At 65.4% G+C, this 55517-nt stretch carries 52 protein-coding genes, 1 tRNA gene and 2 pseudogenes (1 of these 55 running past the window's edge); 33 read left to right on the forward strand and 22 right to left on the reverse strand.

All coding sequences use genetic code 11. The features are described 5' to 3' along the window. On the reverse strand, positions 1–273 hold a 273-nt coding region (locus ACFQPB_RS13100; protein ID WP_382223958.1), incomplete at its 3' end, for a nitroreductase family protein. A 1-nt stretch (position 274) separates the two neighbouring features. Then, positions 275–1576 carry an NnrS family protein gene (locus ACFQPB_RS13105; RefSeq protein ID WP_382223961.1) on the reverse strand — a complete coding sequence of 434 codons (1302 nt, stop codon included), beginning with the start codon at positions 1574–1576 and terminating at the stop codon, positions 275–277. A gap of 205 nt (positions 1577–1781) precedes the next feature. On the opposite strand from ACFQPB_RS13105, the gene ACFQPB_RS13110 reads away from it, so the two are divergent. From ACFQPB_RS13110 to relB, 3 genes are read left to right on the forward strand one after another with little or no spacing between them, the layout of a single operon-like run. Further along, positions 1782–3641 (forward strand): type IV pili methyl-accepting chemotaxis transducer N-terminal domain-containing protein, encoded by a 1860-nt coding sequence (locus ACFQPB_RS13110; RefSeq protein ID WP_382223964.1) that lies wholly within the window; start codon positions 1782–1784, stop codon positions 3639–3641. Between the two features lie 20 nt (positions 3642–3661). Next, the gene (locus ACFQPB_RS13115) at positions 3662–4393 is read left to right on the forward strand and encodes a response regulator (RefSeq protein WP_382223967.1); all 732 of its coding nucleotides are present in this window, start codon (positions 3662–3664) and stop codon (positions 4391–4393) included. Continuing rightward, a complete protein-coding gene (gene relB / locus ACFQPB_RS13120; RefSeq protein WP_382223970.1) occupies positions 4390–4572 on the forward strand; it encodes a type II toxin-antitoxin system RelB family antitoxin in 183 nt (60 codons plus the stop codon). Before ACFQPB_RS13115 ends, relB begins: the two co-directional genes overlap by 4 nt. A gap of 25 nt (positions 4573–4597) precedes the next feature. Here the strand turns inward: relB and ACFQPB_RS13125 are convergent, their stop codons facing one another. The 6 genes and pseudogenes from ACFQPB_RS13125 to ACFQPB_RS13150 all read right to left on the reverse strand — a co-directional run bounded on the left by ACFQPB_RS13125 (position 4598) and on the right by ACFQPB_RS13150 (position 8137). Next, a complete protein-coding gene (locus ACFQPB_RS13125) occupies positions 4598–5311 on the reverse strand; it encodes a 2-phosphosulfolactate phosphatase (protein ID WP_382223973.1) in 714 nt (237 codons plus the stop codon). Between the two features lie 29 nt (positions 5312–5340). Next, positions 5341–5925 (reverse strand): hypothetical protein, encoded by a 585-nt coding sequence (locus ACFQPB_RS13130; RefSeq protein ID WP_382223976.1) that lies wholly within the window; start codon positions 5923–5925, stop codon positions 5341–5343. A gap of 413 nt (positions 5926–6338) precedes the next feature. Then, positions 6339–6512, reverse strand: coding sequence for a hypothetical protein (locus ACFQPB_RS13135; protein ID WP_382223978.1), 174 nt, complete (start codon positions 6510–6512; stop codon positions 6339–6341). 44 nt (positions 6513–6556) lie between these two features. Continuing rightward, positions 6557–6826, reverse strand: a pseudogene (locus tag ACFQPB_RS13140) (NIPSNAP family protein); the annotation flags it as partial. Between the two features lie 25 nt (positions 6827–6851). Next, positions 6852–7232 (reverse strand): phosphopantetheine adenylyltransferase, encoded by a 381-nt coding sequence (locus ACFQPB_RS13145; RefSeq protein WP_382223980.1) that lies wholly within the window; start codon positions 7230–7232, stop codon positions 6852–6854. Between the two features lie 350 nt (positions 7233–7582). Further along, entirely contained in the window at positions 7583–8137 is a 555-nt protein-coding gene (locus ACFQPB_RS13150; RefSeq protein WP_382223983.1) for a hemerythrin domain-containing protein, read from the reverse strand. 153 nt (positions 8138–8290) lie between these two features. Here ACFQPB_RS13150 and ACFQPB_RS13155 point away from each other — a divergent pair, with 153 nt between their 5' ends. From ACFQPB_RS13155 to ACFQPB_RS13225, 15 genes are all read left to right on the forward strand, one after another. Next, positions 8291–9886 (forward strand): methyl-accepting chemotaxis protein, encoded by a 1596-nt coding sequence (locus ACFQPB_RS13155; protein ID WP_382223985.1) that lies wholly within the window; start codon positions 8291–8293, stop codon positions 9884–9886. 21 nt (positions 9887–9907) lie between these two features. Continuing rightward, the gene (locus tag ACFQPB_RS13160) at positions 9908–10312 is read left to right on the forward strand and encodes a bacteriohemerythrin (RefSeq protein ID WP_382223988.1); all 405 of its coding nucleotides are present in this window, start codon (positions 9908–9910) and stop codon (positions 10310–10312) included. A gap of 127 nt (positions 10313–10439) precedes the next feature. Continuing rightward, positions 10440–11708 (forward strand): MFS transporter, encoded by a 1269-nt coding sequence (locus ACFQPB_RS13165; RefSeq protein ID WP_382223991.1) that lies wholly within the window; start codon positions 10440–10442, stop codon positions 11706–11708. 21 nt (positions 11709–11729) lie between these two features. After that, on the forward strand, positions 11730–13382 hold the full coding sequence (locus ACFQPB_RS13170) for an MFS transporter (RefSeq protein WP_382223994.1): 1653 nt from the start codon (positions 11730–11732) through the stop codon (positions 13380–13382). 361 nt (positions 13383–13743) lie between these two features. Beyond that, entirely contained in the window at positions 13744–17559 is a 3816-nt protein-coding gene (locus ACFQPB_RS13175) for a nitrate reductase subunit alpha (protein ID WP_382223996.1), read from the forward strand. Positions 17560–17590: 31 nt separating this feature from the next. Beyond that, complete coding sequence (gene narH, locus ACFQPB_RS13180) at positions 17591–19123, forward strand: nitrate reductase subunit beta (RefSeq protein ID WP_382223998.1); 1533 nt, start codon at positions 17591–17593, stop codon at positions 19121–19123. A gap of 5 nt (positions 19124–19128) precedes the next feature. Then, complete coding sequence (narJ, locus tag ACFQPB_RS13185) at positions 19129–19824, forward strand: nitrate reductase molybdenum cofactor assembly chaperone (protein WP_382224207.1); 696 nt, start codon at positions 19129–19131, stop codon at positions 19822–19824. Next, the gene (narI, locus tag ACFQPB_RS13190) at positions 19821–20546 is read left to right on the forward strand and encodes a respiratory nitrate reductase subunit gamma (protein ID WP_382224001.1); all 726 of its coding nucleotides are present in this window, start codon (positions 19821–19823) and stop codon (positions 20544–20546) included. Before narJ ends, narI begins: the two co-directional genes overlap by 4 nt. 1 nt (position 20547) lies before the next feature. Beyond that, positions 20548–21420, forward strand: coding sequence for a peptidylprolyl isomerase (locus tag ACFQPB_RS13195; protein WP_382224003.1), 873 nt, complete (start codon positions 20548–20550; stop codon positions 21418–21420). Continuing rightward, positions 21417–22124, forward strand: a complete 708-nt coding sequence (locus ACFQPB_RS13200; protein WP_382224005.1) for a carbonic anhydrase — start codon at positions 21417–21419, stop codon at positions 22122–22124. The genes ACFQPB_RS13195 and ACFQPB_RS13200 overlap by 4 nt, the downstream gene beginning before the upstream one ends. Next, positions 22102–23364: an NAD(P)H-dependent flavin oxidoreductase gene (locus tag ACFQPB_RS13205; RefSeq protein ID WP_382224008.1), complete on the forward strand. Its 1263-nt coding sequence runs from the start codon at positions 22102–22104 to the stop codon at positions 23362–23364. The genes ACFQPB_RS13200 and ACFQPB_RS13205 overlap by 23 nt, the downstream gene beginning before the upstream one ends. Next, positions 23361–25781 (forward strand): adenosylcobalamin-dependent ribonucleoside-diphosphate reductase, encoded by a 2421-nt coding sequence (locus tag ACFQPB_RS13210; protein WP_382224011.1) that lies wholly within the window; start codon positions 23361–23363, stop codon positions 25779–25781. The genes ACFQPB_RS13205 and ACFQPB_RS13210 overlap by 4 nt, the downstream gene beginning before the upstream one ends. Positions 25782–25820: 39 nt before the next feature. Further along, the gene (locus tag ACFQPB_RS13215) at positions 25821–26159 is read left to right on the forward strand and encodes a zinc ribbon domain-containing protein YjdM (RefSeq protein WP_382224014.1); all 339 of its coding nucleotides are present in this window, start codon (positions 25821–25823) and stop codon (positions 26157–26159) included. A 5-nt stretch (positions 26160–26164) separates the two neighbouring features. Further along, on the forward strand, positions 26165–26575 hold the full coding sequence (locus ACFQPB_RS13220) for a ribonucleotide reductase subunit alpha (RefSeq protein ID WP_382224015.1): 411 nt from the start codon (positions 26165–26167) through the stop codon (positions 26573–26575). Between the two features lie 66 nt (positions 26576–26641). After that, positions 26642–27790: a GGDEF domain-containing protein gene (locus ACFQPB_RS13225; RefSeq protein WP_382224017.1), complete on the forward strand. Its 1149-nt coding sequence runs from the start codon at positions 26642–26644 to the stop codon at positions 27788–27790. 15 nt (positions 27791–27805) lie between these two features. On the opposite strand, the gene ACFQPB_RS13230 is transcribed toward ACFQPB_RS13225, so the two are convergent. The 4 genes from ACFQPB_RS13230 to ACFQPB_RS13245 all read right to left on the reverse strand — a co-directional run bounded on the left by ACFQPB_RS13230 (position 27806) and on the right by ACFQPB_RS13245 (position 30421). Continuing rightward, entirely contained in the window at positions 27806–28249 is a 444-nt protein-coding gene (locus ACFQPB_RS13230; protein WP_382201852.1) for a universal stress protein, read from the reverse strand. Between the two features lie 97 nt (positions 28250–28346). Then, complete coding sequence (locus ACFQPB_RS13235; protein ID WP_382201850.1) at positions 28347–28622, reverse strand: VF530 family protein; 276 nt, start codon at positions 28620–28622, stop codon at positions 28347–28349. Next, positions 28619–29800: a GGDEF domain-containing protein gene (locus ACFQPB_RS13240; RefSeq protein WP_382224020.1), complete on the reverse strand. Its 1182-nt coding sequence runs from the start codon at positions 29798–29800 to the stop codon at positions 28619–28621. Before ACFQPB_RS13240 ends, ACFQPB_RS13235 begins: the two co-directional genes overlap by 4 nt. 156 nt (positions 29801–29956) lie before the next feature. Next, on the reverse strand, positions 29957–30421 hold the full coding sequence (locus tag ACFQPB_RS13245) for an SH3 domain-containing protein (RefSeq protein ID WP_382224021.1): 465 nt from the start codon (positions 30419–30421) through the stop codon (positions 29957–29959). A 268-nt stretch (positions 30422–30689) separates the two neighbouring features. Here ACFQPB_RS13245 and ACFQPB_RS13250 point away from each other — a divergent pair. Then, positions 30690–31636, forward strand: a pseudogene (locus tag ACFQPB_RS13250) (IS5 family transposase). Positions 31637–31908: 272 nt separating this feature from the next. Here ACFQPB_RS13250 and ACFQPB_RS13255 read toward each other — a convergent pair. The 7 genes from ACFQPB_RS13255 to ACFQPB_RS13285 all read right to left on the reverse strand — a co-directional run bounded on the left by ACFQPB_RS13255 (position 31909) and on the right by ACFQPB_RS13285 (position 38795). Beyond that, positions 31909–33276 (reverse strand): choice-of-anchor U domain-containing protein, encoded by a 1368-nt coding sequence (locus ACFQPB_RS13255; RefSeq protein WP_382224024.1) that lies wholly within the window; start codon positions 33274–33276, stop codon positions 31909–31911. A 332-nt stretch (positions 33277–33608) separates the two neighbouring features. Then, a tRNA-Met gene (locus ACFQPB_RS13260) sits at positions 33609–33685 on the reverse strand. Positions 33686–33710: 25 nt separating this feature from the next. Then, entirely contained in the window at positions 33711–34493 is a 783-nt protein-coding gene (locus ACFQPB_RS13265) for an enoyl-CoA hydratase (protein ID WP_382201812.1), read from the reverse strand. Between the two features lie 56 nt (positions 34494–34549). Further along, a complete protein-coding gene (locus ACFQPB_RS13270; protein ID WP_382224027.1) occupies positions 34550–36379 on the reverse strand; it encodes a M61 family metallopeptidase in 1830 nt (609 codons plus the stop codon). 17 nt (positions 36380–36396) lie between these two features. Continuing rightward, positions 36397–36843: a DUF3429 domain-containing protein gene (locus ACFQPB_RS13275; protein WP_382224030.1), complete on the reverse strand. Its 447-nt coding sequence runs from the start codon at positions 36841–36843 to the stop codon at positions 36397–36399. 13 nt (positions 36844–36856) lie between these two features. Continuing rightward, on the reverse strand, positions 36857–37591 hold the full coding sequence (locus ACFQPB_RS13280; protein WP_382224033.1) for a DsbC family protein: 735 nt from the start codon (positions 37589–37591) through the stop codon (positions 36857–36859). Positions 37592–37640: 49 nt separating this feature from the next. Next, positions 37641–38795, reverse strand: a complete 1155-nt coding sequence (locus ACFQPB_RS13285; protein ID WP_382224036.1) for an FAD-dependent monooxygenase — start codon at positions 38793–38795, stop codon at positions 37641–37643. Positions 38796–38859: 64 nt separating this feature from the next. Here ACFQPB_RS13285 and ACFQPB_RS13290 point away from each other — a divergent pair, with 64 nt between their 5' ends. Both ACFQPB_RS13290 and ACFQPB_RS13295 read left to right on the forward strand, forming a co-directional pair. Beyond that, positions 38860–40905: an AsmA family protein gene (locus tag ACFQPB_RS13290; protein ID WP_382224040.1), complete on the forward strand. Its 2046-nt coding sequence runs from the start codon at positions 38860–38862 to the stop codon at positions 40903–40905. Between the two features lie 21 nt (positions 40906–40926). After that, positions 40927–41832 (forward strand): MOSC domain-containing protein, encoded by a 906-nt coding sequence (locus tag ACFQPB_RS13295; protein ID WP_382224043.1) that lies wholly within the window; start codon positions 40927–40929, stop codon positions 41830–41832. An 11-nt stretch (positions 41833–41843) separates the two neighbouring features. On the opposite strand, the gene ACFQPB_RS13300 is transcribed toward ACFQPB_RS13295, so the two are convergent. The 3 genes from ACFQPB_RS13300 to ACFQPB_RS13310 form a co-directional block, all read right to left on the reverse strand. Then, entirely contained in the window at positions 41844–43106 is a 1263-nt protein-coding gene (locus ACFQPB_RS13300) for an HD-GYP domain-containing protein (RefSeq protein ID WP_382224046.1), read from the reverse strand. Positions 43107–43586: 480 nt separating this feature from the next. After that, entirely contained in the window at positions 43587–44657 is a 1071-nt protein-coding gene (locus tag ACFQPB_RS13305; protein WP_382224048.1) for an aromatic ring-hydroxylating dioxygenase subunit alpha, read from the reverse strand. Positions 44658–44745: 88 nt separating this feature from the next. Then, entirely contained in the window at positions 44746–45327 is a 582-nt protein-coding gene (locus ACFQPB_RS13310) for a MarR family winged helix-turn-helix transcriptional regulator (RefSeq protein WP_382201795.1), read from the reverse strand. Positions 45328–45417: 90 nt separating this feature from the next. Between ACFQPB_RS13310 and ACFQPB_RS13315 the strand changes: the two genes are divergently transcribed. The 12 genes from ACFQPB_RS13315 to ACFQPB_RS13370 all read left to right on the forward strand — a co-directional run. After that, positions 45418–46686, forward strand: a complete 1269-nt coding sequence (locus ACFQPB_RS13315; RefSeq protein WP_382224050.1) for a LysR family transcriptional regulator — start codon at positions 45418–45420, stop codon at positions 46684–46686. 118 nt (positions 46687–46804) lie between these two features. After that, positions 46805–47974: an ABC transporter substrate-binding protein gene (locus tag ACFQPB_RS13320; protein WP_382201791.1), complete on the forward strand. Its 1170-nt coding sequence runs from the start codon at positions 46805–46807 to the stop codon at positions 47972–47974. Between the two features lie 89 nt (positions 47975–48063). Then, the gene (locus ACFQPB_RS13325) at positions 48064–48933 is read left to right on the forward strand and encodes a branched-chain amino acid ABC transporter permease (protein ID WP_382224053.1); all 870 of its coding nucleotides are present in this window, start codon (positions 48064–48066) and stop codon (positions 48931–48933) included. Further along, on the forward strand, positions 48930–49901 hold the full coding sequence (locus ACFQPB_RS13330) for a branched-chain amino acid ABC transporter permease (RefSeq protein WP_382201787.1): 972 nt from the start codon (positions 48930–48932) through the stop codon (positions 49899–49901). The genes ACFQPB_RS13325 and ACFQPB_RS13330 overlap by 4 nt, the downstream gene beginning before the upstream one ends. Next, positions 49898–50671, forward strand: a complete 774-nt coding sequence (locus ACFQPB_RS13335; RefSeq protein ID WP_382201785.1) for an ABC transporter ATP-binding protein — start codon at positions 49898–49900, stop codon at positions 50669–50671. The genes ACFQPB_RS13330 and ACFQPB_RS13335 overlap by 4 nt, the downstream gene beginning before the upstream one ends. Then, the gene (locus tag ACFQPB_RS13340; RefSeq protein WP_382224056.1) at positions 50664–51413 is read left to right on the forward strand and encodes an ABC transporter ATP-binding protein; all 750 of its coding nucleotides are present in this window, start codon (positions 50664–50666) and stop codon (positions 51411–51413) included. The genes ACFQPB_RS13335 and ACFQPB_RS13340 overlap by 8 nt, the downstream gene beginning before the upstream one ends. Further along, positions 51403–52119 carry an alpha/beta fold hydrolase gene (locus tag ACFQPB_RS13345; RefSeq protein ID WP_382224059.1) on the forward strand — a complete coding sequence of 239 codons (717 nt, stop codon included), beginning with the start codon at positions 51403–51405 and terminating at the stop codon, positions 52117–52119. Before ACFQPB_RS13340 ends, ACFQPB_RS13345 begins: the two co-directional genes overlap by 11 nt. Positions 52120–52121: 2 nt before the next feature. Continuing rightward, the gene (gene ligA, locus ACFQPB_RS13350) at positions 52122–52523 is read left to right on the forward strand and encodes a protocatechuate 4,5-dioxygenase subunit alpha (RefSeq protein ID WP_382201781.1); all 402 of its coding nucleotides are present in this window, start codon (positions 52122–52124) and stop codon (positions 52521–52523) included. Between the two features lies 1 nt (position 52524). Then, the gene (locus tag ACFQPB_RS13355; RefSeq protein ID WP_382224061.1) at positions 52525–53388 is read left to right on the forward strand and encodes a class III extradiol dioxygenase subunit beta; all 864 of its coding nucleotides are present in this window, start codon (positions 52525–52527) and stop codon (positions 53386–53388) included. A gap of 9 nt (positions 53389–53397) precedes the next feature. Then, positions 53398–53838: a nuclear transport factor 2 family protein gene (locus ACFQPB_RS13360; protein WP_382224063.1), complete on the forward strand. Its 441-nt coding sequence runs from the start codon at positions 53398–53400 to the stop codon at positions 53836–53838. 182 nt (positions 53839–54020) lie between these two features. Continuing rightward, positions 54021–55112 carry a redox-regulated ATPase YchF gene (gene ychF / locus ACFQPB_RS13365; protein WP_382224066.1) on the forward strand — a complete coding sequence of 364 codons (1092 nt, stop codon included), beginning with the start codon at positions 54021–54023 and terminating at the stop codon, positions 55110–55112. A gap of 120 nt (positions 55113–55232) precedes the next feature. Next, positions 55233–55517 carry the 5' portion of a type II toxin-antitoxin system RelE/ParE family toxin gene (locus ACFQPB_RS13370; RefSeq protein WP_382224069.1) on the forward strand. It continues 105 nt past the right edge of the window, so only the first 285 of its 390 coding nucleotides appear in the window; its start codon is at positions 55233–55235; its stop codon lies beyond the right edge, outside the window.

Here is a 55517-nt window from a genome sequence, read left to right on the forward strand (position 1 = left end):
GGCGGGGTCGCGTGCCAGCAGAGCGTCGGCAAACGCGGTGGCCAGGCGGTCGCGCTGGGTGTCGGGCACCTCGATGAAGCGCCAGGGCAGCAGCTGGCCGTGGTCGGGCGCGGCGGCGGCGGCGGCCAGGATGGCGTTGCGCTGCGTGCCGTCCGGCCCGGGGCCACACAAACGTTTGGGCAGCGTGGTGCGGCGGCTGTGGATCAGCGTGTCGGCCCAGCTGGGGGCGTCGGGTGAGGGCACGGTAGATGGGGGCACGGCAATGGGGTTCATGTCATCCGGGGCGGCCGTCTTGGCGGGGGCGTCCCCACCAGTTGAGCAGCCGCCACGACCAGGGCAGCACCACCAGCGTCCACGCCAGGCCCGCGGCCACGGTGAGTATCACCGAGGTGCTGCCGCCTGCGGCAGCGGCCAGCCGCAGCAGGGTGGCCACCTGCAGCAGGCAGAACAGCCACCACACCAGGCCATCGGCCACCAGCGGCCGGCCACCGTGCCCGCAAGATACTCGCGTGACCATGGCCAGCATCAGCGAACCCAGAAAGCCCATGGTGCTGGCGTGCAGCGCCCCCAGGTAGAGCGCCTGTGCGCCGGTGAGTGCCGCCCACAGGTGGCTGAAGCCGTCAATCAGCAGGCCCAGGCCCAGCCACACAAAACCCAGGTGCAGCATGGCCAGCAGCTTGATGCGCAGGCTTTGCATCAGCCCCCACACCACGGCCAGCCACAGCAGCAGCAGGCCGCTGACCAGCATCCAGAAGCCGTGCGCCAGCGCCCAGGCGCCGGTGGTCCAGCCGGCCCATTCGGTCCACACCGACACGGTTTTCAGGGTCAGCGCCAGCAGCATCAGCGCCAGCACCCAATGGGGCCGCCACACGCTGACCAGGGGCAAGGCGCTGGCGGTGAAAAACGGGATCATGCGGTGGGCCACCACCACAAAGGTGCTGGCCACAAAGCCCCACAGGCCCGTGAGCAGGCAGGCCCGCGCGATGTCGTGCCGCCCCCACCACACGGCAGCCGCCACCCCCAGCAGCGCCGCCACGCCCAGGCAGGCCGCCAGCCACACCAGTGTGGCGTGCTGGCGTTCGGGCGCGGGGCTGCGCCACAGCAGGCGGCCAAACAAGGTGGCCGACCAGGCCAGCCCCAGCGCTGCCACCAGCGCGCCGGCCACGGCCCAGGGCGTGCCGCCGAAAGCTGCCATCAGCCACAACAGCCAGCCCAGGCCTTGCAGCAACACGGCGGGGGCGATGTCGTGGGCCGATGGTGCCGCCATGCCCAGCCATTTGGGCCCCGCCGTGAACAGGAAGCCGGCAAAAAACAGCGGCATGAAGCCATAGACCATGAGCGTGCCGTGCAACAGGCCGGGATCAAACGCCTGCGGCCAGACCGGCAGCACGCCTGCGCGCGCCAGCCACACACCCAGCCACCACACGGCGCTGAGCACCAGCAGCACCGCCGCCGTGGCAAACGCCAGCCGGTGGGGTGCCCACCACAAATGGCCCAGGCGCCAGCCGCCGTCAACGGCGGGTGGACGGTGGCGTTGTGGGGCGAGTGGCACGGTGGTGTTCTGCGTCAAGGACATGGCACCTTCACTGTCGCGCAAGGCCGACTGCACCGCCATCCTTCTTTGTGCCTTGTGCTGGCTGCCAGAGGTAGCACCCGGCGCGCGCTGCCATCGTCCGAAAGAACGATGGCGCCACAAACTGCTGCGGGATGGACAGCACTTCGCCGATGCCTTGACAATTGGGCAGCACTTCCGCAACCACATTGCCCCGATCCGATCTTCCATGCGTTGGCGCCGCCAGCTTTCCACCAAATTCCTGGCCACCGGCGTGTTGCTGCTGGTGCTGGCGCTCGTCTCCATCGGCCTGACCATGTGGGTGACCCGCCAGCTCGACGGCGGCGCGGCGGCCGTCAACGAAGCCGGACGCATGCGCATGCAGGCCTGGCGCCTGGCCAGCACGCTGCTGGCCGAGCAGCCCGAGCCCCAGGTGGCGGTGCGCGTGGCCGAATTCGAAGCCAGCCTGGCCTTGCTGCGCGACGGCGACCCCATGCGGCCGCTGTTTGTGCCCTGGAACGACACCTCGCGCCAGCAATTTGCGACCCTGGTGGCCGCTTGGGAACCGCTGCAGCAGGCCTGGTCGGCCCGTTCGCGCCCTGATGCCGCCACGCTGGTGGCCCAGGTTGAGGCTTTTGTGCCCAAGGTCGATGACCTGGTGCGCACCATCGAGAACACCATGGCCCGGCTCACCGCCGTGCTCAACCTGTTCCAGTTTGTGATGATGGCGCTGGCGGTGGCCGCCGCCGTTTTGTCCATCTACATCGGCTACCTGTTTGTCATCCACCCGCTGCAGCGATTGCGCCAGGCCTTGCAGCGCGTGGAAGCGGGGGACTTTTCCACCCGCGTGGCGGTGGACGCACCCGACGAGTTTGGCGAACTGGCGGCCGGCTTCAACCACATGACGCAGACCCTGCAGTCGCTCTACCACGATCTGGAGGCGCAGGTGTTGGCCAAGACGCGCGACCTGGAGGCCAAACGCGCACGCTTGGCCACCTTGTACGAGGTCAGCACCTTCCTGGTCGAGTCCCACACGCTGGAAGAACTGGCCAAAGGTTTTGCGCAAAAAATGCGCGGGCTCAGCGGCGCCGACGCGGTGGCGGTGCGCTGGTCCGACGAAGCCACGCAGCGCTACCTGATGCTGGCCAGCGACTGCCTGCCCGAAGAACTGGCCACCGAGGAGCGTTGCCTGGAAGCCGGCCTGTGCGCCTGTGGCCAGCCCCAGGCCACGGCACGCACCCGCGTGATTCCCATCATTGCCGACGATGACCGCCTGCTGGGCAACTGCGTGAAGGCCGGCTACAGCGCGTTGATCAGCGTGCCCATCCGCCTGCAAAGCCGCATCCTGGGTGAGATCGATTTGTTCTACCGCCAAGAAACCAGCTTGCGAGACGAGGACCGCGCCCTGTACGACGCCCTGGCCGGTCACCTGGCCAACGCCATCGAAAACCTGCGCACCGAAGCGCTGGTGCGCGAAGCGGCGGTGAGCGAAGAACGCACCATGCTCGCAGGTGAGCTGCACGACTCCATCGCCCAATCGCTGGCCTTTCTCAAAATCCAGATCAACCTGCTGCGTTCGGCCGTGGCGCGCGGCGACGTTCAGGCCCAGCAGCCCATCATCGACGAACTGGACGCCGGCGTGCGCGAGAGCACCAACGACGTGCGCGAGCTGCTGGTGCACTTTCGCACCCGCACCAACAGCGACGACATCGAACAAGCCCTGCGCACCACGCTCAAGAAGTTTGAACACCAGAGCGGCTTGCGCACCCACCTGGAGCTGCACGGCCATGGCGTGTCGCTGCCCTCCGACGTGCAACTGCAGGTGCTGCATGTGGTGCAGGAAGCGCTGTCCAATGTGCGCAAACACGCTGGCGCCAGCGAGGTCACCCTCAAGGTGGACAAAGGCCCGCGCTGGCGCTTTGAAGTGCGCGACAACGGCCAGGGATTTGCCCCGCGCGCCGCCGCCGCGAGCGACACCCACGTGGGGCTTCACATCATGCGCGAACGCGCCGAACGCATCGGCGCGCAGGTGCATGTGGCCTCATCCCCCGGCGAAGGCACCGCCGTCCTGCTTGAACTGGCCCAGTGAGGGCCCATCAAAACGCATCTATGGATTCTGAACGCACCGGCCCCATCCGCCTGCTTGTGGTGGACGACCACCAACTCTTTCGCCGTGGCCTGGTGGCCCTGCTCGCACAAGACCGCCGCCTGAGCGTGGTGGGCGAGGCCGGCGACGCCAGCGCCGCGCAGGCGGCCGCTGAACGGCTGGCGCCCGACCTCATCCTGCTCGACAACCACCTGCCCGGCGTCTCAGGCATCCACGCCATCGCCGGCCTCAAACAGGCCGCTCCCGGTGCGCGCATCGTCATGCTGACCGTGAGCGAAAACGTGGACGACCTCGCCGCCGGCCTGCGCGCCGGTGCCGACGGCTACCTGCTCAAGACCATCGACACCGAAGACCTGGCCGATTCCATCGAACGCATCTGGGAAGGTGACTCCGTTGTCAGCCCCGAGATGATGGGCAAGCTGGTGGGCCTGCTGCGTGAGGCACCGCCCGTGGTGGCCCCAACCGCCACCGTGTCCACTGTGCCAGTGGCCGGCGTGGCGCTCACGCGCCACACCCCCACGCTGGACAGCCGCGACCCCATCCACACCCTGTCACCACGCGAAACCGAAATCCTCAAACTCATTGCTCGTGGCGACAGCAACAAACTCATCGCCCGCGCCCTCGACATCGCCGAGACCACCGTCAAGATCCACGTGCAGCACATCCTGCGCAAGCTGGACCTGGCCAACCGCGTGCACGCGGCGGTGTATGCGACGGAGCGGGGGATGGCGTGAGCCACGCACCTGAGTTCACAACCACATCCGAAGTCGAGGCGCACGACCGCTGGTTTCGCGCGCAGGTACAGGCCAGCCTTGACGATGAGGATGAGTGCACTGATCACGATCAGGTCATGGCCGACATGGAGCGTTTGATCGCAGAGACCGAGGCACGGCTGCTCAACAAGTCGGCTTGAGGCGCGATGCCGCTGTATGCGACCGTTAGGCGGCCATGTATGCACCACCCACCAACCAAGGCGCAATCGCGTCCGCGCCCAGGTCACAAGCGATCTCGACGTCTTCCGGGTGACCTCTTTCAATCAGCTCTTTTCCTGAGGCGCAAGCACCAATCGTCTCCCGCAGAGAAGCTGCCGCACCCTCGAACGCCCAGACGGCGGCCATTGCTTCCGGTGATCGTGTGCCGTGCAATTCAGCAATGACGGCCCCAGCGCCTATCAGGTCCTCAAGGGCTGGACGCAATGTCGCGTCATCCGCCCAGCGTTCACCGCAAGGAATGACCCCAATCCTGGGGCCATGCCTCATCGCGGCTATGGCAACCGCGCGGGCGTTTCTCAGGCAGCCGGCATAGGTTGGTGTGTTGCCGGTTGCCAACGAGATGGTCGAACCGTTGGGGCTGGGCAAGACGATGCGCTCACCTGATTTCACCGAGCGCAGGGACAGGGGCGAAAGCGAATAGGTGCCAGTGCCACGGGGGCCGGCAAGTACGGCGCCCACCTCTTGCGCGAAAGCGATGCGGGAATCGTCCTTCCAACGGTACGGGAAGACCACACCGCCGCGATTCACGGCAACGCTGACTGCCGTCGTGAAAGAAAGCACATCGACCACCACCATCGCGTCGCAAACAGGCGCAAGCACTTCAGCGCCGCGCAACCCCCATTCGCATCGAATGTCGAACTCCTGTTGATCGGAGGTCATTGCTTGTCGTGGGGGTGGCTAGATGTGGCCTACTTTGCTGTTTTCAAATCTAGAAAAACATTTTTGGCAATTGCATCGACCTGTTGCGGTGTGACTTTTGCAAAAATGCCAGATCCGGCACTTGAAGTCGTGTTGTATTGTTGTTCGCCGAGCCGTTTGCCATCTCGAAGATTCGTGTAGGTAACTTTTGCATCAATGAATGCATTGCCAGTCATAATTCCGAACCAGATGCGGGCCCCTATGCCTACAATCCTGTAGTCGGCGACGTCTACCAAGATTGCGGTTCCATCTTCCGTCGAAATGCTTGGTGCGGTCTCGGTAAAGCTGAATGCAACTCCTGCCTCTTTGGCATGGTCTTGAAAGGTATCTCGCCACTCCCGCTTGAAATCAGACCAGTCCTTTGACTCGACGACGTGTTTTGGCCCAGTCATCGTCAGTACCATTTTCCGTGTGGAGATGGCCGGAATGCTCACGGCGGGTGCAATCCGTGTGATGTCTGCTGGCTGGCCAGGATTTTTTGGTGAATCGGTAGTGGCTTGTGGCGAGGATGCGCAACCCGCCAGCACGAGTACAGATGCAGAAAGCAACGAAGTGAGTGTTCTTTTGGTGTTCATAGTAAGCAAATAGTAAATCGAGGGTGTAGAGATTGAAGTTGTAGCAGCGGCTCTTGGAAACTTTGGGGTCTGAGCATTATGGCGCATACGTTAGGTATGCCTGCGCTCAGGCTCATAAAAGTGAAGAAATTTGGTCAACAGGTCGCGCGGAGGCGCAACAGATATTGACTTCAGCATCTGACCGACATTCCCTCGGTAAAAGAACCGTGGGTGATGACATGGAGAAGCATTTCCTCTCGGGTCATCGTTCCTGAGTCACCGTCTGTGAACTTGAACGTCACACGTTCGTTGAGTTCAGCAGGGGACACTGCCGACACGTATTTCTCAAACCAATCGTCGGTTTCAGCTACGTTGAACTGGAGTTCACCTAATTCTTGTGTTGCCTCTGTGTTGGTGGACGAATACGCGTGGCATTAACCAATCAGATGTGCCTGAAAGATCTTGTCGGCCACATAAATATGATTGAGCATGCGGATTGCTGCGTGAAGCACAGCCGCATGCTCTTCCTTATGGACAGTGGCAACCACGTTGAATAGCTCGTTGTTTGCCCAGGATTTTTGAGCAAAGAGGGATTGAATAGATTTCATTTGTGATTAGCTTTGGCGCTGAATTTGGATGCCTAATTTCTGAATTAAGTTGCGCGGCGAAGCGGCGTCGATATGAATGAATTTTTAACCCTCAAAGATCGGGCAAAAAAGCTTCTCTCATTGCTAATGACGCAGCGCGTATCCTCAGCATACTTGAAGTCAGTTTGACACTCCGGGTCTTGGCGCGATTTGGTGCGGTACTCCTCATAGAGAGCCATGCTGGGAAACGTGAACATTGCCAGTGCGACATTGTTTGCTCCTTCGAACGGTGAAAAATATCCGTGATGTTTGCCGCCAAATTTTTCCACGAGTGGGCTTGGTATCCCCTCGATGGAAGGATTACACCTCTCGCTGGAGAACGGCATGAACCACGCCTCCAACGACGAGGCAACCAAGAGCCACAACATCGGCGATGAAAACTCGACCTACTTGCTCGTTGTAGCCACCGACCGACCATGCCAAGTAGAGGAACGACACCACGCTGATGAACCCGCCGATGAAGGCGACAGTTTGGTACGCAGGCTTGAACGCAGCGAAGACCATGAATGCGCCAAGCAAGCCGAAAAGAACCGCCCGATGCCTCATGAGTATTTCAAGGTTCGGCTCATTGAACTGAAGCCCGTAAAGCGAAGCTAATCTCTCGCTTCCAAGTACGCCACTCAACGGAAGCAGATGAATGATGCCTACAACAACCAACATTGCTGAAACCAGGTATTTCATGCTGTGATTCATATCAGAGGTTTAAATGGAGATAGACGACAAATCACCGAGAGTTGTCGGTCGGATAAAACGTTGCAAGTGCCCAGACCTGCCCGCTGCAGAGCTTGGCACATCGCGCATAGGCAAACCCAAAAAATTCCGGACGGTATGTGAATGGATGCGCAGGCCTTTGGCGGCATCCAGCGGGGTGCTGACCCCGGTGTGGGTCTGATCCGACATGTTGGCCTCCCTCGCCGCTTTTGCGGCTTCCTTTTGCACGCGTTTTTATCACATGCGGAGGGTGGGCAAGCGTTTACAGAGAAGGCGGCGCACCCGCGAGCGGGCGGTGCGGTTTGGCTGTTGCCTGCGCCTCAGTCGATCGCGCCAATCCCCCGCCGCACCCGCATCGCCGTGCCCACGCGTGTGATGTCGGCATCACTCAGCAACCGCGCCGCCATGGGCAGCAACTCGGTGTCCTCTTTTTCGATGTGGGCCGCGTAGGCGGCCACGAAGGCTTGCACGTCTGATGGCGGCAGGGCCACGGGCTCGCCTTTGGCAATGCGCGCCAACACCTCGCGCAGCGCGGCCCAATGCCCTTCCAGCACCCGGTGTTCCGCCACCAGCCCATCGGTGAGTGCCCGCAGGCACACGGCGTCTGATCCGGCCATGGCTTCGAGCAGGGCGGGGAAAAGGTCTTCTTCCTCGTCGGCGTGGTGGTCGCGCGCGGCGGTGTCGAAGTAGCGCATCACGGCGGTAGCCGCTTGTTGGGCGGCGGTGTCGCTGCCATGGGTGGGCAGGTGGGCGGCCAGGCGGCCCAGGGTTTCGCACTGTTTGTGCACGCGGCCGTGGCAGGCGGCCAGCATTTCCAGCGGGGCTTCGGTGCTGGCGCCGGGGCTGTGAAAGCCGGGGAAGGCGTGGGTGCTCATGCGCCCATGGTAGGCCGAGATGGGCGTGCCCGCACCGGGGTAGTGCTTTGGGAGTAGGTGGCCGCAGCCACCATCCTTCTTCGCCGCTCTGATCGGAGGATGCCCAAAAAACAGGCAGTCGCGCACAGTGTGAAGAACTGTGAGGGGTTCGACATGTTTTTCCAGAATTTGCGTATTGGTGTCCGTCTGGCCTGGGGTTTTGGCCTGCTGATCGTGTTGTCTTTGTTGGCCATTGCCGTGGCCACGGTGCGGTTCACCCAGGTGGGTGAGGTCAACACCCGCATCATCGAATCGGACTGGGTGAAGGCCGAGGCGGCCAACACCATCAACGCCACCACACGGGCCAACGCGCGCCGCACCATGGAGTTGCTGATTGCGACCGACCCGGCGCAGCTGACACAGGTGCGCGCCAGCATCGCCCAGAACAAAAAAACCATTGACGACGCGCTGGTCACGCTGGAGCGGCTGATCTACCTGCCCGAAGGCAAGCAGTTGCTCAACGAGATCAAGACCGCACGCGTGCAGTACGTGGCCGCGTTTGGCAAGGTGGGGCAACTGGTGGAGGCGGGCGACCGCGAGGCCGCCACCCGGCTGATGTTGACTGAGACGCTGCCCGCGCTGGACCGCCTGCAAGGCCCGGTGGACCAGATGGCCACCTTGCAAAAGCGGCTGGTGACCCAGAGCAGCGCCGAGCTGCAAGACAGCATTGCCGCATCGCGTTGGCTGTTGTTGGGGCTGGGTGCTGTGAGTGTTTTGCTGGCGGTGGGGTTTGCCGCCTGGGTCACGCGCAGCATCACCCGCCCCATGGGCGAGGCGGTGGCGATTGCCAGACGGGTGGCTGCGGGCGACCTGGACCTGCAAGTGGCGGCCCGCACCCGCGACGAGTGTGGGCAGCTGCTCACCGCCCTGGGCGACATGACGGAGAGCCTGACCCATATCGTGGGCCGTGTGCGCCTGGGCACCGACAGCATGGCCACGGCCACCAGCCAGATTGCGGCGGGCAACTTGGATTTGTCGTCGCGCACCGAGGAACAGGCGAGTGCGCTGGAGCAGACCTCGGCCTCGATGCAGGAAATTGCGGGCACGGTGAAGCAGAACTTCGAGAGCGGCCAACATGCCAACCGCCTGGCCGAGTCGGCGTCTGAGGTGGCGGTCAAGGGTGGCGCGGTGGTGGGCCAGGTGGTGCAGACCATGGAGGCCATCAACGCGTCGTCGCGCCGCATCGCCGACATCATTGGCGTGATCGACGGCATTGCCTTCCAGACCAACATCCTGGCGCTCAACGCCGCCGTGGAAGCGGCGCGTGCGGGCGAGCAGGGCAGGGGCTTTGCGGTGGTGGCCAGCGAGGTGCGCAACCTCGCGGGCCGCTCGGCCACGGCGGCCAAGGAGATCAAGGGGTTGATCACCGATTCGGTGAGCAACGTGACCGAAGGCTGCAAGCTGGTGGAGCAGGCCGGCAGCACCATGGACGAAATTGTGGTGCACGTGCGCCGTGTGGCCGACCTGATGCGCGAGATCACCGAAGCCAGCCAGGACCAGACCTCGGGCATCGAACAGATCAGCCAGGCCGTGGGTCAGATGGACCAGGTGACGCAGCAGAACGCGGCGTTGGTGGAAGAGTCCGCTGCGGCAGCCCAGTCGCTGGAGCACCAGGCCAAGCAGTTGCAGGACGCGGTCAGCGTGTTCCGCCTGCGCGGTGGGGCGGGGCATTCAACGATGCAGTCGCCTCTGCTGCTGTCTGCCGCTTGACCCCCGCACCGGAGCACGGCCATGGCTTATTTTGAATGGGCACACGACATGGTGATCGATGGCGGTGCCATCGACGCCGACCACCAGCACCTGGTGCAACTGGTGAACGAACTGCACACCGCCACCACCGAGGGGCGGGGGCGCGAGGTGGTGGGCGACATCCTGGCCCAGCTGATCCGCTACACCGCCGACCACCTGCAGCGCGAAGAGGCGCAGATGGCCGCCGCGCACTTTCCCAACCTCGACGGCCACCGCAAGGGGCACGCCGCGTTTGTGGCCAACCTCACGCGCCTGCAAGCGCGCTACGAAGACGGCCAGATCACCGTGGCCGCGCAGCTGTCCACCGTGCTGCGCGACTGGCTGTCGCTGCACATCCGCCGCTCCGACAAGGAGTTGCACGCCTTTCTGAAGAACCGCGTGCGTTGAGCGCGCGACCTACTCCTTTGGGAGTAGGTCGGCCCTCATCCCTCTGCCGCTGTCCGCATCCACTGACAGAGGGATACCCCAAACCGGCGCCGCCCCGCACAGTGGGGGCAGCTTCAAGGAGTCCACTGTGACCAACGACATTCAACATAAACGCAAGGCCTGGTCGGTGCTGATCGTCAGCACCTGGTCATTCACTGTCTGCTTCATGGTCTGGATGATGTTCGGCGTCATCGGCATCCCCATCAAGAAGATGCTGGACCTCAACGCCACCCAGTTCGGTCTGCTCACCGCCATGCCCGTGCTCACCGGTTCGCTGGTGCGTGTGCCGCTGGGCATCTGGACCGACCGCTACGGCGGCCGCATCGTCATGGCGGTGCTGATGGCCATCACCGTACCCGCCATCTGGCTCATGGCCTACGCCAGCGAATACTGGCACTTCCTCACCATCGGCCTGTTTGTGGGCCTGGCCGGGGGCAGCTTCTCGGTGGGCACGCCTTACGTGGCGCGCTGGTTCCCCAAGAGCCAGCAAGGCATGGCCATGGGCGTGTATGGCGCGGGCAACTCCGGCTCGGCCGTCAACAAGTTCATTGCCCCGGTCATCCTGGTGGCCTTTGGCTGGGCCGCCGTGCCGCAGGTGTACGCCGCCATCATGGCCGGCACCGTCCTGCTGTTCTGGCTGTTCAGCCACAGCGACCCCAGCCACCTGGTGGCCAGCAACGTCAAGTTCACCGACCAGCTCAAGGCCCTCAAAGACCCCAAGGTGCTCAAGTACTGCCAGTACTACAGCATCGTCTTCGGCGGCTACGTGGCGCTGGCGCTGTGGATGGTGCAGTACTACATCGGCGAGTACGGCCTGGACATCCGCGTGGCCGCCTTGCTGGCCGCCTGCTTTTCGCTGCCGGGCGGCGTGCTGCGCGCCATCGGCGGCGTGCTGAGCGACAAGTACGGTGCCCACAGCGTCACCTGGTGGGTGATGTGGGTGAGCTGGATCTGCCTGTTCCTGCTGAGCTACCCACAGACCGATTTCACCATCACCACCATCAACGGCCCGCAGACCTTCCACATCGGCCTCAACGTCTACACCTTCACCGCGCTGATGTTTGTGCTGGGTGTGGCCTGGGCCTTTGGCAAGGCCAGCGTGTTCAAGTACATCGCCGACGACTACCCCAACAACATCGGCACCATCAGCGGCATTGTGGGCCTGGCCGGTGGCATGGGTGGTTTCATTCTGCCCATCCTGTTTGGTGCGTTGGTGGACCTGACCGGGATCCGCTCCAGCGCCTTCATGCTGATGTACGGCGTGGTCTGGGTCTCGCTGATCTGGATGTATTGGACCGAGGTGCGCAAGGCCCCGGTGATGGGCCCCGACGCCAAGCCGTTTTCCCTTCAGAACTGAGCCGCAGCAGCGGAACACACCATGAACACCCCCACCCCCGCCCGCATCGGCACCGGTGCCACCCTTGAGGACTGGCGCCCCGAAGACGACGCCTTCTGGGAAAGCACCGGCAAGCGCATCGCCTACCGCAACCTCTGGCTTTCGGTGCCCGCACTGCTCTGTGGCTTCGCCATCTGGGGCATGTGGGGCATCATCACGGTGCAGATGCTCAACCTGGGCTTTCCCTTCAGCCAGGCCGAGCTGTTCTCGCTCACGGCCATCGCGGGCCTGGCCGGCGCCACCATGCGCATCCCGGCGTCTTTCCTCATCCGCCTCTCGGGTGGGCGCAACACCATCTTCCTCACCACCGCCATGCTGCTGGCGCCCGCCGTGGGCACCGGCATCGTGCTTCAGCACAAGGACTGGCCGCTGTGGGCCTTCCAGCTCATGGCGCTGTGGTCGGGCGTGGGCGGCGGCAACTTTGCCTCCAGCATGTCCAACATCAGCACCTTCTTCCCCAAGCGGCTGCAAGGCACGGCGTTGGGGCTGAACGCCGGCCTGGGCAACTTCGGCGTCACCACCATGCAGATCGTGATTCCGCTGGTGATGACGATGCCGCTGCTGGGCGCCATGGGCGGTGAGTCGATGACGCTGGTGAAGGACAGCGGCTGGATCTTCGGCAAGATCGTCGCCGGCACGCCCACTTGGATTCAGAACGCGGGCTTTGCGTGGTTGCTGTCGCTGGTGCCGCTGTCCATCTTGTGCTGGTTTGGCATGAACAACCTCAAGACGGTCACGCCGGGTGTGGACAGCAGCCTGGGCAGCACCATCGCCGCCTTCATCAAGATTGTCTGGCTGTACACGCTGTCGTTTTTACCGGCCGGTGTGGGTCTGTACCTGTATCTGCCGGCACCCACCGGCCTGGGCCTGCTCAACATGTGGCTGGCCATGCCGCTGATCATCGTCAGCACCTTGATGGTGATGAAGCTCACCGCCTTCGGCACCATGAAGGACAACATCGCCAAGCAGTTCGCCATCTTCCGCAACAAGCACACCTGGTCGATGACGGCGCTCTACATCGTCACCTTCGGCTCCTTCATCGGCTTCTCGATGGCGCTGCCCCTGGCCATCACGGTCATCTTCGGCATCAGCCACGTGCCCGACGCCCATGGCGTGATGCAGCACACGCTGAAAAACCCCAACGCGCCCTCGGCCCTGACCTACGCCTGGATGGGCCCCTTCATTGGCGCGGCGGTGCGGCCCATCGGCGGCTGGATTTCCGACAAGCTGGGTGGCTCCATCGTCACCCAGGTCATTTCGGCCGTGATGGTGGTGGGTTCGGTGGCGGTGGGCTACGTGATGATGCAGGCCTACGCTTCGGCCACGCCCGAAACCTACTTCCCCATGTTCCTGGGCCTGTTTCTGCTGCTGTTCTTTGCCAGCGGCATCGGCAACGGCTCCACCTTCCGCACCATCGGCGTCATCTTTGACCGCCAGCAGGCCGGCCCCGTGCTGGGCTGGACCTCGGCCATCGCCGCTTATGGCGCGTTTGTAGCGCCTGTGGTGATTGGTGCGCAGATCAAGGCTGGCACACCGCAGTTCGCTATGTATGGGTTTGCCGTGTTTTACGCGGTGTGCCTGGTGTTGAACTGGTGGTTTTACCTGCGTTCTGGTGCGGAGATCAAGAACCCATGAAGCCCGTTATGTGCCGCTTTTTGTGCCGGACTCAGGGCGGTGTGGCGCTCCGCTCCGTCCGTGTCCCCCGCCCTTCGGGCTCCTCCTTTACCTACCGGATCGGAGCGCCACACCGCCCTGAGTCTTCCAACGTGGTGGGCGCGCCAATGTCCGAAGTCATCGCGCGCCGTCGCGTGTGCAGCCGAGGGCAGTGGGGTGAATGGTGCAGTGAGGTAAAGGAGGAGCCGGCGCAGCCGGCGGGGGACACGAACGGAACCGTTCACCCCGCTGCCCTCGGCCCCCACAAAAGCAGGCACGCAAAAGCCCGGCAACAGAAACAACAACCCATGACCCCAACAACCCACCCCAACCGGAGCACCCCATGAGCCACTTTCTGGACCGATTGACCCACTTCAACCTCCCCAAGGACAGCTTCGCGGGCGGCCACGGACAAGTCACCAACGAAGACCGCACCTGGGAAGACGCCTACCGCAACCGCTGGGCACACGACAAGATTGTTCGCAGCACCCACGGCGTCAACTGCACCGGCTCCTGCAGCTGGAAGATTTACGTCAAAGGCGGCATCGTCACCTGGGAAACCCAGCAGACCGACTACCCCCGCACCCGCTGGGACATGCCCAACCACGAGCCACGCGGCTGCGCACGCGGCGCCAGCTACAGCTGGTACCTCTACAGCGCCAACCGCGTCAAGTACCCCATGGTGCGCGGTCGCCTGCTCGAGCGCTGGCGCGCCGCCCTTAAAGTGGCCAAAACCCCGGTGGACGCCTGGGCGCTTATCGTGGAAGACGATGCCGCGCGCCGCGACTACCAGCAGGTGCGTGGCATGGGCGGTTTCGTGCGTTCCACCTGGGACGAGGTCAACCAGCTCATCGCCAGCGCCAACGTCTACACCATCAAAAAACACGGTGCGGACCGCATCATCGGCTTCTCGCCCATCCCGGCCATGAGCATGGTCAGCTACGCCGCCGGCAGCCGCTACCTGAGCCTGCTAGGCGGCGTTTGCATGAGCTTCTACGACTGGTACTGCGACTTGCCACCGGCCAGCCCGCAGATCTGGGGCGAGCAGACCGACGTGCCCGAATCGGCCGACTGGTACAACAGCAGCTTCATCATCGCCTGGGGCTCCAACGTGCCGCAGACGCGCACGCCCGACGCCCACTTTTTCACCGAGGTGCGCTACAAGGGCGCCAAGACGGTGGCGGTCACGCCCGACTACTCCGAGGTGGCCAAGCTGGCCGACCTCTGGATGCACCCCAAACAAGGCACCGACGCTGCGCTCGCCATGGCCATGGGCCACGTGGTGCTCAAGGAGTTCTATTTCCCTGAAGGCAAGCAGCGCTCCACCTACTTCGACGACTACGCACGCCGCTACACCGACCTGCCCATGCTGGTCATGCTCAAGGAGCACACCCTGCCCGATGGCCGCAAGACCATGGTGCCCGACCGCTACCTGCGTGCCAGCGACTTCAACGGCAAGCTGGGCCAGGACAACAACCCCGACTGGAAAACGGTGGCCTTCGACGCGCAAGGCAAGGCGGTGTTGCCCAACGGCTCCATCGGCTTCCGCTGGGGCGCTGAAGGCCGCGACGACGTGGGCAAGTGGAACCTGGAATCCAAGGAAGCGCGCGACAACGGCGACGTCAAGCTCAAGCTCTCGGTGCTGGAAGACGGTGCACAAGAACACCAGGTGGTGGACGTGGGCTTCCCTTACTTTGGTGGAAACGTCACCCCCCACTTTTCCGAGAACGCCGGCACCGGTGAGGTGAACCACGCCAAGGTGCCGGCCGTGCGCCTGCGCCTGGGCAAGGCCGGTGAAGAACGTCACGCCCTGGTGGCCACGGTGTTCGACCTGCAGGTGGCGCAGTACGGCATCGACCGGGGCCTGGGCTCCGGCGCCAAGAGCTTTGACGACAACGCCCCTTACACCCCGGCCTGGCAGGAGCAAATCACCGGCGTGCCGCGCGACCAGGTCATCACCGTGGCGCGCCAGTTTGCCGACAACGCCGACAAGACCCACGGCAAGTCCATGGTCATCATCGGTGCGGCCATGAACCACTGGTACCACGCGGACATGAACTACCGCGGCGTCATCAACCTGTTGATGATGTGTGGCTGCATCGGGCAAAGCGGTGGCGGCTGGGCCCACTACGTGGGCCAGGAAAAGCTGCGCCCGCAAACCGGCTGGACCGCGCTGGCCTTTGCGCTCGACTGGATCCGCCCGCCGCGTCAGCAGAACAGCACCAGCTTCTTCTACGCCCACACCGACCAGTGGCGCTACGAGAAGCTGGGCCTGGAGGAAATTGTTTCGCCGCTGGCCGACAAGGCCGCGTTCGGCGGCAGCATGATCGACTACAACGTGCGCGCCGAACGCATGGGCTGGTTGCCCAGCGCACCCCAGCTCAAGACCAACCCCATGCAGGTGGTGCGCGATGCGTCAAGCGCGGGCATGGACCCCAAGGATTACGTGGTCAAGGCGCTCAAGGACGGCACGCTGGAGATGAGCTGCGAGGACCCCGACGCGCCGCAGAATTGGCCGCGCAACCTGTTTGTGTGGCGCTCCAACCTGCTGGGCTCCAGCGGCAAGGGCCACGAGTATTTCTGCAAACATTTGCTGGGCACCGAAAACGGCGTGCAGGGCAAAGACCTGGGCGACGACGACGCCAAACCGTCGGAAGTGAAGTGGCACAAGGACGCGCCGCAGGGCAAGCTGGACCTGCTGGTCACGCTGGACTTCCGCATGTCCACCACCTGCCTGTACTCCGACATCGTGCTGCCCACCGCCAGCTGGTACGAGAAGAACGACCTCAACACCAGCGACATGCACCCCTTCATCCACCCGCTGAGTGCAGCGGTGGACCCGGTGTGGCAATCGCGCTCTGATTGGGAGATCTACAAGGGGTTTGCCAAGACCTTCAGCGAGGTGTGTGTGGGCCACCTCGGCGTTGAGAAGGAAGTGGTGCTGACGCCGCTGATGCACGACAGCCCGGCCGAACTGGCCCAGCCTTTTGACGTGAAGGAATGGAAGAAGGGCCAGTGCGACCTGATCCCTGGCAAAACGGCGCCGCAGATCACCGTGGTCGAGCGCGACTACCCCAACCTCTACAAGCGTTTCACCGCCTTGGGCCCGCTGATGAACAAGGTGGGCAACGGCGGCAAGGGCATTGCGTGGAAAACCGAGGTTGAGGTCACGCAGCTGGGGCAGCTCAACGGCACCACCCTTGAGGAAGGCGTGACACAAGGCATGCCCAAGATCGTGACCGACATCGATGCCTGCGAAGTCATCTTGCAACTGGCGCCCGAGACCAACGGCCACGTGGCCGTGAAGGCCTGGGAGGCGCTGAGCAAACAGACGGGGCGCGACCACAAGCACCTGGCCCTGTACCGCGAGGACGAGAAGATCCGCTACCGCGACATCCAGGCGCAGCCGCGCAAGATCATCAGCTCGCCCACCTGGAGCGGCATCGAGAGCGAGACGGTGAGCTACAACGCCGGCTACACCAACGTGCACGAGCTGATCCCATGGCGCACCCTCACCGGGCGCCAGCAGTTCTACCAGGACCACCCCTGGATGATCGCTTTCGGCGAGGGCTTCAGCAGCTACCGCCCGCCGGTGGACCTCAAGACCACCGACGAGGTGCATGGCCGCAAGCCCAACGGGCAGACCGAGATCCTGCTGAACTTCATCACCCCGCACCAGAAGTGGGGCATCCACTCCACTTACAGCGACAACCTGCTGATGCTCACCCTCAACCGGGGCGGCACCGTGGTGTGGCTCAGCGAGGACGACGCCAAGAGCGCCGGCATCGAGGACAACGACTGGGTCGAGTTGTTCAACGTCAACGGCGCGGTGGCGGCGCGTGCGGTGGTGAGCCAGCGCGTCAACCCCGGCATGGTGATGATGTACCACTCGCAGGAAAAGATCATCAACACCCCGGGCAGCGAGATCACCGGCGTGCGCGGTGGCATCCACAACTCGGTCACCCGCATCGTGCTCAAGCCCACCCACATGATCGGTGGCTACGCGCAACTGAGCTACGGCTTCAACTACTACGGAACCATCGGCACCAACCGCGACGAATTTGTGGTGGTGCGCAAGATGGCCAAGGTGGACTGGCTGGACACACCACGCGACGACCACCTCGCCGCTGCCTACCAATCGCAGGGCGAGAACCCCTGAGCCACACCGAGTACAGCAAAGGAAACACACCATGAAAGTACGTGCTCAGATCGGCATGGTCCTGAACCTGGACAAGTGCATCGGCTGCCACACCTGCTCGGTCACCTGCAAGCAGGTCTGGACCAGCCGGCCCGGCGTGGAATACGCCTGGTTCAACAACGTCGAGACCAAACCCGGCATCGGCTACCCCAAGGACTGGGAAAACCAGGACAAGTGGAAGGGTGGCTGGGAGCGCAAGGCCGACGGCTCCATCGTGCCCAAGCAAGGCGGCAAGTGGTCGCTCTTGATGAAGATCTTCGCCAACCCCAATCTGCCGCAGATCGACGACTACTACGAACCCTTCACCTTCGATTACGACCACCTGCAGTCGGCACCCGAGATGCAGCACGCGCCCACCGCGCGGCCACGTTCGCTGATCACCGGCAAGCGCATGGAGAAGATCGAGTGGGGCCCGAACTGGGAAGAAATCCTGGGCGGCGAATTCGCCAAGCGCAGCAAGGACCAGAACTTCGATGGCTTCGAGGCCGCGCAGAAGGCCATGGTGGGTGAGTTCGAAAACACCTTCATGATGTACCTGCCGCGCCTGTGCGAGCACTGCCTCAACCCGGCCTGTGTGGCGAGCTGCCCCAGCGGCTCCATCTACAAGCGCGAGGAAGACGGCATCGTGCTGATCGACCAGGACAAGTGCCGGGGTTGGCGCATGTGCGTGAGCGGTTGCCCTTACAAGAAGATTTACTACAACTGGAAAAGCGGCAAGGCCGAGAAGTGCATCTTCTGCTACCCGCGCATCGAGGCCGGCCAGCCCACGGTGTGCTCCGAGACCTGCGTCGGCCGCATCCGCTACCTGGGCGTGCTGCTGTACGACGCCGACCGCATCGCAGAAGCCGCGAGCGTGCCCAACGAGAGCGACCTCTACCAGGCGCAGATCGACCTGTTCCTCGACCCGTTTGACCCCGAGGTGATCGCCCAGGCGCGCGCCGACGGTATTCCCGAAGGCTGGCTGGAGGCCGCGCGCAACAGCCCGGTCTACAAGATGGCGGTGGACTGGCAGGTGGCCCTGCCGCTGCACCCCGAGTACCGCACCCTGCCCATGGTGTGGTACGTGCCGCCGCTGTCGCCCATCACCGCTGCGGCCAACGCCGGGCAGGTGGGCATCAACGGCGAGATTCCGGACGTTAGCCAACTGCGCATCCCGGTCAAGTACCTGGCCAACCTGCTCACCGCTGGCGAAACCCGTCCCGTCATCCACGCACTCGAACGCATGCTGGCCATGCGCGCCTACCAGCGCGGCAAACACGTGGACGGCGTCGTCAACACCGGCGTGCTGGACCAGGTGGGCCTGAGCCAGGCGCAGGTGGAGGACATGTACCGCACCATGGCCATTGCCAACTACGAAGACCGCTTCGTCATCCCGACCACCCACCGCGAGTACGCGGAGAACACCTTCAACGTGAAGGGCGGTTGTGGCTTCAGCTTCGGCAACGGCTGCTCCGAAGGCGAGACCGAGACCAGCCTGTTCGGCAGCGAGAAGAAGCGCACCATTCCCATCAAGGCAGGAGTCTGACCATGCTGTTCAACAAGCCATTGCCCCAGGCCCGCCTGACCCAGCGTGTGCTGGCCCACCTGCTGCGTTACCCCGACGCCGAACTGCGCGCCCACGTGGCCGAGTTGCGTGCCGCCCTGCGCGACGAGGCCGCGCTGCCGGCCGAGCGCATCGACGAGATCGAACGCCTGCTCGATCGCCTGGTGCTGCTGCCGGCGCTGCAGGTCGAGTCCGATTACGTGGAGCTGTTCGACCGGGGCCGCAGCACCTCGCTGCACCTGTTCGAGCACGTGCACGGCGACTCGCGCGACCGGGGCCCGGCCATGATCGACCTCATCCAGACCTACGAAAAAGCCGGGCTTTACATCGACAACAGCGAGTTGCCTGACTACCTGCCCGTGCTGCTGGAGTTCGCCTCCACCCAGCCGCCGCAGCAGGCGCGCGACTTCCTGGGCGAGACGGCCCACATCGTGCGCGCCATCTTCAGTGCCTTGCTCAAGCGCCAAAGCCCTTACGCCAGCGTGCTGGCTGCCGTGCTGGAGCTGGCAGGCGAGAAGGCCGAGGCCGTGCCCGTGCCCGACGAGCCGGCCATGGACGAGAGCTGGGCCGAGCCCGAGGTGTTTGGCGGCTGCTCCACCGAGGGCCAGGCCAAACCCGGGCAGGCACAGCCGATACGCATCGTCAAGAACCCCTCTTCCACGGCACAAGGAGCGCGAGCATGAACACGCTGCACAACTTCCTGTTCAACGTCTATCCCTACATCTGCCTGTCGGTGTTTTTCATGGGCAGCCTGGCCCGCTTCGACCGCGACCAGTACACCTGGAAAAGCGACTCCTCGCAGCTGCTGCGCAAGGGCCAGTTGCGGTGGGGCAGCAACCTGTTCCACATCGGCATCCTGTTCCTGTTCTTCGGCCACAGCGTGGGCCTGCTCACGCCCCACTGGGTGTACGAGCCCTTCATCACCGCTGGCCAGAAACAGATGGTGGCCGTGACCGCCGGTGGCATTGCCGGCGCCGTGTGCTTCGTGGGCCTGAGCCTGCTGCTGCACCGCCGCCTGTTCGACGACCGCATCCGCCTCACCAGCCACCGCACCGACCTGGGCATCCTCATCATCCTGTGGGTGCAACTGGTGCTGGGCCTGATCACGCTGCCGTTTTCCATCGGGCATTCGGACGGCGCGGTCATGCTCAAGCTATCGGCCTGGGCACAGGGCATCGTCACCTTCAGCCCCGACGCCGCCCAACTGGTGGGCCTGGACTGGCCCTACAAGGTGCACCTGGTGCTGGGCATGACCATCTTCCTGCTCTTCCCCTTCTCGCGTCTGGTGCACGTGTGGAGCGGCTTTGGCACGCTGGCCTACATCGTGCGCCCCTACCAGGTGGTGCGCAGCCGCAAGCTGGGCCTGCCTGCTGGTCTGAACCAATCGCCACGTCGGGAGAGCTGACATGAACGCCATGACCATTCCTTTGCCTGCCGACATGGGTTGCGGCGGCGGTGGTGGCAGCTGCGGCTGCGCCAGCGGGGCCCAGTCGCCCCTCAAGTCGTCACTCAAGTCCCCCACCATCAACGGTGTGGCCTTGTTGGGCCCCGGCGAGCAACTTCACCCTGAGGAACTGCTGGAGCGCGCCCACACCGAACTGTTGCGCCAGGAAGCCGTGCGCCGGGGCCTGCTGACCGACACCCACCCAGAGCACGCGCCGCCGCTGAACGAAGCGCAGCGCCAGGTGCTGGAGCAGATGGTGGACGCGGCGGTGGTCACGCCCGCGCCCGAAGCCAGCGCGCAGGAGCGCTATTACGCCGCCAACAAGCTGCATTTCGTGACCGGCCAGGCCTTGCACGTGCGCCACATCCTGTTCGCGGTGACGCCGGGTGTGGACGTGCACAAGCTGGCCCAACGCGCCGAGACCGCGCTGCTGGAACTCTCGCGCAAGGACGTGCCCGCCGGCCGCTTTGCCGAGCTGGCGCGCGAGCTCTCCAACTGCCCCAGCAGCGCCGAGGGTGGCGAGCTGGGCTGGATCGGCCCACACGATTGCGCGCCCGAACTGGCCAACGAGCTGTTCTACCAAAGCGACTCGGGTTGGGGCATGGGCGTGCACCCGCGCCTGGTGCACACGCGTTTCGGCTTCCACATCGTGGAGGTGCTGGGCCGGCGCAAGGGCACACAACAACCGTTCGAGGCGGTGCAAGATCGCATCGCCATGCAGATGACGCTGCAGACCCGCGCCACCGCCTTGCGCCAGTACATGCGCCTGCTCATCGGGCAGGCCCAGGTGGAGGGCCTGGACCTGGAGGGGGCGGACTCGCCCTTGGTGCAGTGAGCGCGGACGAGGGAAGCGGCGCTTCGGGCGCGGGCGACGAACTGCTGCTGCGCCTGCGCCGTTTCCACTCCGACTACTTCCCGCTGCACCAGCAGCGTTTTCAAGACCTGGTGGCCGATGGCCAGCACCCCAAGACGCTGTTCATCGGCTGCTCCGATTCGCGTCTGGTGCCTTACTTGCTGACGGGTGCCGGGCCGGGCGAGCTGTTCCTGGTGCGCAACGTGGGCGCGCTCGTTCCCCCCTATGACCAGTCCCATGGTTTGCATGGGACGATGGCCGCCATCGAGTTCGCGGTGCTGGGCCTGCACGTGGAGCGCATCATCGTTTGTGGCCACAGCCACTGCGGTGCCATACGGACCGCCTACGAAGGTGCACCCGCCGAGGCCGTGGCCTTGCAGGCCTGGCTCAAGCTGGTGGACGAGGCCTTGCTGCCGGTTCAGCCCACCCCCGAGGCGATGCGCCGCACCGAACAACGCGCCATCGTGCTGCAACTCGAACGCCTGATGGGCTACCCCATGGTGCGGCGCGAGGTTGAGGCCGGCAAGTTGACCCTGCACGGCTGGCATTACGTGATCGAAGACGGTGAAGTGCATGTCTTTGACGCAGCGCAAGGGGACTTCGTGGCGGCTTCGGTAGCCTCCACGAGCGGCACCGGGCCGTACCAACCCTATGTGGAACACGATGGACAAGTCATCAGTGATTGAAGCGGGCGCCGACACGGCGGAGTGGCAACAGTTGTTGAACATGTGCCGAGCGTCGGGCTTGCGCCCGCTGCAGCTGGCCGGGCGCGAATTGCTGCCGGTGGTGCAGGGTGGCATGGGGGTGGGGGTGTCGGCCTCGCGCCTGGCGGGCCAGGTGGCGCGCCTGGGGGCCATGGGCACCATCTCGGCGGTGGACCTGCGCCGCCTGCACCCCGACCTGATGGCGCAAACCGCCCACCTCAACAAGGAAAGCGACGCCAAGGACCGCATCAACGCCGCCAATCTGGTGGCGTTGGACCGCGAAATCCGCGCGGCCCGCGCCACCGCCGATGGCCACGGTTTGTTGGCCGTCAACGTGATGCGTGCCTTGAGTGCCTACGAAGCCTATGTGCGCCAGGCGCTGGCCAGTGGCATCGACGCGCTGGTGGTGGGCGCTGGCCTGCCACTGGACCTGCCCGACCTGGCGGCCGACCACCCCCAGACCGCGCTCATCCCCATCCTGTCGGACGCGCGCGGCGTGCAACTGCTGGTGCGCAAGTGGGAAAAGAAAGGGCGCCTGCCCGACGCCATCGTCATCGAACACCCGCGCCTGGCCGGCGGCCACCTGGGCGCGGCCCGCGTGTCCGACCTCAACGACACCCGTTTCGATTTCGAGGTGGTGATTCCTGCGGTGCGCGAGTTCTTCAAGAGCGCCGGCCTGGAGCGCGACATCCCGCTGATCGCCGCCGGTGGCATCTCAAGCCACGACGACGTGTTGCGCCTGCAAGCCCTGGGCGCCAGCGCGGTGCAGCTGGGCACCGCCTTTGCCGTCACCGCCGAATGTGACGCCGACATGGCCTTCAAGCAGGTGCTGGCCCAGGCCAAGCCCGAGGACATCGTGGAGTTCGTGAGCGTGGCAGGGCTGCCCGCGCGCGCGGTGCGCACGCCCTGGCTCGACAAATACCTGCGCATCGAGCCCAAGCTCAAGGCCGTGGCCCACGTCAAACGCAAGTGCAACCTGTCGTTCGACTGCCTGGCCCAGTGTGGCCTGCGCGACGGCAAAAGCGAGATTGGCCAGTTCTGCATCGACCAGCAACTGGGCCATGCGTTGGAAGGCGATGCCCAGCGCGGCCTGTTTTTCAGAGGGGCGGGGCGCCTGCCGTTCGGCGACGAAATCCGACCGGTGGCCGACCTGCTGCGCTGGTTGCTGGCCGGGGTTCGTGACACCATGGGCGGTGTGCCCGCCACCGGAGCCCCCGCATGAACCGCGATCCCCTGAACCCCAGCCTCGCCTTGCCGCCGCAGGACATCAGCACCGACGTGCTGCGCGAGAAGTACCTCAAACACGGCGAGGCGGATGCCGCCGCGCTGTTCGACCGCGTGGCCCGAGCCCTGGCCTCGGTGGAGGCGCCCGACCGTCAGGCGCATTTCGAAGTCCTGTTCCGCCGCAACCTGGAGGCGGGCGCCATCGGCGCCGGGCGCATCATGAGCGCGGCGGGTGCCGGCATCCAGGCCACGCTCATCAACTGCTTCGTGCAGCCCGTGGGCGATTGCATCCAGGGCCGCGATGAGGCTGGCTTCCCCGGCATCTACGAAGCCCTGCGCGAAGCGGCTGAGACCATGCGCCGTGGCGGCGGCGTGGGTTACGACTTCTCCCGCATCCGCCCGCGTGGCGCGCAGGTCAAAGGCACCGCCTCCACCGCCTCGGGTCCGTGCAGCTACATCAACGTGTTCGACCAGTCCTGCGCCACCGTGGAAAGCGCTGGCGCGAGGCGCGGCGCCCAAATGGGCGTGCTGCGCATCGACCACCCCGACGTGCTCGAATTCATCACCGCCAAACGCACACCCGGGCGCTGGAACAACTTCAACGTGTCGGTGGGCGTGAGCGATGCCTTCATGCAGGCCGTGGCCAACGACCAGCCGTGGGACCTGGTGCACACCGCCCACCCCGGCGAGGCCTTGTGCGCCGCCGGCGCCCACCAGCACGACGACGGCCAGTGGGTTTACCGCTCCCTGCCCGCGCTCGAGCTGTGGGACACCATCATGCGTTCGGCCTACGAATTCGCCGAACCCGGCATCCTTTTCCTCGACCAGATCCAGCGCGACAACAACCTGCGGGCCATCGAGGCCATCACGGCGACCAACCCTTGTGGCGAACAGCCGCTGCCCCCCTATGGCTGCTGCGACCTCGGCCCGGTCATCCTCACGCGTTTTGTGCGCCACCCGTTTGGCCACGGCGGTTTGCCGGCGTTTGACTTTGCGGCCTTTGCCGAAAGCGTGGCCTTGCAGGTGCGCGCGCTGGACAACGTGCTGGACCTGACCCACTGGCCGCTGCCCGAGCAGGCGCGCGAGGCGCAGGCCAAGCGGCGCATTGGCGTGGGCTTCACCGGCCTGGGCAACGCGCTCACGTTGCTGGGACTGCGCTACGACGCGCCCGAGGGCCGCGCCATGGCGGCCCGCATCGCCGAGGCCATGCGCGATGCGGCTTACGGCGCGTCGGTGGCGCTGGCGCAAGAAAAGGGCGCCTTCCCGGCGCTGGACGTGGCGACCTACCTGGAACCCGGTACCTTTGCCAGCCGCTTGCCGGCCGAGTTGCAACAGGCCATTCGCACCCACGGCATCCGCAACAGCCACCTGCTGTCCATCGCGCCCACAGGCACGGTGAGTTTGGCGTTTGCCGACAACGCGTCCAACGGCATCGAGCCCGCGTTTTCGTGGACCTACACGCGCAAGAAGCGCGAGGCCGACGGCAGCCAGCGCAGCTACGAGGTGCAAGATCACGCGTGGCGGCTGTTCCGCCACCTCAACGGCCCCGATGCCCCGCTGTCCGAAGCCTTTGTGACCGCGCTGGAGATGGGTGCTAACGACCACATCGCCATGATGGAGGCGGTACAACCTTTTGTGGACACGGCCATTTCCAAAACGGTGAACGTGCCCGCCGACTGCCCCTACGGCGACTTCAAGGATTTGTACCTGAGCGCTTGGCGCGCCGGCCTCAAGGGCCTGGCCACCTACCGGCCCAACAGCATTCTGGGTGCGGTGCTGGAGGTGACGCCTGCCGAACCCAAGGCCACGTCTCTGCCCACGCCCGCACCGCTGGTGGACCCGATGCGCACCGTGATCGAAAGCCGGCCCAAGGGCGCGCTCGATGCCGTGGCCGAGAAGATCGAGTACTGGACACACGAAGGGCAGAAGACGCTGTACCTCATCGTCTCGTTTTTACCGGTGCCCACGGCCGATGGCCATGGCACGGTGGACCGCGCCATCGAGTTCTTCATGCCGGTGGGGCAAAGCGGCGAGTCGCAGCAGTGGATCACCTCCAGCATGCGCATGTTGTCGCTGGCGGCGCGGGGCGGCTTTCTGGAGCGCGCGCTGAGCGACATGCGCAAGGTGGCCTGGGACCGGGGCCCCGTGCGCCTGGGCCAGCGTGTGCGCGAGGACGGCAGCCGCGTGCCCCTGTGGCACGACTCCGAGGTGGCCGCCATCGCCTACGCGGTGCAGAACATCCTGGAGCGGCGCGCCAACGGTGGTGCCACGGTGCTCGCCCCCACATCTGCCGCCCCGCTGCCCCCCACCACCATGGCGGGCCGCAAATGCCCCGAATGTGGCGCCCACGCGGTCATCCGCAAGGACGGCTGCGAATACTGCACGGCATGTGGCCACATCGGCGCCTGTGGTTGAGCCGGGCTACCATCGTTTCCTTTTTTGAACCACGTTTTCATGTCCGACTTGCCTGCCTGCCCCCAATGCCAATCGACGTTGACCTATCCCGACGGGGCCCTGCTGGTGTGCCCCGAATGTGGGCACGAATGGGCGGCCAACGCCACAGCGGAGCCCGACGTGGTGCGGGTGTGGAAGGATGCCCACGGCAACCCGCTGCAGGACGGTGACAGCGTGACCCTGATCAAGGACCTCAAAGTCAAGGGATCGTCGGCCGTCATCAAGGTGGGCACCAAGGTGAAGAACATCCGGCTGATCGAAGGCGATCACGACATCGACTGCAAGATCGAAGGCTTTGGTGCCATGCAGCTGAAGTCCGAGTACATCAAGAAGGCTTGAAGGCGATGAACATCGAACACTTCGACGACCTGCTGCGCGCGGCACGCGCTCAAGCCCAGCCCCAATGCCTGTTGCTGGTGTTTGTGCAGGTGGAACTGCCCGAAGGCAGCAGTGAGGCCGAACGCGCCGACTTCGAGGCCGGGCAGGGTGGCGCGATGGTGCCGGTGATGTGTGTGGACCTGGCGCCCGACGGGGTGGCCGGCTTCGAGCAACTGCGCGCCGAGGCCGATGGCCGGGGCGCCGCCTGGGCCATGGTGCTGGCCGGTGCGCTGGGTGGGCAGGGCGGCCAAGCGCCCGACGATGCGCAGGTGAGCGGCGCGCTGGACCGCCTGGTGCAGCGCGTGCAAATGGGTGACATCGACGGGCTGGTCCCCTTCAACCGCGCCGGGGAGGCGCTCTCGCTCAGCGCGCGCTGACACCGTCACAGGCATTGACCGCGCTCGCTGGGGCGGCTATGGTTGCGGGTTGCGTTTGAGGCCACCATGTCCAAGCCACCCGATCCGCCAACCACCACCACGCCGCGCGCCGGCCCCGCATCCGGGCGGGCATCGCACTGGGTGGTGCACATGAACCACATCAACCGATCGTGGTCGTGGGCGCTGTTGGGCCTGCTGGTGGGGCTGCACCTGTGGCCAACGGCGCCTGTGGGCTGGGTCTGGTGGGCGTTGTTCGCGCAGTTTGTGCTGTACCCTCAACTGGCCTATCTGCTCGCACGGCGCGCGCGCGACGCCCTGGACGCAGAAGTCCGGAACATGCTGTTTGACGCCTTCATCCTGGGCGTCTGGTCTGCCGGCATGGGTTTTCCGCTGTGGATCGCTTTCCTGTTCGGCATCGGTCCGTGCCTCAACCTGGTGGCGTTTCAAGGGGGGCGGGGCGTGCTCAAGGCCTTGGCGGCGCATGGGCTGGGCATGGTCTTGGCCGGGGTGGTGCTGGGCTGGCGCTTTGAACCCCACACCAGCTTGCCGGTGACCCTGTTGTCCATGGCGAGCCTGTCGGCGTATCTGGTGGTGTTTGGCTTGAGTGCCCAGACACGCGCTACCAAGTTGAACCAGATGCGCCAACGTCTGCGCCGCAACGAACAGGCGCTGCAGGCGCAGCTCGACGAGATCCGCCTTTTGCAGAGCCAGCTCAAGGAGGAGGTGGACCGGGACCACCTGACCGGGCTGTACAACCGCCGCCACTTGGCTGCCACCATAGACCGCGAACTGGCACGTTGTGCCCGCGACGACGCGCCCATCAGCGCGATGATGGTGGACATCGACCACTTCAAGCTGATCAACGACGGCCACGGCCACCCCGTGGGGGACGAGGTGCTCAAAGCGGTGGCCGAGGTGATCAGCCAGGCCTTGCGCGCCGGCGACATCGCCTGCCGCTACGGCGGCGAGGAGTTTTTGTTGCTGTTGCCCGGCATGCCGCTGGGTGCGGCCGAAGCGCGCGCGCACGACATCCGCCGCCAGGTGGCGCTGCTGAACCTGAGTGCCCACGGCGTGGCCTTGCAGGTGCATGTGTCGGTGGGGGTGGCCGAGGCGCCGCAGAACGCCACCGACTCGGCCTCGCTGGTTCGCCAGGCCGATGCCGCGCTGTACCGCGCCAAGCACCTTGGGCGCAACCGGGTGGAAATCAGCGCCTGAACCCGCAAGCCTGCGTCAGTGCAGCACCAGCACGGGCAGCTTGCTGCGCGAGATGATGGACTTGGTGTGGGAGCCAAACACGAACTCGCCCAGCGGGCCCCTGCCGTGTGTGACCATCACAATCATGTCGCAGCCGGCTTTTTCGGCCTCTTCCATGATGGCGGTGTCCACCGAATAGGCGGTCACATGGCTGGCCACGAAGTCAACGCCTGCGGCCTTCGCGCGTTGCGCGAACTGGTCCAGCAGGGCTTTGGCGTGTGCCTCGTTCTGCGCTTCGTGTTTTTTGATGCGTTCGGTGGAGGTGTGTGCGTCGGGGCTCACAACCGACAGCGGCAGATCGGGTTCGACCACAAAACCGTTGATGGCCGCGCCCAGTTGTTTGGCCAGCGCGATGCTGCCGTCCATGGCGCGGTGTGAAAGTTCAGAACCATCGACGGGAACAAACAGTTTCTTGTACATGTTGTCTCTCTCCAGAAAGGTGGCGGCCATGCGGGGCCGGTGCACAGGCATTGACATTTCAGTGTCGCTCAAGGCCTGACGCAGGGGTGTGTGGATGCTACGTACCGGGGCGGCTGTTTGGGCTGCGTTTGATTTCCCTCAACATGTAGAGGTACAGGCTTTCCACTTTGTCTCGGGCCCAGGGCGTTTTGCGCAAGAACTTGAGGCTGGAGGACACGCTGGGTTCGCTGGTGAAGCATCGCACCGGTATGCGCTCAGCCAAACCTGCCCAGCCATAGTGCGCCACGAGCGCGTTGACAATGGCCTCCAGCGTCAACCCGTGCAAGGGGTTGCGCGGCTGGGCGGCGGGCGGCGGGGTGGGGGATGTGGTCATGGGGTGCGGCCGTGTGAGGGAAGGGTGGGGTTGTCCATCATGACCACGCGGTTGCGGCCCGCGTTTTTGGCCTGGTAGAGCGCCAGGTCCGCGCGGGCCACCAGCTGGTCAAACGTGGTGTCGCCCTCGTGCACGCCACTCACGCCCACGCTGATGGTGCATGGGCAGCCGGGCGGGTCGCTGGGCATGGCTTGCACCGCAGCACGAACCCGCTCGCCGAGTTCACGCGCTGTTGCTTCGTCGGTGACAGGCAGCAGCACCAGGAACTCTTCGCCGCCGTAGCGCGCCAACAGGTCGGTTTTGCGCAGCGGTTGGCGCAAAGCGGCGGCCAAACGCTTGAGGACCTGATCGCCCACCAAATGCCCGTGTTGATCGTTGATCTGTTTGAAGTGGTCAATGTCGATCAGCAGCACAGCAAAGGGGTGCGCGTGCCGCTGCCAGCGCAACAGTTCCTGGTCACCGGCGAGCAGCAGCACGCGCCGGTTCAAAGCGCCTGTCAGGCTGTCAAAGGTGGCCATGTGCTCGAACTCGGCACGCACACGCTCGCTCGCCATGAGCAACACCCCCACCAGGAACAGCAGCACCATGAAACTGAAACTGACGAAATAGGCGTTGTGTATGGTGGAGGCGGCGAATCGGTGGGTGCTGGCTTGGTCCAGCCAGAAAGCGGCCACACAACGGGCCACAAAAATGAGGGTTTGCAAACCCATCACGACCAACGTGAACCGGGCAGCAAAACCCCGTCCCTGCCGCCAAAGCAATCGCGCGTGTGCGGCAAACAGCCCGGCGAGTGTGGCGGTGAACAGGGCCACCCGCATCTGATAGTCGGGGTGGACCACGGCAAAGTAGGTCAGCCCGCACAAGCTGATGGCCCCCACACCCGCCCACCGCTGCCAATGGACCTGTTGTGCATAGAAACGCTGGGTGCCGAAGTACATCAGACCACAGGCGGTCAGCGCCAAGGCATTGCCGCCGATGGCAGCCAGGCTCGGCGGCATCAGGCGCTCGGCGCCGTAGAAGGCGGAAGCCAGCATCCCCAACAGCGCGCCCAACCCCCACAGGCCCAGCCCCTGGATGCTGGACGGGAAGTTGCGGCGCATGCCCAGAATGACGGTGCCCATGACCACACACATCAAGCCGGTCACGAGGTTGATGGTGCGAAGGTCAATCCCAGACATGTGTCAATTTTATTGCCACTGGAGTTAATAAAAATGACGTGGAGGTGGCATCTTTGTACCCCGCACACGGCTGCGCATTGCCCAGCGGCCGGCTGCAATGCGGGCCAGCCCCTTGGTTGAGCGGGGCGGCTCAGGCGTGGCGGCTGAAGCCCTGGATCACCAGCCCCAAAGCAGGGGGCGGGCCACCCAACCCGACGCGCCTGTTTCGCGCTTGACCTTGACCCAATCCGCACGCTTTTCCTGCGTCTTGAACAACTCGCCATACTCGGCTTTGCCCACCACGCGGAACCGCGTGCCAGGCCCGCTGCGCACGTTGGCTACTGGCGCCTTGACGATGTGGTGCGGTTGGCGGCCCGTGAGCGAAGCCGCCACCCAGCCCTGGTCTTTCTCAAAGTCCTGCACCTTGAGCCACCGGCCGCGCCGCTCAACCACCTGCAACGGGTACCCCCGCTTCAGCTCCCACAACACCTGCGTGTGTGTGCCGGGGCCTTCCCGCATGTTGAGCACACTGCCTTTCACGCTGACCATCTGTTGCGCGGCGGCCGTTCCGGCGGCTGCCGCCACGACCATCAGGCCCATCGTCAGGCGGCGCAGGGCAGGCAGGATGTGGTTGGAGTGCATGGGCTTGGGGTCCTTTCTGAAAACGACGACAACGAAGTGATTCAAACACTTCGCAGATAGGAACGGCTCGGGGAGCGGAGGTTCCTGTCATTTGCATGTTTCGCGGTAGGGGCGGCGCGTCCGACACAAAGCGCAAAGGTGTCGCTCAATTTCGCCAATCTAGGCAGTGACAACACGCGTGTCGTGCCCAGCAGCGATCTCCCGATTCATATCCTCCACACAGGCTTTGTTGCACAAAGCCGCAGAGGCGAGGTGATAGGCTGGGCGAATGAGTGAAGCCAAGGGAGCCAAAGGTCGCTACAAGACCACCAACTGGGCGGCGTACAACGCCGCGCTCAAGGCGCGAGGGTCGCTGATGATTTGGTTGGACAAAGACATGCAGTGGTACGCCCTGCCAATGGCCGCAGAGGTCGCCAGCGGGTCTTCTCCGACGCCGCCATCCAGTTCTGCCTGAGCATCAAATGCCTGTTTGGCCTGGCCCTGCGCCAAAGCCTGGGGTTGGTCGACAGCCTGCTGCGCTTGGCTGGTCTGGCCTGGAAGGTGCCGGACTTCAGCACCGTGTGCCGGCGCCAGAAGACTCTGCGGGTGCAATTGCCCTATCAGTCCAGCACCACGGCGCTTGACTTGCTGGTGGACAGCACCGGCATCAAGTTCCTGGGCGAAGGCGAATGGAAGCGCAAGAAGCATGGAGCCGAGTACCGACGGCAGTGGCGCAAGGTGCACCTGGGCATCGACACCCACACGCTGGAGATTCGGGCCATTGAGGTGACCGACAACAGCTTGGGTGACGCGCCGATGTTGCCCGAACTGTTGGGCCAGATACCAGCCGATGAAGCGGTGGCCAGTGTCAGCGGGGACGGGGCTTACGACACCAAGGCGTGCCATGCGGCGATTGCACAGAGAGGGGCACAAGCGGTGATTGCGCCGCGCAAGAACGCCCGGCCTTGGCGGACAACCCTGGTAGGGGCCAGCTCGCGCAACGCAGCGCTCAACGCTTGTCACAGGTTGGGCCGCGCCATCTGGAAGAAGTGGAGCGGGTACCACCGCCGCAGCCTGGTGGAGACGAAGATGCACTGCTTCAACCGCTTGGGCGAGCGGGTGATGGCACGTACGTTTGAGCGTCAGGTGGTGGAGTTGCATGTGCGCGTGGCCTTGCTCAACCGCTTCACGCAACTGGGCCGCCCGACAACGGTATTGGTGACCGCCATGGCGTAGCTGCGTCCGGGGTTGGGGTCAACTCGTCCCATTTCGGGTTTGTGCAACAGAGCCGTGCAACCCGACAACCATAGTTGCAGCTCGTCATGGGCAGTTGGGTCGGGGGGCGGGCAGAGTGTGCTCCACCACAACGTCGCGTAACCCGACACCCGCAGCGACCATCGTTGCCCAACCGTTACGTCCAGTGTCGTGTAACCCGACGTTCACCGTGGCGGGCACTGCACAGCAACTTCAAACAACGGTTCGCAAACGAGATCAGCCAACGCGGGGCGTTAGCGTATGCAGGAAAGCCGTTCTGCTCGCGCGTCCCTGATCAATAGCCTATGTGTGCTGCCCAAGACCATCAAGATCGCGGTCAGAAACAGGGCCCACTGCGAAAGCGAAGGTATGCCGATGGCGGCCGGCAGTAACACGAAGCCGCCTGGGTCAGTGATGGCACCGTTGGCGATCAGGTCATCGTCCCCAGCCCCTCCGTCAGTGATCGTCAGCGTCGCGCTGTAGCGATCCGGCGCCACCACCACCTGTCCTTCGGGCATGAGGTACCAGTGGTCTTGTGCGCAGGCCGCACCGCTACAGTTGAACCCGGCTGGGCTTTTCCCGTACTTCATGTACACGGCGCCAACAGGCACGGGGGTGGTGTAGTGGATGGTGATACTAGTCGCACTGCCGACGGCACCGCCATTAAGACTCAAAGACACTAGCCCATATGGAAAGCTCGCGTTCGCCGGTGGGCTACCAGGCAGTGTGTTGCTGAATGTGGCGCTGGTGACAGCCCAACCATTGTCGGGGGGCGCCACAGAACCGGTGCCGGTGCCAGCGACCGCCCAATTGGCCTCGCATGTGCCCGATGCAGCGCCACCGTTGCTGCCGCTGCAGACCCAGCTGTACTTGCCAGGATCGGAAACAACCACAGAGGGCGTGCCCTGCGTACACAACTGGGCTGTTGGCGCAAAAGCATAGGCCTGTCCAGCCGCCCCGCCACACTCGCCATCCACTACCGCATCGACCCGGAAAATCCGAAGTTCGTCGATGTTGGCTGGATTGCGGGTGTAGAACGAGAGGCGGTCGAATGCGGGCGCAAGCCCGTCGTATTCAGCCGAGGCTGTGGGCGGGTTCAGGTAGTCAAATCCACTGAGGCCAGGCAGCACCCACATGCGGGTATTGTTGGCGGTGTAGTCGATGCGTAACACCACCGCGCTGAGGGTGGCCAGTGTCACAGCGCTGCACGACGCGGGGATCGCCTGCAGGTTGTTGTTCAATATTGCGTAGACCGCGCTGCCACAAGCGCCATTGTTCCCGACCGCACCCGTGAGCGCACCAGACGAAGAAAAGCGGATGTTGGGCGTGCCGCCACCGGACTGGGTCCCGAACTGCGCCAGAAACTGCACAAACACCACGCCGGTGTTTTGCAGCGGCAATGTGCGCGCCGCGTCGTTCAACTGGCTGCCTGCCCGGTACACGGCTCTGCCACCTGCGCTGGCAACACCGGTCACCGCGAGGCTGGCCGCATTTGTGTAAAAGTCGGTGAATGAGACGCTGTCGGACACCCACGCGCCGCTCCATCCCGTGCCCCCGTTCTGACCCGGCAAGGCCACATTGCCGGGGTAGGAGAAACTGTCCGCAGCTAATACGGTGACCACGGAGTTAGCTGCCCAACTGCAGGTACCAGCCAGAAACATACAGACCGTTGCGACAAGACGATGGAGAACGCATTGAAAGGAGGTGGGCATGGTTTCGGTGCTGGCAAGAGGCGTGAAGTCAGTCTAGGCGAGGGTTGGAGGGTGTGCCCCTCCCAAGTATCGGCGCGGCGCGCACCACCGTCCCGCCAGCGTGTTCGCTACCGTGCAGACAGCGTCAGAAGTGTCTGCTCCGTGTGCTTCGCCCAAATTCTGTGCACGATCTTGCTACACGTCGGGGACAGCCATAGAAAAAGCCCACTGTCGTGAAACAGTGGGCTTGATCAGCTTGAATTTGGTGGCGCTTCACGGATTCGAACCGCGGACCTGTGGATTATGATTCCATCGCTCTAACCGACTGAGCTAAAGCGCCGAAGCCTCAGATTATAGCCACAAAATCAGGTGTTCGTGAAGACCGGCGCACGTTTTTCAACGAAGGCGGCCATGCCTTCTTTTTGGTCGGCGGTGGCGAACAGCGCGTGGAACAGGCGGCGTTCGAACATCACGCCGTCGCTCAACCCGCTCTCAAAAGCGCGGTTGACGGCTTCTTTGGCGGCCATCACGCTGGGCAGCGAGAAGCCGCAGATGGTGAGTGCGGCAGCCAGGGTTTCGTCCATCAGTTTGTCCAGCGGCACCACGCGGCTCACCAGCCCGGCACGTTCGGCCTCGAGGGCGTCCATCATTCGGCCGGTCAGGGCCAGGTCCATGGCTTTGGCCTTGCCCACCGCGCGGGGCAGGCGCTGGGTGCCGCCGGCGCCGGGGATGATGCCGAGCTTGATTTCGGGTTGACCAAACTTGGCGTTGTCGGCGGCGATGATGAAGTCGCACATCATGGCCAGCTCGCAGCCGCCGCCCAGGGCAAAGCCGCTGACGGCGGCAATCACGGGCTTGCGCACGCTGCGGATGGTTTCCCAGTTGCGGGTGATGTAGTCGTTCACGTAGACGTCGGCAAACGTGTAGGTGGCCATGGCGCCGATGTCGGCGCCCGCAGCAAAGGCTTTTTCGCTGCCGGTGATGACCATACAACCGATCTCGGGGTCGGCATCAAAGGCCTTGAGGGCGGCACCCAGCTCGTTCATGAGCTGTTCGTTGAGGGCGTTGAGCGCCTTGGGGCGGTTGAGGGTGATGACGCCAACACGGCCTTCCGTGCGGACCAGGATCATTTCGGGGGTGGTGCTCATGTGTGCTTGCAACTGAGGCGTGGGGGAGGGGTTTCAACTATAGCGAGTCGGGCGTTTCAGCCCAGCCAGGTTTTCCAGGGTGCGCCGTCGGCCGGTGCCGTGGGCAGGGCGATCTTGAGGCTGGTGGCGGGTGCAGGCCAGGCCAGGGCCAGGCGCAGCAGGCGTTTGTCGCGTGCGACCAAAGTGGTGAGGTGGCGGCGTGGGCCGAGGTACATGGCCACCTCGTCCAGCTTGTGCACGCGCCAGCTCTCTGGGTCGCCACCCTCGTTGAGCGGGCTCAGTTCGATGCCCAGCCATTCGTCGCCAGCGGCCAGGCCGGCCTCAGCGGCCACCGAGCCGTGCAACACCGTCTTGATGGCGATACCGCCGCTGCCCTCGGTCACGCGCAGCCCCAGGCGTTGGGCCAGGGCGGCGGGCTCTTCGGTGGCTTGGAGGCCCAGGGCGCGCAGCTGGTCGGCCAAGGGCAGCTCGCCCGTGCCATGCACCCAGGCGGCGATGTCGGCACCCAAGTCGCGCCGGCCCAACTGGCGCAGCACGGCCAGCAGATCGGATTCTTTCATGGGGCCACCCGCGCAGCGTTGCCACAGGGCGCGCATCACGTCGTCGAGGGTGCTGTGGCCTTCGGCACGCAGGGTGAGGTCGAGGCAAGCGGCCACCAGCGCACCCTTGGTGTAGTAGCTCACCGTGGCGTTGGGGGTGTTTTCCTGCACGCGGTAGTACTTGGTCCACGCCTCAAAGCTGGCCTGGGCCACGCTTTGCACCGCGCGGCCGGGGGTTTGCAGCACCTGGTTGGCGGTTTTGGTGAGCAGTTGCAGGTACACCGCCGGGGTGATGAGCCCGGCACGGCGCAGCAGCAGGTCGTCGTAGTAGCTGGTGAAGCCTTCGAAGAACCACAGCAGCTCGGTGTGGTTCTCGCGGTCGTAGTCGTAGCGCTTGAACTCGGCCGGGCGCAGGCGCTTGACGTTCCAGGTGTGGAAGTACTCGTGGCTGATGAGGCCCAACAGCTGGGTGTAGCCGTCGGTGGCCTTGAGCGCCGGTTCGGTGGCACCCGGTGTGGCGTCAGGCCCAGGCAGGCGGGGCAGGTCTGCGCGTTTGGCGATCAGCGCGGTGCTGTGGCGGTGCTCCAGGCCGCCGTAGCCGTCGTCGGTGGCGTAGAGCATGAAGACGTAGCGGTCGAACGCGGGCTTGTCCTTGGTGCCGTGCCAGAAGGCGATTTGGGTTTCGACAATGCGCTGGGTGTCGCGCAGCAGGCGCTCGCCGTCTAACCAGGCGCCGGCACCGCTGACCACAAAGCGGTGGGGCACGCCACGCACCTTGAAGCTGCCGCTCCAGAAGCGGCCCAGCTCCACCGGGCTGTCGGCCAGTTCGTCGTAGCCGCAGGCGCGGTAACTGCCAAAGCCGCTGCGTTTGGTTTTGAGCGGCGGCAGGCTGGTGGCCACCTGCCAGCCTTGGGTGTGGGTGTTTTCAGCCAGCTCCAGCGTGTGGGGCAGGTCTTCCTGGCCCAGCGCGCGCAGGCACAGGCTGGTGGGGTTGAAGAAGCCGCGTGAGGCGTCCAGCCAGGCGGTGCGCACCGAGGGGTCGAAGGCGTAGAACTCGGTACGCAACACCAGCGGGGCTTCAGGGCTGCTGTTGGCCACCCAGGTGTTTTTGTCGAGCTGACGCAAGGGCACGGACTGGCCGGCCTGTTCGGCGCGCACGTTCAGCAGGTGTTGCGAAAACTCACGCACCAGGTAGCTGCCTGGAATCCACACCGGCAGCGCCACACGCTGTTTGGCGCTGGGCCGATGGATGGTGAGCCTGACGGCAAAACGGTGGCTGTGCGGGTCCAGCACCTCCACGCGGTAGTGGGGGCCGGATGCGGTGGGCGTGGGTGCGGTGGTGGGCATGTGGGTGGCGGAGCGTGTCAAAGGGCGCCGGCGGCGATGAGGCAGCTCAACGTGGCCACGGCCGTGAGCCGGAAGCGCAGGGTGAGCCAGGCGCTCACACCGGCGCTGGGGTAGAGCCGACGGTCCACCAGGTAACACAGCACCAGTGCCAGGGCCAGCCACACCAGGCCAGCGTGGGGCGGCATCAGCACACCGGGCCAGGCCAACAGCGAAGGCGCCACGCCCCACAAGAGGTGTGCTCGTTGCTGGTCTGCGCAAGCGTCAGGCTGCTTCCAGGCCAGGCCCCAGTGGATACCGCCGAGGTAAGACACGATCAGGGCAGCGTAAGCGGCCATGGCCATGGCCGCCCAGGGTTGCAGGTCCGCATCGACCAGCCAGACCGTGGCGGCCAGCAGCACAAAAGGAGCGAGTCCGGCGTTTCCGAGCCGTTGAATCAGTGGGGCGTGCGGGTGGGCTGTGTGCATGGGCAAGGGCGCGTCACTTGGCTGCTGCCAATGCCTGTTCGATGCGGTCCAGCGGCACGGCGCCCGCCACACGTGTGCCGTCGGCAAAGAAGGTGGTGGGTGTGCCGCTGATGCGGTTTTGCTGGCCAAAGGCCACGTTGCGCTGCAGCGCGGCGGTGTCGCAACTGGCCTTGGGCGGCACCACGTTCTGGGTCATCCAGGCAGAGAAGGCGCGCGCCTTGTCTGGCGCACACCAGATGTTCTCGGACTTCACGACCGAGTCTGGCCCCAGGATGGGGTACAGGAACACGTGCACGGTCACGTTGTCGAGCTTTTCCAGCTCGCGTTCAAAGCGTTTGCAGAAGCCGCAGTTCGGGTCTTCAAAAATGGCCAGCTTGCGTGCACCATTGCCGCGCACGATGGTGAAGGCGTCTTGAAGCGGCAGGCTGTCGAAGGGCAGGGCGGTGAGCTTTTCCACGCGCGCTTCGGTCAGGTTGGTGCGCTCCTTGGTGTCGATCAGCTCGCCCTGGATGAGGTAGTTGCCGGCGCGGTCGGTGTAGAAAATTTCGGTCTTGTTCACGCGCACCTCGTACAGCCCCTCCATCGGCGTCTTGCTGACCTCGTCGATCTTGGGCAGGTTGGGCAGGCGCTCGGTCAGCGTCTGGCGGATGATGTCTTCCGGCGGCACGCTGGTGCATCCGGCCGCCAGCACGGTGGCGAAAAACATGGCGGTCAAGGGGCCGCGGCGGTAGGCGAATGGGGTGAACATGGCAGGACCTGTGAGGAAAAAAGGTGCGATTCGGATCGGCGCGCGCGGTTCAATGGCCGGCGCGCAGGGGCGTGTGGCCAGCGGCCTGGCGCACCACCCACTGTTTGAGCGTGCTGCTGCTGTCAAAACGTTGGAGGCCCCAACGCCGCAGCGCTTGCAGCCGGCTGTCGCTGTGGGCAAACAGGCTGTAGAGCCCTTCGGTCACGGCGCCCATGGCGCGCACATCGGCCTGGCGGGCGCGCTCATAGCGCCGCAGCAGGCGCATGTCACCGGGTTCGCGCCAGCTCTCGCGCTGATGGAGCAGGTGCGCCAGTTCGGCCACGTCGCCCAAGCCCACGTTCAGCCCCTGACCCGCCAGCGGGTGCATGGCGTGGGCGGCGTCGCCCGCCAGGGCCACGCCCATGTCACCGTGGCACGCCACCCAGCGCCGGGCGCGCGACAGCTCCAATGGCCAGCCCGCAGCGGCGCCATCCAATGCCATGGCGCCCAGCGCCGCGTGGCCATTGGCCTGCACCTCCGCCGCCAGGGCATCGGGTGCCAGCGAGAGCAACTGGGCCGCGCGTTCGTGCGCGACCGACCAGACCAGCGCCACACGGTGGCCCTGAGGCCCGTCCAGTGGCAGCCAGGCCATGATGTCGCCCTGCACAAACCACTGCCGGGCCACCCCGCCGTGGGGCAAGGCGCAGCGCAACCGCGCTGCCACGGCGGTGTGGGGGTAGGGGCGGGTGTCGAATTCGAAGCCAAACTGTGCCCGGCTGCTGCTGCGTTTGCCTTCGCAGATCACGGTGAGGCTGGGCGTCAGCCCTTCGGCACTGTCCAGCACCTCGATGCCACTTTGAAAGCCCACCGCTTCACGCAGGCGCTGCTCCAACGCGGGCACGTCCACGATCCAGGCCAGCGCGTCGCCGTCAGCGCCTGGGCTGTCAAAACGCACGGCCGCATGGGGTGGCGCATTGCCGCCGTCTTCGCAGATCTGCATGGCGGCCACCGGCGTGGCCGAGGCCGGGTCGGGCCACACGCGCAGGTCTTGCAACAGCGCCCGCGACGCGGCATTGAGCGCGTAGGCACGGACGTCGGTCAGGGCACCCGCTGGCGCGGGTGGGCGCACCAGCGCCACCCGCAAACGGTCGCGGGCGAGCAACAAGGCCAGGGCATGACCCACCACCCCGCCACCGCGCACGCACACATCGAACTTTCTGCTCATGCGGCGATTTTAGGCACTGGCCTTGCTTGCTTATTTCAGCGGGCACAATCCCGGGCTTGTCAGCATGGTGAAAGCAACGATGAAGCGGTGGTGGAAGTGGGTGTTGGGCGGGGCGGCAGGTGGCTTGGCGGCGGCGGCACTGGTGGCCGGCACCGTCGCGTGGCGCCTGAGCACCTTGCCGACCGACCAGGTGCAAGACCTGGCCCGCACCTTGGCCGCCGAACACGAGGCCATGTGGGTGTCGGTCTGGGGGCCGTTGCCAGCCCGTGCCGAGGTGGTGGGTGCCTACGATTCGCTGGGCTGGAGCCTGTGGCCGCGCCCTCAGATCCACCTGCACGGGGTGCGCTGGGCGGTGCCCCCCGAACTGTCCAGCGACGGCGAGCTGCGCATTGAGCGTTTGAGCCTGGGGCTGGACTGGCGCAGCCTGTGGCTGGACGCACCCCGTTTGCACGAGCTGCGCGCCCAAGGCCTCCAGGGCGCCAGCCGACATCCCCAATGGGGTTTGCAGGGCGATTGGCAGGTGCACCAGGTGTCGCTCGGGCCGGCCGATGTGGCGGGCGCACGTGCGCTGACGTGGCGCCTGGACGCCAGCCTGCGCCCCTTGCGTGAGGGGGAGGCCGGCACAGACCTCAGACCTGCCTGGCTGGTTGGCCAGTGGCAAGGCCGCGCAGACTGGTTCCCGGCCACCGGCGACGAACCGGCCCACTGGCGCGGGGTGGATCTGCGCTTCAAGGGGCAGGTGGCCGGGCAGGTGGTGCCCAGCGCGCACCTCACGCTGGCGCGCTGGTTGCACCAACACGATCAACAGCGGCTGGCCTGGGACGATCTGGTGTTGCAGGCGCAACTGGGTGAAACCGCCCAGGCGGCGCACATCGAGTGGCGGGTGGGTGCGCTGGCGCTGGGGCCTGACAGCGCCAGCGGCCAGGGCATGACGGGGCGCTGGAAGACCGCTGCCCCGCTGTCGCTGACCTGGCAGATGGAAAGTGCCGCCCCGCGCGGGCGCTACGCGGCCGTGACTTGGCCGCAGTGGCGGCTGGTGCCCAGCGGGCAGGACGGCACCCGTGCCGGCGGCCAGCTGCAGGCCGACCTGGGCTGGGTGACCGACCGGCGCGCCCTGCGTTGGGATGCCTTGCTCGCCGACGTCAGCGTGCAGCCGCGCGGCGAGGCCGAGCGCCAGTGGAGCCTGCGCGGCCAGATGGAACTGGGCCTGCGGGGCGCGTCGTGGCAACTTGAGGGGCAGGCCCTCGGCGGTGCGACCGACGCGGTGCTGTGGGACGGCCCCTTTGCCACCGATGGTGAATGGCAACGTTGGCCACAAAGAGACGGTCAGGGTCAGGCCGACGCGCGGCTGCGGGTGGCTTCTTTGTGGCCCGACCGCTGGGCCATGGCCAGCCGCTCGGCCACCTGGCCGGCTTTGTGGTCGCAGCTGGCCACCTGGCCAGGGCAGTTGCAAATCAAGGTGGGCCAGCTCGGCTGGCGGGGCTTGCGGCTTTCGGGTACCGAGGCGACGCTGGACAACCAGGGCGACGTGATCCGGCTCACGGGGCTGGACGCCCGCCTTTGGGGTGGCCAGTTGAGCGCCAGCGGCGAATGGCATTGGGCCAACGGCCGTTGGCAACTGAATGCGCGCACCCGCGATGCCGACCTCGCGTTGCTGCGCCAGACCCTGGACGAGCGGCCCGCCGGGGGCACACCGGCAGCGCGCCAGGTCGATGGCGCCGCTGGGCGCTGGAACGGTTCATTGGCGCTGTCGGGCCGGCAGAAGGATGTGCGCGAGTGGCAAGGCGATTGGTCGCTGGAGGCCCGTGCCGGTCACTGGCAAGGGCTGGCGGTGCGCAGCACTCGCCCAACGGGCGAGGCCCGCCTCGACCCTGCCGAGCGCACCGAATGGCGCCGCCTGCAAGCGCAAGGCAGCATCGCCGGTGGTGTGGCCCACATCGACCGCCTGCAGCTGACCCACCTCGCCTGGCGCATGGCCGCCGATGGCAGCGTGGACTTGCAGGATGGCACGCTGGCGCTGGCCTGGTCCGAGCTGGTGGGCAACCGCAAACGCGGACCGGTCCTGACCACCACCGGGCCTTGGCGCACACCGAACACCCACACACCCTGAACCCTGTTGGAGCTTTTTCTCATGAGCACCGTGCCCGATCACGCCGACCAGCCCTTTCACATCGACCAGTTGTGGGTGTACCCCGTCAAGTCGTGTGCCGGCGTGCGCCTGCCGCGCGCCACCCTGCTCGACACCGGCCTGGAGTGGGACCGCAGCTGGATGGTGGTGGATGCGCAGGGCGATTTTGTTTCGCAGCGCGAACTGCCCCGCATGGTGCTGATTCAGCCCCAGTTCCGCCTGGGCCAGCTGGTGCTGCGCGCGCCCGGCATGCTGACCTTGCACCTGCAGCTCGACGCCGCCGAGGCGCCCGCCCGTGTGCGGGTCTGGGACGACGAGGTGGACGCCTACGACATGGGCGACGTGGCAGCCCAGTGGTTCAGCGACTTTCTTTCGCCCGGTGCGCCGGCCGGATTGCAGCGCCTGCGCTTGGTGCGTTTTGACCCCGAGGCGCGGCGCGTGTCCAGCCTCAAATGGACCGGCGGCGTGCCCGCCCACGTGCAGTTTGGTGACGGCTACGCGCTGCTGGTGGCGAGCACCGCCGCGCTGGACGACCTCAACATCCGGCTGGCCCGTGCGGGCGAGCCGGCGGTGGACATGCGGCGCTTTCGGCCCAACATCGTGCTCGGTGGGGTGGAGGCCCACGACGAAGACCGCTTCAGCGACCTCTACCTGCCCGGCCACGCGGCGGGTGACGCGATGGTTCACCTGCAACTGGTCAAGCCGTGCGTGCGTTGCCCCATCCCCGACGTCCACCCCGACACCGCCACCACCGGCCACGCGGTGGGAGACGCGCTGCGCACCTACCGCGCGGATCAGCGCCTGAACGGTGCCATCACCTTCGGCATGAACGCCGTGGTGCGCGCAGGCGCTGAAACGGTGTTGGCCGAAGGGCAGGCCGGGGCTGCAGCGTGGGGTGTTTGGGACTGAGGGGCTGAGGTTCAGAGCCGGCTGAACACCCGTGCCGGGTCCAGCCGCACTTTCACCTGATCCGGTGAAACGGAGTCGATCACGGCGTACTGGGGCAAGGCGGTGTCGCGCACCGTGGGCGCCGACAGCGGGATGCCGTCCTTGCCCACGACGGCCACGACCATGGGGCGGTTGACCTGCCCCGTGCTGCGCGTGACCACGGCCACCTCGCCGTTCTGCAGCCGCACGTAGCTGCCTGGCAGGTACATGCCCAGGTGCTTGACCAGCAAAGCGCCCAGCGGGCTGTTCTGGCGTTGCATTTCCAGGTAGTGGGCGCGCACGGCGGCGCGGGCAGAGAGCCCTTTGCGGCCCTGGCGCGGGCTGATGCGCGCCACAAAACGGTCGGACAGCTGCAGCAGCATCAGGTCCAGGCCTTCGGCGCGTTTGCCCGTCGGGTAGCCGCCACCCTCTACCGATTCGTGCGAGTCGGCCACCAGGTTCAGCCAGCGGTCGTGCCCCACACCCAGGCCGTGCAGGATGTCGCGGCCCCGGTGTGGGTGCCGCTGGATGTCGGCCAACTGGTGCTTGTCGGGCGGGGGCTTTTGTTGGGCCAGCTGGTCTTGCAGCCGGGCCATGCCCACGTTCATGGTCAGCGCGGCATTGAACAGCGCCCGCTGTTCGCTGGGGCCCAGCCCGGCGGCTGGGGCGATGACGCGGCACACCGCCGCTGCCGCCAGCGCGTTGCTGGCGCAATACCCCAGTTGGGCGTCGTACAGCAGTTGCACCAGCACGAAGAGGCTCTCGTCCGGTTGGCGCTCCAGCAGTTGCCAGGCCTGCTCACGCATGGCTTCAAAGCGCGGCAAAAAATCGCGTGCCTCGGCGTGCTGGTGCAGCAGCACGCCCCAGCGGGTGTGCAGGTCGAGCCAGGTCGAGGCCACGCTGGCGGCAGCGGGCTCCAGCACCGCACGCTCCAGTGGGGGCTTGAGATGGGGCGCTGCGCTGGACTCGGCGACCACCGGCGCCGGCCGCCGCTGCGGACGCAGCACCGTCATCCACAGGTCGCGGTCTTGCACCCGTATCACCGGTTCGTGGCGGCTCAGCGCCAGTTGCCGCTCCAGCGAATCCATGGCCTGCCCTTTGGGCAGCAGCAGCATGCCTCGCGCGTTGAGGATGTCCACCGGCAGCGGCCGGTTCACGTCCACGCCACGCAGGGACACGGGGATGAAGCCCCCAACCGCGCGGTCGGCCGTCGGGGGGACTGATGTGTCAGAGGGGTACAGACGCGGATCCTCCATGGTGTTCTGCGAATTGTCGGCAGCCGCCGGTACGTCGAAGCGCAGAGCAAGGCGGTGTTTGCGGTGTTGTTTGAGGCACCTGCCTTGCGGTGATACATCTGCCGGGATACAGCCGCCCAATTTTTTCCCGGACTTCCGCATGACGTACAACCACACCCACGGTATCCCTGCTGCTACAGCAGGGCGGTTTCCTGTAGTGAGGAACTACACCGCCACCCAATAAGTCCTTGTAAATCAATGGTTTACGAAGATGAAAAGACAAAAGCATCCTCCTCAAAAAGGCTGCTTTATTGTTTTTCTGGCGCGATTTTGTCAATCATGTGGACATCGAGGCGCGCAGGGGCCGGGCACTGGGCACTGCGCCATCACGTGCTTGATGCCCCCATCCGATAGCGTGGCGGCGCGAGCACTCGGTGAGCGACCCGCCGTCATGTGTGTGGCAGGCATCAGCGAGTCCCCCCGACGCGGTCGCGTTGCTGGTCAGGCCGCCACGCCCTGTGCGCTGCTGGCCTGTGCGGCGGGGGCTTGTTCGGCGGCGATCAGTCGGTCGATGAGTTTGCGCGACTGCACGCCACCTGCATCAATGTTGAGCATAAGCAGCTTGCGGTCTGGGAAATTGCTCAGGTTCTTCTGCTGGCGTTCGAGCATCTCCAAGTCTTCCCCAAAGATCTTGCCCTGGCCTTCGCGGATCTGGTGGGTGAGCGACTCGTCCTGAGGCTTGAACTTGCGTGCCATGCCCCAGAAGTAGTGCATCGAGGTGTCGGTCTCGGGGGTGATGAAGTCCACGACCCAGCTCGCGGCTTTCACCGCGTCGGGTGCCGCATGGCCGCCGTGTCCGGCCAGGGCGACTCCCACCTCGATCATCACATGGCTGGGTGGCGTGAAGTGGCAAATCTGCCAGCGGTCCACGGGCTTGTCGTCGGGCAGTTCGTTTAAGCGCAAAGCCATCTTCCAGAACGGGGGTGCCTCAATGCCCTCCATGTAGCGCTCGGTGATGACGTGGTCGCCGTCCACCCGCGTACGGCACGGCACCTCGTCGATCTCTTTCTGACCGATGCTGTTTGAGTGCACGTAGGTTTCGTGCGTCAGGTCCATCAGGTTGTCGATCATTAGTCGGTAGTCGCAGGCGATGTGGTACAGGCCTCCGCCGTAAGCAAAGGCCGGATTGCCTTGCCATTCGAAGTGAGGCACCAGTGCCGTGTTGGCCTTCGCCACATCCCCAGGCCAGACCCACACGAAGCCGTGTGCCTCGTGCACCGGGAAGCTGCGGATGGCAGGAAACCCGCGCACGCGCTGGCAAGGCATGGATACCGTTTTGCCGTCGCAACCCATAGCCAGACCGTGGTAGCCGCAGACCAGGGTGTCGCCCTCCACCTTGCCCAGCGACAGCGGCGCGCCGCGGTGCGGGCAGAAGTCGAGCACCGCAGCCGCCACGCCTGAGCTGTTGCGGAAAAAGGCCATGGGCTGGTTGCAGATGCGCCGGCTGAGTGGCCGATCTGCGGGGATTTCTTCGCTGCGCGCAGCGACATACCAAGTGTTGAGCGGGAACATGAGGCGTCCTCGGTGTTGTTTGAGTGAGTTCATTCAGTATGCTGAATGTCGAGTATTGTAGGAACTTGCGTACGGCAGCAGAAGGGGGTCAGAATTCGGGTTTTCCCGAGGTTGGGTCTGCGGCGGGGTCGTTGGTTGCGTTAGGCGGGGCGGGCTCGTTGAGCAGCACAAACTTTCGCAGCAGGTGAAGGAACTCCGCCTGCTCGGCCGGGGCCAGCGGCGCCAGCAGCTGGCGGTACATGGGTACCACGCGCGGTAGCATATCGGCCAGCACCGCCTCGCCTTCGGGCGTTAGGCTCAGGGCGCGCTGGCGGCGCGGCAGCAGCTCGCGCACTATCCAGCCCTTGGCTTCAAGCCGGGTGGCGATGTCGGCGGTGGTCGAGGTGTCCAGCGCCACCTTGTCGGCCAGCGTCACCTGGTCGATGCCCGGCGTGTCTTGCAGCGCGCGCAAGATGGCGTACTGCACTGGCGTGATCTGGCGACCGTGGGTGTCGTGAAAAGTGGAGACCGCCAGCTGGTGCGCGCGGCGTATCAGGTGGCCCGGTTCGGCCTGCAGCGCGATGCCGCTGTCCGGAATGGGGCTGGCCACCGCCGTGCGGGCGGCGTCGCGTGCGCTTGTAAGGGCGGCTGGGCGGGGCGGGGTCATCGTGGTCGGGTCGCGGCGTGCCATGGGCGGAACTATAGGGCAGCCCTGGGTACTCGGGGCCGCGGTGCAAGGGCTCCCATAATCGGCGCAACCTCGTGCTCTCAAGGTGTCTGCATGCCCAACGTTCCGCAACTGGTGAATCAGCTCAAGCCGCTGCGCGCGCTGTGCGCCGTCGCGGCCACCGGCAGCACCGTGGCCGCGGCCGGCGCACTGCACCTGTCGCAATCGTCGGTGGTACGCGCCATCCAGGCGCTGGAGCTGAACGTGGGCGGCGCCCTGTTCGAACGTTCGGGCCGTGGCATGGTGCCCACGCCCATGGGGCAGGCACTGGCGCTGCGTGCCGCACGCGGGCTGACGCATCTGGCGCAGCCCGATGCCCCTCTGCCTCGCAACCAGACCCCGGATGCTTTGGCTTGGACGGGCAGTCGTCTGGCTGCGGGCTTGGGGGCGCGCCACATGTCTGTGCTGTTGTCGCTGGCACAGACCAACATGGAAACCGCCAGCGCCCTCGCGCTGGGTATCAGCCAATCGGCGGTGCACCAGACGCTGGCGCAGCTGGAACACATGGCCGGCGCACCGCTGTTCGTACGGGCGCGCAAGGGCCTGCGCCTGACTGAAGCGGGCGAAGCCACGCTGCAGGCGTTCAAGCTCGCGCGGGCTGAACTGCAGCAGGCCGGCGATGAACTCGCCGCGCGGCGCGGCGTGGTTCAGGGGCGGCTGGTCATCGGTACGTTGCCGTTCTCCACCGGGCACCTGCTGTCGTTGGCGGTGGACCTCGTGCTGCAGACCCACCCGGGGTTGGCCATCACCATCGTGGATGGCACCTACGACGCGCTGCTGTACCAGTTGCGCCAGGTCGACGTCGACCTCATCGTGGGCGCGCTGCGGCCGGCGTTGCCGGGTGCCGACCTGCAGCAGGAAACCCTGTTTCTCGACCGTCTGGCGGTGGTGGCCCGCGCCGCCCACCCGTTGGTGCATCGGCCTCGCCTGGGTTGGAAAGACCTGCGCGAGGCGGCCTGGATCATGCCCATGCCGAACACGCCCGCACAGGTGGCGTTCGAGCAGGCTTTGAAGGTGGCGGGCATCCCTATCCCGGTCGACGCGCTGCGTGTCAACAGCGCGCTGATGATGCAGGCCTTGCTCGCCCGCAGCGACCGTCTGGCGCTGATGTCGCCGCGCCATCTGCAGGACGAGATCCGCGCTGGCCTGCTGGCGGAGCTGTCCGTGCCTGTGCGCCACGAGCCGCGCATGATCGGCTTGGTGCGGCGAGCCGACTACCTTCCCACGCCTGGGGCGCAGGCGCTGCTCGACGCGCTTCGCCGCGTGGCGCGGCAGATCGCCGATGGTGGTGAGCCTTCCTGGTGGAATAAGCAAAATGCATAGCTGATTCGGCAAAAGCATTGGACCTTGTCCTCTGCGGAGGAGATGATTCGCAGCCTGAACAGCAGCCGCCCTGTCGCGGGGTGCATACGGGAAAACCCGCAAAACCAGGAGACACATCATGCAGAAACGCCACTTCATCCGCGCGGCCGTCGCCCTCGCGCTGGCCAGCAACCTGGGGCACGCAGTGGCCCAGGACAAAACCTTCAAGATCGGCCTGATCCTGCCCATGACCGGGCCGTTTGCGTCCACCGGCAAGCAGCTCGAAGCCGCGGCCCGCCTGTACGTGGCGCAGAACGGTGACACGGTGGCGGGCAAAAAGGTGCAGCTCATCGTCAAGGACGACACCGGCGCGCCCGACGTGACCAAACGCATCGCGCAGGAGATGGTCATCAACGACAAGGTGCAGGTGCTGGCCGGCTTTGGCCTCACGCCGCTGGCCTTCGCCACCGCACCGGTGGCCACGCAGTCCAAGACGCCGCTGGTGGTGATGGCTGCGGCCACCTCCAGCATCACCGAAGCATCGCCCTACATCATTCGCACCAGCTTCACCGTGCCCCAGGTGGTGACCGTGCTGGCCGACTGGGCCACCAACAACAACATCAAGAAGGTGGTGAGCTTGGTGACCGACTACGCACCCGGCGTCGACTCCGAGAAGTACTTTTCCCAGCGCTTCCAAGCCAATGGCGGTGTGGTGGTCGAGTCCCTGCGGGTGCCGTTGCGCAGCCCGGACTTCGCGCCCTTCTTGCAGAAGGTGCGCGACGCCAATCCCGATGCCTTGTTCACCTTCGTGCCCTCGGGCGCTGGCTCGGCGCTGATGAAGCAGTTTGCCGAACGCGGGCTGGACAAGGCCGGCATCCGCATGATTGCCGAAGGCAGCGTGACGGACGACGACATCCTCAACGGCATGGGCGACGTGGCCTTGGGCGTGGTGACCGCACACCACTACTCGGCCGCGCACAATTCGGCGCTGAACAAGAAGTTTGTCGAAGCTTTCGGCAAGGCCAACAACGGCATGCGCCCCAACTTCATGGCCGTGGGCGCATACGACGGCATGCGCGTGATCTACGAAGGCGCCAAGAAGACCAAGGGCGAGGGTGGCGAGGCCCTGCTCAACGCCATGAAGGGCCAGGTGTTCGAGAGCCCGCGTGGCCCGATCTACATCGACGCGCAGACCCGCGACGTGGTGCACAACGTGTACGTGCGCAAGGTCGAGCGGATCAATGGCCAGATGTGGAACACGGAAATCCAGACCGTGACCGACGTCAAGGACCCGGGCAAGGCCAAGTAAGGCCCAGCACCCGGCCGCGTCCGATCCCGTTCCCCACCAGGCCTTGAAGGCGGGTGCCCCGTGCAACCGCCTGTGGGCCCACACGTCCCATGCTGACCATCCTCTTCGACGGCATCGCCTACGGCATGCTCCTGTTCATCCTGGCCGTGGGCCTGTCGGTGACCATGGGGCTGATGAACTTCATCAACCTGGCCCATGGCGCCTTCGCCATGCTCGGCGGCTACCTCACGGTGGCGCTCATGCAGCACATGGGCCTGCCCTTTCTGGCCTGCCTTCCCATCGCGTTCGGCGCTGCGGCGCTGGTGGGCGCGGTGCTCGAACGCACGCTCTACCGGCCCATGTACAAAAAGCCGCACCTGGACCAGGTGCTGTTCTCCATTGGCCTGACCTTCATGGCCGTTGCTGCCACCGACTACTTCATGGGCTCGCAGCAGCAGATCATCCAGCTGCCCGAATGGCTGCGCGGCCGCACCGAGTGGTTCGACGGCGCGCTGGGCATGGGGCACTACCGGCTGTTCATCATCGCCATCTGCGCCGCGCTCACGGTGGGTCTCCAGTTCATTCTCTCGCGCACGCGCTTTGGTAGCCGGCTGCGCGCCAGCGTGGACGACCCGCGCGTGGCCGCCAGCCTGGGCATCAATGTCAACCTGGTATTCGCCGCAACCTTCGCGGTGGGCTCGGGCCTCGCCGGCCTGGGCGGCGCGCTGGGCGCCGAGGTGCTGGGCCTGGACCCGAGCTTCCCGCTCAAGTTCCTGGTCTATTTCCTCATCGTCGTCGCCGTCGGTGGCACCTCGTCCATCACCGGCCCGCTGCTGGCGGCGCTGCTGCTGGGCATCGCTGATGTGGCGGGCAAGTACTACATCCCCAAGCTAGGGGGCTTCATCGTCTACACGCTCATGATCGCCATCCTCATTTGGCGCCCGCACGGCCTGTTCTCACGTTTGGGAGGTGGCAAATGAACACCGCACTCACCCACCTGGGCGCGCAAGCCCGCTGGCGTCCCTGGGAGCCCGTGCTCTGGCTGGCCGCGCTGGCCACACCCTGGCTGTTCAAGGAGCACGCGCTCATCATCAACGAGGTCGCCATCGTCGCGCTGTTCGCGGTGTCGCTGGACCTGATTCTGGGCTACACCGGCATCGTCTCGCTGGGGCACGCAGCCTTCCTGGGCTTTGGGGCCTACAGCGCCGCGCTGTTTGCCAAACACGTCATGCCCGACCCTCTGGTGGGCCTCTTGGTGGGCACAGTGGCGGGGGCGCTTCTGGGAGCGCTGTTTTCGCTCACCATCATGCGCGGCACCGACCTCACGCGCATCATGGTCACGCTCGGGCTGACGCTGATCCTGTTCGAGCTGGCCAACAAGCTCGATTGGCTCACCGGCGGCGCTGACGGCCTGCAGGGCGTGACCATCGGTCCGTTGCTCGGCCGCTTCGAATTCGACCTGTACGGCCAGGTGGCTGCTTGGTATTCGCTGGTGGTGCTGCTGTTGTTGTTCTTGCTGGCTCGCCGGCTGGTGCATTCTCCATTTGGTGCCACGCTCAAGGCCGTGCGCGACAACCGGCTGCGCGCCATGGCCATCGGCATCCCGGTGCTTTCGCGCCTGTCGGTTGTCTACACTCTGGCTGCCGGCATGGCGGGCGCGGCTGGCGCGTTGCTGGCCCAGACCACCGGCTTCGCTTCGCTCGACGTGTTCTCCATCGAACGCTCGGCCGACGTGGTGATGATGTTGGTGATTGGCGGCGTGGGCTGGCTCTACGGCGGTGTCGCTGGTGCGGTGGTGTTCAAGCTGCTGCACGACGTGGTGGCAGGCATCACCCCGCAGTATTGGAACTTCTGGGTCGGCCTGTTCCTGGTGGTGCTGGTGCTGGTGGGGCGTGAGCGCCTGCTCAAACCCTGGTCCTGGTTCTCCTCACGCAAGGGGGCAGCATGAACACCTCCACCACCCACACCGTGCTCAGGACCGAAGGCCTGGTCAAGCGCTTCGGCGGCATTGCCGCCACGCAGGACGTGAGCCTCAACGTGCACCACGGCGCGCGCCACGCGCTCATCGGCCCCAACGGCGCGGGCAAGACCACGCTGATCAATTTGCTTACAGGCGTGCTTGAACCTTCGGCCGGGCGCATCCTGCTCGATGGCAACGACATCACCACGCTCGCTCCGCACCAGCGCGTGCGCCGCGGCATGGTGCGCACTTTCCAGATCAACCAGCTGTTCAACAGCCTCACGCCACAGGAAACCCTGGCGATGGTGGTGGCGCAGCACCTCGGGCTGGGCGGGCGCTGGTGGCAGCCGCTGGGCCGCCAGCCGGCGGTGAACGAACGCTGCGACCGGCTGCTGGAGCAGTTCCACCTGGGCGACGTGCGCCATGTGCGCACCGAGCACCTGGCCTACGGCAAGCGCCGCCTGCTGGAGATCGCAATCGCACTGGCCTGTGAGCCGCGCGTGCTGCTGCTGGACGAGCCGGTGGCCGGCGTGCCCGCGGGCGAGCGCGAGGAACTGCTGCGCACCGTGGCCGCGCTGCCGGCCGATGTGTCGGTGCTGCTCATCGAGCACGACATGGACCTGGTGTTTGAATTCGCCCGCTTCATCACCGTGCTGGTCAACGGCGCGGTGCTGGTCGAGGGCACGCCCGAAGCGATCGCCAACGACCCGCAGGTCAAGGCGGTGTATCTCGGTCATGGGGAGGCCATCCATGGCTGACTTGCTGCAGATTGAAAACCTCAGCGCCGGCTACGGCGAGGCGGTGGTGCTCAACGGCGTGAACGCCGCGCTCGCCGAGGGCGAAACCCTGGCGCTGCTGGGCCGCAACGGCACCGGCAAGACCACCCTCATGAACACCCTGGCCGGCGCCACGCGCCAGCACGGCGGGCGCATCGTGCTGGGTGGCGTGGAGCTGCACCGCCTGCCCGCGCACGAGCGCGCGGCCGCCGGCATCGGCTGGGTGCCGCAGGAGCGCAACATCTTCAAGTCGCTCACGGTGCACGAAAACCTGACCGCGGTGGCGCGCCCGACGCGCACCGGCAGCGGCAACCGGCCCTGGACGCCCGAGCGCGTGTACGAATTGTTCCCGCGCCTGGCCGAACGCAAGACCAACCTGGGCACCCAGCTCTCGGGCGGCGAACAGCAGATGCTGGCCATTGGCCGCGCCCTGGTGCTCAACCCGCGTCTGCTGCTGCTGGACGAACCGCTCGAAGGCCTGGCGCCCATCATCGTGGAAGAGCTGCTGCGCGCCATCGCCCGCATCACCCGCGACGAAGGCCTCTCGGCCATCATCGTCGAGCAGCACCCGCAGGCCATCCTGCGCATCAGCCACCGCGCCATGGTGCTGGACCACGGCAGTGTGGTGCACAACGGCGCAGCCGATGCATTGGCGGCGCAACCTGCCTTGCTCGATGGGCTGCTGGGCGTGATGCGCAAGACTGGGGAAGCACATGCCGCGTGATCCTCTGCTGCTGGTGCCGGGGCTGATGTGTGATGCCGCCGTCTGGCAGCCCCTGTTGCCGTCCCTGCAGGCGGGGCGCGAATGCAGGGTGATTGACCACTGCCTGGCCGACAGCCTGACACAGATGGCCCGGCAACTTCTGGACGCCGCGCCAGAGCGCTTTGCGCTGGCCGGGCATTCGATGGGTGCCCGTGTTGCGCTGGAGGTGTTGCGTGTTGCGCCCGAACGCATCAGCCGCGTCGCGCTGCTCGACACCGGCTACCTGGCGCGCGCCGCTGGCGCCGCCGGCGAACAGGAGGCGCACAAGCGCCAAGCGCTGTTGGATGTGGCGCGCAGCCAAGGTGTGCGGGCCATGGCAGCACAGTGGGTGCAGGGTATGGTGCACCCCGAGCGCCTGCAGGACGCGGAGCTGCTCGATGCCATCGTGATGATGTTTGAACGCAAGAGCGTCGATGTGTTTGAGAGCCAGATTCGCGCTCTGCTACAGCGGCCTGACGCCAGCGACGTGCTGCGTGCCATCCGTGTGCCCACGCTGGTGCTGTGCGGTCGGCAGGACGGCTGGGCCCCGGTGTCGCAGCACGCTGCTATGCACGCCCTGATTCCCGGCGCGGCGTTTGAGGTGATCGAGGACGCCGGCCACATGGCTCCGATGGAGCGGCCCCAGGCCGTTGCCGGTGTGTTGCTGAGGTGGCTGGGGAACGCCTGAACATGAGCAACGCCGACTTCGCGGACATCCCCGGCACCGTCTTGTTCGACGCGCAGCAGGCGCGGCGTGGCTACGGACTCAACCAGTTCTGTATGTCGCTGATGAATGCCGACAATCGCAAGCGCTTCAAGGCCGACGAAGTGGCCTACCTGGCCGATTGGCCCATGAGCGACGAGCAGCGTCAGGCCGTGCTGGACCGCGACATGAACCGCTGTCTGGCGCTGGGCGGTAACGTCTACTTTTTGGTCAAAATCGCCGCCACTGACGGCATCAGCGTGCAGCAGATGGTGGGCCGCATGACGGGCATGGACGAGGCCGACTACCGCGACATGATGCTGCGCGGTGGTCGCCCGATCGAGGGCAACAGGTACCGGCACGAGTGGTTGCAACGGAGCGGCGGGTGAGATGGCCCACGTGAGTGCCACCGTCTACACCTCGCACGTGCCCGCCATCGGTGCCGCGCTGGACCACGGCCGCGCGGCCGAGCCCTATTGGGCGGCGGTGTTCGCCGGATACGAGGCATCGCGTGCCTGGCTGCGCGAGGACCCGCCCGATGCGATTGTGCTGGTCTTCAACGACCACGCCACCGCTTTCGGCCCCGACCTGGTGCCCACCTTTGCCATCGGCACCGGCGAGTCGTACGCACCCGCCGACGAAGGTTGGGGCGCGCGCCCGGTGCCGGTGGTGCAGGGCCATCCCGAGCTCGCGGCGCACATCGCGCAAAGCGTGATTCAGGATGATTTCGACCTCACGCTGGTCAACCGCATGGACGTGGACCACGGGCTGACCGTGCCTCTGTCGCTGCTGTTCGGCCAGCCGCCCGCGCACGACTTCCGCTGGCCCTGCCCGGTGATCCCGCTGGCGGTGAACGTGGTGCAGTACCCGGTGCCCAGCGGGCGGCGCTGCCTGGCGCTGGGGCGGGCCATCCGCAAGGCGATCGAGAGCTACGGCGAAGACCTGAACGTGCAGGTTTGGGGCACCGGTGGCATGAGCCACCAGCTGCAGGGCCCGCGCGCGGGGCTGATCAACCCGGTGTTCGACCACGCCTTCATGGACATGCTGACCACCGTGCCTGAAGCCGCCGCCGCCATCCCGCACGTGGACTACGTGCGGGAGGCCGGCAGCGAAGGCATCGAGTTGGTGATGTGGCTGGTCGCGCGCGGCGCCATGCCTGAACGCGCCGACGGCCGCGCACCCACCTGCGTGCACCGCTTCTACCACGTCCCCGCGTCCAACACCGCCCTGGGCCACCTCGTGCTCACTCCCTGAACCCCAGCCATGAACACCACACTCGACGCCCTGCTGGCCGAACAGGCCTGCCGCGACCTCGTGCTCGCCGCCGCCGACGCGGTGGACGGCCGCGACTTCCTCGCTTTTGCCGACCTGTTCGAGGTGCGGGGCGTGCTGGTGCGGCCCGACGGCACCGAACTGGTAGGGCGCCCTGCCATCGTCGCGGCCTACGCCGCGCGTGACCCTGAGCGCCTTACGCGCCACCTGGTCAGCAATCTGCGTGTGCGGTTGGACTTGGCTCTCGGAACCGCGCTTGCCACCTGCACCGTGCTGCTGTGGAGTGGACGGCACAGCGATGCTGCCACGCAGCGCGGGCGCCCAGCCGACCCGCAGCAGCAGGTCGGTGAGTTTCGCGACTTGCTGGTGAAGACGTCTGAGGGCTGGCGCATTCGGCGCCGCGAGGCCGGTTTCACCTTGTTCCGTAGTTGACCGGTTGGCCTTGAGCGTCCCGCCGCCGCCAAGTTGGCAAGAAGCGCCATTCATGCGGGGTCACGGGTTTGGGTACTGGGATACAGCCGCCCCGGGGCGGCCGGTACAATCCGAAGCCGTTTGATCCCGCCCTGAGCGGGCAGCGCTTGCGCATTCTGCCTGGCGCGCTACAAGGAAACCCCATGAGTCTCAAGTGCGGCATCGTTGGTTTGCCCAACGTCGGCAAATCCACCCTGTTCAACGCCCTGACCAAGGCCGGCATCGCGGCCGAGAACTACCCCTTCTGCACCATCGAGCCCAACACCGGCGTGGTGGAGGTGCCCGATCCGCGTCTGGCGCAGCTGTCCGAAATTGTCGGCCCCGAGCGCGTGGTGCCGGCCATCGTGGAGTTTGTGGACATCGCCGGCCTGGTGGCCGGTGCCAGCAACGGCGAAGGCCTGGGCAACAAGTTCCTGGCCCACATCCGCGAAACCGACGCCATCGTCAACGTGGTGCGCTGCTTCGAAGACCCCAACGTGATCCACGTGGCCAACAAGGTGGATCCGATCGCCGATATCGAAGTCATCCAGACCGAGCTGTGCCTGGCCGACCTGGCCGCCGTGGAAAAAGCCATCCACCGCGTCAGCAAGGTGGCCCGCGCCGGTGACAAGGAAGCCGTCAAACAGCTGGCCATTCTGGAAAAGTGCCAGACCGCGCTCAACGACACCCAGCCGGTGCGCACCATTGACTTTGGCAAGGAAGAACTGGCCCAGCTCAAGCAGTTTTTCCTGATCACCGCCAAGCCAGCGATGTTTGTGGCGAACGTGTCGGAAGACGGTTTCGAGAACAACCCGTTGTTGGACCGCTTGAAGGCTTTTGCTGAGAAGCAGAACGCGCCCGTGGTGGCCATCTGCGCCAAGATCGAGGCCGAACTCTCCGAGATGGACGACGCCGACCGCCTCGAATTCCTGAAGGAACTGGGCCAGGACGAACCTGGCCTGAACCGCCTGATCCGCGCCGCCTACACCCTGCTGGGCCTGCAGACCTACTTCACCGCCGGTGTGAAGGAGGTCCGCGCCTGGACCATCCACGTCGGCGACACCGGCCCACAGGCAGCCGGCGTGATCCACACCGACTTCGAGAAGGGCTACATCCGCGCCCAGACCATCTCGTTCGACGACTTCATCACTTACAAGGGTGAGCAGGGCGCCAAGGACGCGGGCAAGATGCGCGCCGAAGGCAAGGAGTACGTCGTCAAGGACGGCGACGTGATGAACTTCCTGTTCAGCTCCTGAACAGTCAACGCCGCTGGATGAAGCCACCCTCAGTGTGGCATTGTTTTTCTACGTGTCTTGCCCGAAGCCTTCCTTTATGTCATACTTAGTGTGATATAAAAATGGGAGAGGCGCAGCGACGTGCGGGTATTCAAGAACGCGTGGTTCGACCGATTTGCCCGCAAGCAAGGGATATTGGACAAGGCGCTTTGGGAGGCGGTTGAGCACGCCGAACGCGGCCTGATCGATGCGGACTTGGGTGCTTGTGTCATCAAGCAGCGCGTAGCGCGGCCCGGGCACGGCAAGTCAGGCGGGTTCCGTACCATCATCTTGTTCCGCGCAGCAGAGCGTGCATTTTTCGTCTATGGGTTTGCCAAGAGCGATCGCAGCAACATTGGCAGCGACGAGATGGCCTTGTTCAGGAAG

Source organism: Hydrogenophaga atypica (genome assembly GCF_042665215.1).
GTDB lineage: Bacteria > Pseudomonadota > Gammaproteobacteria > Burkholderiales > Burkholderiaceae_C > Hydrogenophaga > Hydrogenophaga defluvii_A.

What these genes read in the sequence shown, in the direction of transcription:
- ACFQPB_RS13285 (WP_382224036.1), bottom strand. Translation starts at nt 38,795, where the DNA reads ATGAGCAGAAAGTTCGATGTGTGCGTGCGCGGTGGCGGGGTGGTGGGT.
- ACFQPB_RS13170 (WP_382223994.1), top strand. Translation starts at nt 11,730, where the DNA reads ATGAACACCCCCACCCCCGCCCGCATCGGCACCGGTGCCACCCTTGAG.
- ACFQPB_RS13340 (WP_382224056.1), top strand. Translation starts at nt 50,664, where the DNA reads ATGGCTGACTTGCTGCAGATTGAAAACCTCAGCGCCGGCTACGGCGAG.
- ACFQPB_RS13330 (WP_382201787.1), top strand. Translation starts at nt 48,930, where the DNA reads ATGAACACCGCACTCACCCACCTGGGCGCGCAAGCCCGCTGGCGTCCC.
- ACFQPB_RS13235 (WP_382201850.1), bottom strand. Translation starts at nt 28,622, where the DNA reads ATGACCACATCCCCCACCCCGCCGCCCGCCGCCCAGCCGCGCAACCCC.
- ACFQPB_RS13195 (WP_382224003.1), top strand. Translation starts at nt 20,548, where the DNA reads ATGAACGCCATGACCATTCCTTTGCCTGCCGACATGGGTTGCGGCGGC.
- ychF (WP_382224066.1), top strand. Translation starts at nt 54,021, where the DNA reads ATGAGTCTCAAGTGCGGCATCGTTGGTTTGCCCAACGTCGGCAAATCC.
- ACFQPB_RS13320 (WP_382201791.1), top strand. Translation starts at nt 46,805, where the DNA reads ATGCAGAAACGCCACTTCATCCGCGCGGCCGTCGCCCTCGCGCTGGCC.
- ACFQPB_RS13150 (WP_382223983.1), bottom strand. Translation starts at nt 8,137, where the DNA reads ATGAGCACCCACGCCTTCCCCGGCTTTCACAGCCCCGGCGCCAGCACC.
- ACFQPB_RS13355 (WP_382224061.1), top strand. Translation starts at nt 52,525, where the DNA reads ATGGCCCACGTGAGTGCCACCGTCTACACCTCGCACGTGCCCGCCATC.
- ACFQPB_RS13295 (WP_382224043.1), top strand. Translation starts at nt 40,927, where the DNA reads ATGAGCACCGTGCCCGATCACGCCGACCAGCCCTTTCACATCGACCAG.
- ACFQPB_RS13315 (WP_382224050.1), top strand. Translation starts at nt 45,418, where the DNA reads ATGCCCAACGTTCCGCAACTGGTGAATCAGCTCAAGCCGCTGCGCGCG.
- ACFQPB_RS13135 (WP_382223978.1), bottom strand. Translation starts at nt 6,512, where the DNA reads ATGAAATCTATTCAATCCCTCTTTGCTCAAAAATCCTGGGCAAACAAC.
- ACFQPB_RS13110 (WP_382223964.1), top strand. Translation starts at nt 1,782, where the DNA reads ATGCGTTGGCGCCGCCAGCTTTCCACCAAATTCCTGGCCACCGGCGTG.
- narI (WP_382224001.1), top strand. Translation starts at nt 19,821, where the DNA reads ATGAACACGCTGCACAACTTCCTGTTCAACGTCTATCCCTACATCTGC.
- ACFQPB_RS13225 (WP_382224017.1), top strand. Translation starts at nt 26,642, where the DNA reads ATGTCCAAGCCACCCGATCCGCCAACCACCACCACGCCGCGCGCCGGC.
- ACFQPB_RS13160 (WP_382223988.1), top strand. Translation starts at nt 9,908, where the DNA reads ATGGCTTATTTTGAATGGGCACACGACATGGTGATCGATGGCGGTGCC.
- ACFQPB_RS13305 (WP_382224048.1), bottom strand. Translation starts at nt 44,657, where the DNA reads ATGTTCCCGCTCAACACTTGGTATGTCGCTGCGCGCAGCGAAGAAATC.
- ACFQPB_RS13360 (WP_382224063.1), top strand. Translation starts at nt 53,398, where the DNA reads ATGAACACCACACTCGACGCCCTGCTGGCCGAACAGGCCTGCCGCGAC.
- ACFQPB_RS13290 (WP_382224040.1), top strand. Translation starts at nt 38,860, where the DNA reads ATGGTGAAAGCAACGATGAAGCGGTGGTGGAAGTGGGTGTTGGGCGGG.
- ACFQPB_RS13125 (WP_382223973.1), bottom strand. Translation starts at nt 5,311, where the DNA reads ATGACCTCCGATCAACAGGAGTTCGACATTCGATGCGAATGGGGGTTG.
- ACFQPB_RS13215 (WP_382224014.1), top strand. Translation starts at nt 25,821, where the DNA reads ATGTCCGACTTGCCTGCCTGCCCCCAATGCCAATCGACGTTGACCTAT.
- ACFQPB_RS13155 (WP_382223985.1), top strand. Translation starts at nt 8,291, where the DNA reads ATGTTTTTCCAGAATTTGCGTATTGGTGTCCGTCTGGCCTGGGGTTTT.
- ACFQPB_RS13230 (WP_382201852.1), bottom strand. Translation starts at nt 28,249, where the DNA reads ATGTACAAGAAACTGTTTGTTCCCGTCGATGGTTCTGAACTTTCACAC.
- ligA (WP_382201781.1), top strand. Translation starts at nt 52,122, where the DNA reads ATGAGCAACGCCGACTTCGCGGACATCCCCGGCACCGTCTTGTTCGAC.
- ACFQPB_RS13175 (WP_382223996.1), top strand. Translation starts at nt 13,744, where the DNA reads ATGAGCCACTTTCTGGACCGATTGACCCACTTCAACCTCCCCAAGGAC.
- ACFQPB_RS13210 (WP_382224011.1), top strand. Translation starts at nt 23,361, where the DNA reads ATGAACCGCGATCCCCTGAACCCCAGCCTCGCCTTGCCGCCGCAGGAC.
- ACFQPB_RS13145 (WP_382223980.1), bottom strand. Translation starts at nt 7,232, where the DNA reads ATGAAATACCTGGTTTCAGCAATGTTGGTTGTTGTAGGCATCATTCAT.
- ACFQPB_RS13265 (WP_382201812.1), bottom strand. Translation starts at nt 34,493, where the DNA reads ATGAGCACCACCCCCGAAATGATCCTGGTCCGCACGGAAGGCCGTGTT.
- ACFQPB_RS13115 (WP_382223967.1), top strand. Translation starts at nt 3,662, where the DNA reads ATGGATTCTGAACGCACCGGCCCCATCCGCCTGCTTGTGGTGGACGAC.
- ACFQPB_RS13240 (WP_382224020.1), bottom strand. Translation starts at nt 29,800, where the DNA reads ATGTCTGGGATTGACCTTCGCACCATCAACCTCGTGACCGGCTTGATG.
- ACFQPB_RS13105 (WP_382223961.1), bottom strand. Translation starts at nt 1,576, where the DNA reads ATGTCCTTGACGCAGAACACCACCGTGCCACTCGCCCCACAACGCCAC.
- ACFQPB_RS13325 (WP_382224053.1), top strand. Translation starts at nt 48,064, where the DNA reads ATGCTGACCATCCTCTTCGACGGCATCGCCTACGGCATGCTCCTGTTC.
- ACFQPB_RS13300 (WP_382224046.1), bottom strand. Translation starts at nt 43,106, where the DNA reads ATGGAGGATCCGCGTCTGTACCCCTCTGACACATCAGTCCCCCCGACG.
- ACFQPB_RS13245 (WP_382224021.1), bottom strand. Translation starts at nt 30,421, where the DNA reads ATGCACTCCAACCACATCCTGCCTGCCCTGCGCCGCCTGACGATGGGC.
- ACFQPB_RS13345 (WP_382224059.1), top strand. Translation starts at nt 51,403, where the DNA reads ATGCCGCGTGATCCTCTGCTGCTGGTGCCGGGGCTGATGTGTGATGCC.
- ACFQPB_RS13310 (WP_382201795.1), bottom strand. Translation starts at nt 45,327, where the DNA reads ATGGCACGCCGCGACCCGACCACGATGACCCCGCCCCGCCCAGCCGCC.
- narH (WP_382223998.1), top strand. Translation starts at nt 17,591, where the DNA reads ATGAAAGTACGTGCTCAGATCGGCATGGTCCTGAACCTGGACAAGTGC.
- ACFQPB_RS13335 (WP_382201785.1), top strand. Translation starts at nt 49,898, where the DNA reads ATGAACACCTCCACCACCCACACCGTGCTCAGGACCGAAGGCCTGGTC.
- ACFQPB_RS13205 (WP_382224008.1), top strand. Translation starts at nt 22,102, where the DNA reads ATGGACAAGTCATCAGTGATTGAAGCGGGCGCCGACACGGCGGAGTGG.
- ACFQPB_RS13130 (WP_382223976.1), bottom strand. Translation starts at nt 5,925, where the DNA reads ATGAACACCAAAAGAACACTCACTTCGTTGCTTTCTGCATCTGTACTC.
- ACFQPB_RS13270 (WP_382224027.1), bottom strand. Translation starts at nt 36,379, where the DNA reads ATGCCCACCACCGCACCCACGCCCACCGCATCCGGCCCCCACTACCGC.
- ACFQPB_RS13220 (WP_382224015.1), top strand. Translation starts at nt 26,165, where the DNA reads ATGAACATCGAACACTTCGACGACCTGCTGCGCGCGGCACGCGCTCAA.
- ACFQPB_RS13280 (WP_382224033.1), bottom strand. Translation starts at nt 37,591, where the DNA reads ATGTTCACCCCATTCGCCTACCGCCGCGGCCCCTTGACCGCCATGTTT.
- ACFQPB_RS13275 (WP_382224030.1), bottom strand. Translation starts at nt 36,843, where the DNA reads ATGCACACAGCCCACCCGCACGCCCCACTGATTCAACGGCTCGGAAAC.